Here is a 55277-nt window from a genome sequence, read left to right on the forward strand (position 1 = left end):
GGCTGAGCAAGCTCTCCAGATCGAAATCCGGGTACTCGCTGACCAGTTCAACATGGATAGCGTACAAGCTGCTGATAGCTTCAGAGCCGTGAAAGGCCAGTACCTTGAAGTCGTTACGAACAGAGGGAATCAGTAACGTGAAGTGCGCAGCATTGGCCGGCGCGAACATACGCTTATCCTTAAGCTGAGAGAGGAGGCAAAACGCGATGTCCAGGCCATACCTAGCCTAAACAAGCTCAAATTTCCAAGCACGCTAACAAAGATGCAGAAAAATTGATGCGGGAAACGTCCTGAAATGCTTCAGAAATTTCCAATTATTCGGAATGTTTTTTCTGTGAACGACAGAGACAGTGAAAATGATGCTGAGTTCATTTCTGTGCGCTTTATATATGGTCGAAGACGCCTACGAAATCAGGGTCGATTCAGAGCCAGAGGTTCCTAAAGCCAGATTGGCACAATAGACACAGCCAGCAGCGCACCCAGCAGCATGTTTAAAAATCGCCATTGTCGTTCGCTCTTCAATTGCCGCGACAGCGCCAACCCGGCACCGCACCACAGCGCCAGCGAACACATGCAAGACACGCCAAACACCAGGCTCAGCAGCAACGCAAGTGACGCCGGCCCCGGTGTCAGCGAAGCGAATGATGCGGCGGCGCTGAGGGTCATCGCCCAGCCTTTGGGGTTTTGCAAAAGCATCCAGATGCCTGTGAGAAAACTCGCGGGCTTTTCGTTGACCGCGGCGCTACCGGGTTTTCCTCGTTTTGCGATCTGCCAGGCCAGCCAAAGCAGATAAAGCGACCCCATCAGTTTCATCGCCAATTGCAGTGACGGCGCCGCCAGGATCAGGCTGCCCAGACCGCCAGCCGCCGCGACGGCCATCAGCGCCAAGCCAAACGATATACCCGCAAGCAATGGAAGTGAGCGCACCCAGCCGAAATTTGCTCCTGAGGCTGTCGCCAAGGTGGTTGCGCCGCCCGGGCTGAAAGTGGCGACCATAACGAAGAGTAGAAGCGGAAGTATTGAACCTGGCATGGAGAGTTTCCTTAAGTGGTCTCGACTTAATAGCCTGTTGCCAAGTAGCATTAAAGCTAATGTTTGTAATGCTAAATATTAGGAACCCTAATGCTATGCAGACTCTGGATCTGGTACTTCTGCGCAGCTTCGTCGTGGTCGCTGAAAAACGCAGCATGACGGTGGCTGCCCAACATCTGCATGTGAGCCAAGGAGCGGTCAGTCAACAGATCAAACGGCTGGAGGAAGTGCTGGGCGGCGCGTTGTTTTTACGTGATCGGCGCGGCATTCGCCTCGCGCCACTTGGTGAGCGTTTGTTTACCAAGGCCCAGCAAATGCTCACGCTTAACCAGCAGATTTGGGCGGACGTGAAAGGGAGCACCCTCCAGGGGCGGGTGCGCCTGGGCGTACCTTACGACCTCGCCGGCGCGTGGATTGCGCCAATCCTCAAGGCGTTCGTCGAGGCAAATGCGCAGGTGGAACTGTCACTCAAATGTGGTTCGTCGCTAGAGCTGAAAACTGAAGTCGACAAAGGCGCACTGGACCTGGCCATTATTGAGGAAGCGGCCGCGGGTGCTAACGGTGAATGCCTGATGATCGATCGTTTGGTATGGGTCGGCGCCAGCGGTGGAGCGGCCTTCCTGAACACACCATTGGCGGTATCGCTGGTTGCCGAGACTTGTGCGTTTCGTGAGCCAGTGATCGCTGCTCTGGAAGGCCAGGATCGACAATGGAAGATGGTCTTTGATAACGGCAACCTTGAGACAACGCGAGCGATGGTCGGCAGCGATCTGGCCGTGTCGGCGTGGTTGAAGTCGGCAGTGCCGCCAGGCCTGGAGATCTTATCTGCCGAGGCGAACTTGCCGGATTTACCGCCGTTTGCGATTTCGCTGGTGAGATCAAAAGGGACTGCGAGTGCGGCGGCTGTGGAGCTGGTCCGGCACATTCATGAGCATCTCGATCAATCCTGATTCGCCGAGATCTGCATCTGAGATCAAGGCCGCGCAGGACACTTTTTCGATACAGAGGGGCGCTCAATCTCCCTCAACTGCTAGCGTTAAACATTCCAACGGTTCAACCTCCCAGGAGAAGCCCCATGAACCCATTCACCGGCGGCTGCCTATGCGGCAACGTCCGAATCGAGGCGACAGGCCAACCCTACCGCGTCGGCCTGTGCCATTGCCTCGACTGCCGCAAACACCATGGCGCGCTGTTTCACGCTTCCGCGATTTTTCCGCAGGATGCGGTGACCATCACTGGAGAAACACAGGACTACGCCGGACGGTTTTTCTGTCCGCGTTGTGGCTCGTCGGTTTTCGCCCGCACCGATGACGAAGTCGAAGTGAACCTGGGCTCTCTCGACACCCCGGATCAACTCAAACCCACCTACGAAAGCTGGATCGTCCGGCGCGAATCCTGGCTGCCAGCGTTTCCGCTGACAAGACGATATGAGCGTGATCGGGAAGGCTCCGGGCGATCCGAGGAGTAGGCGACGGGCGAGTTCATTTTCAGCCGATGTAGCCACCGACACCATCCCTAGCAGCTTCACCGCCGTGACAACAAGCAAGCCATAGCAGGCGCGGTACATCTGGCGCTGATCCAGCCGCGCGTGCAACCGCCAACCGAGCCAGACGCCGCAGGGAATGGCGAGCACGCAAAGGGCGGTCAGGCTCAGGACGTTGCCGGTGGGTCGAGCCAGCAGTAACCAGGGCACGGCCTTCAGCAGATTGCCCACGGTGAAAAACAGGCTGGTGGTGCCGGCATAGACTTGCTTGCTCACGCCCAACGGCAGCAGGTAGATCGCCAGCGGCGGTCCACCCGAGTGCGCAATCATAGTGGTGATGCCCGAGGTGATGTCGGCGGCCACTGCCTTTGGAGTTGAACGCGGCTTTACCCTGACTTCGCCGCCTGCCTTGAACCAGAGGCCGACAAAGATCAGCGTGATCGCCGCCATCACGATGGAAATCGCCCGGTGGTCCATCACCTGAAAGAGCAAGCAGCCGACGCCAATCCCGGCGATTAGGCCAGGCACCAGCAACTTCAAATCCGGTCTGGAGCAGGTAGACGGCTTCCAATAGCGCAGGCTGAAAAAATCCATGGCGATAAACAACGGCGCGAGCAGGTCGCCAGCGGTGATGGGGTCCATCACCAGCGCCAGCAGCGGGGTTGCCGATTGCACGTCGTCTGTAGTTGCTGGATTGGGCGAATCGACGTCGCGCGTGGATCATCGAGAATGATTACGGCGGCGAATTTCGTTACGGCCAGCGCCCCATCGACGCGTTGCAATCCAAGGACAGCGATGCGCGGGTCATCTATGTTGGCACGTTCTCGAAAGCGCTGTCACCGCAACTGCGACTGGGGTATCTGGTACTTCCCCGGGAGTTAGCCCAGGTGTTCCGCGAAGCCAAACGCCTTACCGATCGTCACGCGCCAGGCTGGGAGCAAAACGCGCTCGCCGCGTTGATCGAAAGCGGTAGCTATGATCGCCACCTTCGCCGCTCGCGCCGCGAGAATGAACGGCGGCGAAAAGCATGCTGGAGGGCGTTGAACAACATCTTTCGGGGTTGGGGTATCTGGTTGGTATGGCGGCTGGGCTGCATGACGTGTTGTTGCTGCCAGCGCTTCGTCCGCAGGATGAGTCCGCGTTGCAAGCTGAGGCACTGGCGCGAGGAGTTGGTGTTTATCCCCTCTCGCCATTGTTTGCGAGGCATAAATCGGCAACAGATGCGCGCACGGTAGGGCTGATTTTAGGCTACGCAGGGCTGACGAAGCAGGATATCGAGGAGGGAATTCGCACGCTCGCCGTCGTGATCCAGGCTTTCATGGACGCGTAAAAAACCTCAACTCAGTGCGGCTTTTTTCATGCTTGAACGATGCGAGCGACGGCTTACTTGGCGCTCAACCTTTTGTGTTTCTTTTTTTACATAAATGGTGAGATAAAGTCCGAGCTATCGAGCTAAAAGTGTTACCCCGCACACTTTCTCAATATTCCGACTCCCATTATGAAAATAAACACCCATCCAACCCAACCTAATCCAGAGGATCGCTTTGAGGTCTTCGCGGTAACTGGACTTGGCCTCGTAGCTGGAGCGTTTCCCCAGTGCGGCAATGGCACAGATACATTTGTGGTTGGAGGGGGAGCCGGAGGTAACTGAGCCCGCATCTTTTCTAGCAATTGTTGGTTCGAGCTTTTCGGCGGGACTTGCTGCACTGGTTTGTTCGGTGTGGGCTTTATAGAGGCAGGTTGCCGTTTACCCATAGTCTCGAGAATGTTCGCATTTTGGCTCTTAGAGGTGCTCATTACCGCCGAAGGACCGGAGCCAAGAAGGCGGAATCGTGCCTCCTGTTCCGGAAGTTGTTGAATTTGTCCAGCGGTTGTAATTGTGATCGACAAATGAGTGTAACGGGTGGACTTGGCTTGACCATGATAAGGAGGATCAACCAAACCTGAGATTGACAACCAGCGGCCGACCCAAGATTTATCGGGCACGTTAGGCTCAATTGCCTTCATGCCGTCGAACCAAATAGAGAGTTTTACGCTCTGGCCCCGCCAGTCGGAAAAATTTACAAACACATAAGGCTTCTTATTAGCGCCCCATCCGTTGCGAACAGAATGGATCTGGCCAATAAGTTCGATGCGATTTCCCACCTCAGCAAACACTTGTGCATATTTCGCTGCATCACAAACCGGGTAGGCACCTTGATAACCTAGTACTGTCGGAATGGTATTCCGTTTAAAGGTTATCGTCCCACCGATGACTCCCTTGTTTTGAAGAAAGTCTGCCAGCGTTGGAATGCTCTGAAACTCACCAGCAACCACGCGAGCTAGATTTTGAGCGTGTGCCTCTACGCTCTGAATTTTGAGAACTTCTCCGAAAATGACTGATGCTCCAGGATCGAGGAAGTCATTTCGTCGAAATACCACTGCACTTGGTTCAGAGCGAGAAACAACCCAAAGTGTTGGGGATATAGTTAGCGCCTGAAGTGCGACATCCAAGGTAATAAATGAGAATCGATCTAGCTTTTCGTTGAAATCACTTGCCGTGCGTTTTGGGTGCTGGAAGTTGACTTGTCCTAGTTCAGTCGCGGCAGCTCCCTGAAACATATCTACATACATTCCGTCGTAGTCTATGAGCTGTACGGTGCTTCCGTCGGCACTCACCATTACGTTTTCGGGCTGAATGTCTCCATGAGATATCTTGTTCTGTTCCAGAAACGTCGCCAGTTTGGCAAGAGCTTGACGAAGGCGCTGTAATGATTGGGCGTTTCGGTGCTCGCTTTCTAGGAATTCAGCTAGCGTCCGTCCCTGTGCCCAAGCCATCTTAACTATGGGATAAATTGACCCTTGTATGCGAATTCCATTCGGTATGAACTCGAATGGCAGAAAGTAGGGGCTGGCCAACTGCTTAATTCGAGCTGAGATCGCCTGATACCGCTGTTCCAACTCCCGTGAGTGTTTGTGAAAGCAGCGCAGTGCGAATTTCTTTGCCCCGACGTCCACTGTGTAGGTGAGAGCGAAACCGCCACACAAGGCTAGAGGAAGACCCAAGCCAGATGTCTTCAAACGACCGAGTTTTAATTCAGGATCTTGCAATACCAATTGCGGGGACTGCAAGGCTTCGTTGTATTGCTCTAGGGTAGGATAGGCCATGGTTCAAATAGAGCTAGTCAGGGTAGCAATAATTAAGGTTGTGTCGTCGCGACGCATGGCACCGGAAGCTCGCTCTGACTCTACCAACTCAAGGAAGTCGCCCAAATCCCTTATTTTACTAAGCCGTTCAAAGGATACAGAGCTACCTTGCTCTTGGTTCTGCAGCAACCATGCGCCTAGGGCGTCAGTCATGCAAAGAAGCAGATAGGTTCCTTGTTGATCGTAACTCCATTCCCGTCGGTTCCAAGGTCCTGACTCGTCAGGACCCACTGCTGTATTGAATTCTTGGCGAGTAGCTAGGAGAGTGGGTTTTTCAATGAACTGCTCAGCACGTGAATAAGGTGCTGTCTCTAATACGCTATTGCCCTTGCTCCAAACAGCAAGGCTATCACCCAAAGCCGTAATGGATACCGTTCGGCTATCTGGGTCATCTTGTACGATCACCAATGTGGCGAAGCTACCTCGCTCATAAGCTGCCGCTTTCGACCAAGATAAGGTATTGGGATCGTGAAGAGCTTCATACGCATCAATACACGAACGGATGCCCTCGTCTGATGGCTCGCTATCTAGGAACTGCTCTACTATTAAGTTCGCCCAATTACGGGCGTCAAAGGATTCTGAGGCGCCATCCGATAGCACCACACGCCCTCTATCATGAGCCATACGGTAAGCGTCCTCGTTTTCCTCGGGAGACTCTACGTGCTTGGCTACAGTGCCTTCAAACAGGATTCGAAACGCCATGATCAGCGCAACTGAGCAGCCCGGGTGCCGATATCGAAGAAGTCGACAATCTCAGCAATGTCACCATTGAAAACGAATCCTCGTGATTCCATAGTTGCTTTGATTCCCTTCTCTTCAGCGACTCTTTGGAGGTGAGCAGGCAGAGGGCTGGACATTCGAAACAATAGTTTTGCGTAGCTATCGCTCAGGTTTGAATCAGATATTGGGAATTTCACTGGATCACCCCCGCTGGTGCTTACATGGAGGTTAAAAAGAAGAACGTTTCCGTCGCTAGTGCTTACTTGCTGAAGTTGCTGAGCTAAACCTTCAGGGTCTCCATCGGTCGATTCACCATCGGTGACATGCAAGACAGTAGGTGGATAACTATCCGGGTGCGCATCGCACCAAGTAACCAACTGTTCTGCCGCTGAAGTGATGGCATTGCACATAGGCGTGCCGCCTGCGGCTTTAGGCTCAAACCAAACTGGGAACTTAATGCCCTGATCTACCAGACCACCTGCACCGTCATCCATCCGCTTGACGCGGTCTTCGATACGCAGAGGATTTGCTTCGATCTGAGAAATAGGATGAAGGATGGAACCGGAGAGCGCTCCTGCCAAGCCGTTCACGGCGGTGGAGCCTGAGTAACCCAAGACACCGACCTCGAAGTAGTCGCGAGTGCCTTCGGATTTCGTACAGCGAGTAATCAGCGTGGCAAAAGTACGATTTAGAACGTCTGCCACGAATTGGGCTTTGGATTTTCCGTTATCCATGATGTCTTGCATTGATCCAGACTGGTCTACCAAGAATAGAAAGGCGGTAGGGCTGGTTCGGCTGATTTCGGCGCTGTAGCTCATGGGAACCCTCAATGGTTAGTGACTATCCAGCGGATGATCATATAGCATTTTGAAATCATCATGAAACATCACGAAATCATAAAGAGTTAGAGTTGAAGGCCTCCTGTTGGATCTGAGGGCGCCCAGCGATTTTCCGTTCGGCAGCTTAGAGTTTGTGGTTTTTCCCTTTATCTCACAGGAGAGGATGCTCTCCGTCGTGATCCTGGCTTTCATGGACGCGTAAAAAACCCGCAACTCAATGCGGGTTTTTTCATGTTTGAACGTTTACACGCTGCTCGCCAGTTTCCCACTCGACAACCGACGCTTATAAGCACTGTCCCGATTCGCCAACCAGAAATACAACGGCGATGTCACCAACAACCCCACCAGCCAGGACAAATCCGCACCGTTGATGTGCTCGGAAATCGGCCCGACGTACAGCGGCGTGTTCATGAACGGAATCTGCACCGCAATCCCGATCGCATAGGCCAGCAACGCCTGCGGGTTGTAGCGTCCGTAGATCCCGCCGTCGACGTGGAAGATCGAGTCGATGTCGTACTGACCTTTGTGGATCGCGTAGAAGTCGATCAGGTTGATCGCGGTCCACGGCACCAGCACCACGAGCAGCACCAGCACCATGTCGACGAAGTGGCCGATGAAGTCTGCCGAGGCGCCGACGGCGGCGAAGCAGCACGCGCCGAGGACGATGACCGAGAGCACGGCGCGGCTTTTCGCGGTGGGGATCCAGCGATAGGCGAAGGTTTGCACCAGGGTGATCAGCGACAGCACGGCGCCGTAGAGGTTGAGGGCGTTGTGGCTGATGACGCTGAGCAGGAACAGCACCAGCATCAACGGACCGATGGAGCCGGTGGCGAGTTTGACGGCGTCCATGGTGTCCATGCCGACCGGCGTGGCGAGCACCGCGACGGCGCCGAAGATGAACGACAGGCTGGAGCCGAGCACGGTGCCCAGGTAGGTGGTCCAGAACGTCGATGCGACAGGCACGTCCGCTGGCAAGTAGCGCGAGTAGTCGGAGACGTACGGCGCGAACGCAATCTGCCACAGCGCCGCCAGCGACACGGTGGCCAACCAGCCGGAGATGTTGAAGCTGCCACGGGTGAGGAAGTCGGTGGTCTGCACGTGGGTGAAGATGTAGCCGAAGCCGAGCACGATGCCGGCGCCGAGCACCCAGGTGCCGATGCGGTTGAGCACGTGGATGAAGCGGTAGCCGATGATGCCGATGATTCCCGAACCGAGGGCGCCGATGACGATGCCCACCGGCACCGGCACGCTGTCGACCACGCCGTGCAGCGACTTGCCGGCGAGGACGATGTTGGAGGCGAAGAAGCCGATGTACATGATGCCGGCGATCAACACCACCAGCAGTGCGCCGAGGGAGCCGAACTGCGCGCGGCTCTGGATCATCTGCGGGATGCCCATTTGCGGGCCTTGCGCCGAGTGCAGCGCCATCAGCACGCCGCCGACCAAGTGCCCGACCAGAATGGCGATGACGCCCCACACCAGGTTCAGGTGAAACAGTTGCACGCCGAGGGCGCCGGTAACGATGGGCAACGGCGCGATGTTGCCGCCGAACCAGAGGGTGAACAAATCCCGGACCTTTCCATGGCGATCTTGCGGCGGGACATAACCGATCGTGTGCTTCTCGATCAGCGGAGCGGACGTTGTTGCAGAGGTGACCATGACGAACTCCAAGGCAATGTGAGTACGTGGACGTACTTCGGTGAGCGCCGCGTGGGCGACGCTTTTCTTGTTGGAGTGATCATGTGCAAAGCCTCGGCATAGATAAATTAGTAAGTTTGTTGCTTCAAGCCTTAAAAAAAATATGCCCCGGGGTTGAGTGGGTCCGGTATGTTCTGGGTTGATTACGGTGCGGTGGTGTATCTGATTGATGACCGGCCAACACCGCCCCTGTAGGAGCGAGGCTTGCCCGCGAAAGCGGTGTGTCAGCCGACAACAATGTTGAATGACAGACCGTCTTCGCGGGCAAGCCTCGCTCCTACAGGTTGTGTGTTTGATGTGTTTTCTGGAGGTCCGCATGGCCGCTTACAACTTGCGACAGCTGCGTTATTTCGTCACCACCGCCGAGTGCGGCAGCGTGGCGGAGGCTTCGCGCAAGCTCTATATCGCCCAGCCGTCGGTGTCGACGGCGATCAAACACCTGGAAGAAAGCTTCGGCGTGCAGCTGTTTATCCGCCATCACGCCCAAGGTGTTTCGCTGACGCCGAGCGGCTCGCGGTTTTATCGCAAGGCGCTGGAGCTGCTGCGGGTCGCGCACGAATTTGAGCAGAACGCATTGGCGGACAATGACGTGGTGGCGGGGCAGATTGATATCGGCTGCTTTGAAACCGTCGCGCCGCTGTACCTGCCGCGTTTGATCGCCGGTTTCAAGGAGCGCTGGCCAGGGGTGGAAATCCGTATTCGCGATGGCGAACAACAGGAATTGGTGCAGGCCCTGACCGCTGGCAGCATTGATCTGGCGATGCTGTTCGAACACGATTTGGACAGCACGATTGAGACCGTTCCGCTGATGCCGCCGCAGCAACCTTACGCCTTGCTGCCGGCGGATCATCGCTTCGCGCAACAGGCGAAAGTTTCGCTGGACGATCTGGTGCTGGAACCGATGATTCTGCTCGACGTGGTGCCGAGCCGAACCTACTTCGTCAGCATTTTCGAAGAGCGCGGATTGACCCCGCACATCGTCTTCAGCTCGCCTTCAATCGAGATGGTGCGTGGCATGGTCGGCCGTGGTTTTGGCTTTTCGATTCTGGTGACCAAACCCTTTTCGCCGTACACCTATGATGGGCAACAACTGGTGTGCATTCCGCTCGCGGAAACGGTGACGGGCTCGGGATTGTCGGCGGCGTGGCTCAAAAGGTCGCAACTGACCAAACCGGTGCAGTTGTTCGTGGATTACTGCCAGGAAGAACTGGCCCGACTCTACACCTGAGTGTCGGGCCTACCGCTCAACTGATCGATGCCAGCATCCGTTGCAGCAAGGCGTCGCAGCCGTTCAATTGCTCAATGCTGACGAACTCGTCCGGCTTGTGACCCTGGTCCATGCTGCCCGGACCGCACACCACCGTCGGGATCCCCGCCGCGTCAAACAGACCGCCCTCGGTGCCAAACGCCACGGTGCCGAACTCCCGGGAACCGGAAAATGCCGCGATCAATTCAGCGGCTTCGCTGTGGGCATCGGTGGCCAAACCGGGATAGGCTGACAACTGACTGAAGCGGATGTCGCTCTGCTCACTCACGGCGCGCATGCGTGGCAAGACTTGCTGCTCGGCGTAAGTCTTTAGTTCCTGCGCGACATCGCTTGGGTCGAACGAGGGCAGGGCGCGGATTTCAAAGTCGAAACGGCAATCGGCGGGGACGATGTTCAACGCCTTGCCACCGGCAATCACACCGGTTTGCACGGTGCTGAACGGCGGATCGAAACGCTCGTCGTGATGCTCCGGCGCTTTGAGTCGTTGGCCGATGCGCCCGAGTTCACCGATCAATTCGGCGGCGTATTCAATCGCGTTGACCCCGAGCGGTGCGTACGCCGAATGGCAGGCTTCACCGTGAATATCGCAGCGCATCGCCAGTTTGCCCTTGTGGCCAAGTACCGGTTTGAGTTCGGTCGGTTCGCCAATGATGCACAGCATCGGTTTGACCGGGCGCTGCTCCAGCGCTTTGAGCAGCGAGCGCACGCCCAGGCAGCCGACTTCTTCATCGTAGGACAACGCGATATGCACCGGCCGCCGCAGCGTCGCCTTGACCAGCGACGGTACGAGGGCGAGCACGCAGGCGATGTAGCCTTTCATATCCGCCGTGCCACGGCCGTACAGCTTGCCGTCGCGCTCAGTCAGTTCGAACGGCGCAACGCTCCATGGTTGACCGTCCACCGGCACCACATCGGTGTGCCCCGACAGCACAATGCCCGGCAGTTGCGCCGGGCCGATGGTTGCGAACAGATTGGCCTTGCTGCGTTGCTCGTTGTAGACCAGTTCGCACGGCACCTCGAAACCGGCGAGGTAGTCGCGAACAAACTCGATGAGCTGCAGGTTGGATTCACGGCTGGTGGTGTCGAACGCCACCAACGCTTGAAGCAAATCGCGGCTGCTGCTCATCGGTCGTCTCCGGCAACGCCGTAGCCAGGGGCGCGATCGGGTGCCAGGGCGCGGTCGATGTAATCCTGAACCTGTGGGCGATAGGCGACCCATAGGTTTTCCAGTTCGCCGATCGGGTCTTCATCGGCCCAATCCACGCGCAGGTTGATGATCGGCCAGGTCAGTTCGCCGACCACCACCATCGCGGCAGAGTGCACCGGCCCGGCTTCACCGCCCGCCACCATCGCGGCTTGCATTGCGGCCAGCAAGCGGTCGGCCAGTTGCCCTTCGCCGTGTTCGAACGCGCGGACCATGGCTTCGATCACCGAACGATCCGTGAGCATGTTGCCGGCGGCCACACACTGCTCGCCGGACACGGCGTTGTGATTGCCGAGGGTTTGCGAACCGCTGAAGTGTGCGGTGCGGCCGAGGTGGTCAATCGCTGTGATCTGGCGATATTGGCTGTAGCCGTTGCGGGTCAGCACCTTGTCCAGCGCGTCCGAGGGCGAGAGGCCTTGCTCCATCAGGGCGAGGGTTTCCGGGCCGAGGGAGGGCAGGGTGATGTTTTGCGTCGAGACCGCGCCGACACCCGGCAGCAGCCACGGGCAGCGGGCGCCGACGGCGATGCTGGAGGAACTGATGGCGATGCCGAACTGGCCGGTTTCGGGGCATCTTGCGGCGATGGAAAAGGTCATGGTTTTGCTCCTTGTTCAGCCTTGGAGAAAAGGGTGTCTGGGCGGGCGCCTTCGCGGGCAAGCCTCGCTCCTACGGAGGAACGCATTCCAAATGTAGGAGCGAGGCTTGCCCGCGATGGCCGCACCTCGGTTTACTTCCTTACTCAGGAATCACCGCAATCACATCAATCTCCATCAACCACTGCGGTTGCCCCAGCGCCGACACCACCAACCCGGTCGAAATCGGAAACACGCCTTTGAGCCACTTGCCGACTTCCTGATACACCGGCTCGCGGTAGCGCGGGTCGATGAGGTAGGTGGTGGTCTTGACGATGTGGCTCAGGTCGCTGCCGGCTTCTTCCAGCAGTTGTTTGACGTTGCGCATCGCTTGCTCGGCTTGGGCACGCGGGTCGCCGAGGCCGATCAGGTTGCCTTCGAAATCAGTGCCGACCTGGCCACGAACGTACACAGTGTTGCCGGCGCGCACGGCCTGGCACAGGTCGTTGTCCAGGCTCTGGTTCGGGTAGGTTTCCTTGGTGTTGAACATGCGAATACGGGTATGGGTTGGCGTGGACATGTGAAGCTCCTGAACAAGTATTAAGCGCTGACGCTGGTTTTATGGGCGACGGGGGCGGTCTCGGCGGCACGCTCATTCGCATCGCGGTACTCGAGGTACGAACTCTGGATGGCGATGTGATCCGCGACGTACTTGGCGTCATGCCACACGCCCCAGATAAACGACGAGCCGCGACGGGACTGCCAAGGCAGGCCGAGGAAATAAACGCCCGGTTCGCTCGACACACCGCGCTGATGCTGCGGCTTGCCGTTGTCGTCGAAAGCGTTGACCTTCAGCCAGCTGTAATCCGTGGCAAACCCGGTGGCCCAGATGATCGAGGTCACGCCGGCCTTGACCAGGTCGAGTTCCAGAATCGGGTTGCTCACACAGTCCGGCTCCGGGAAGGTGTGGCGCGCTTCGGGCTCTTCCGGCAGGTCCAGGCCATTGCGCTCGATGTAAGCGTCAGCGGCATCCAGCAGCGCGCGGTAGTTCTCATCGCCACGGGTCAGGTTTTCCGCCAGGTTCGGCTGGAACGACACGGTGCTGCCGTTGAACGATTGGGTCAGGCCGACCAGCGTCATGCCGGCATGCGCCAGGCCACGGAAGTCCACGGTGCGGCCGCCATGGGCACCGCTTACGGCGATGGTCACGTGCTCACGGCCAGGCTTCATCGCCGCTTGATCCCATTCACCCAGCACACCCAGCCACCAGCAGAAATCACGGTTGCGATAAGCGCGAGGAGGGCGGTCATGGGCGCCCACCGAGAGATAGACCTTCTTGCCCGCACCCTGCAATTCATCGGCGATCTGCACCCCGGATGAACCGGCGCCCACCACCAGCACCGCGCCTTCGGGCAGTTGCTGCGGATTGCGGTATTCGGCGGAGTGGATCTGGGTGAACGGCGCGTCTTTCGGCGCAATTGGCGGGATCACCGGACGCTGGAACGGCCCGGTGGCAGCCACCACGCGGTTGGCCTCGATCACGCCTTCGGAAGTTTCAATGGTGAAGCCCGGGCGACCGACATTGCGCTCGACCTTCAGAACATCCACGCCGGTACGGATCGGCGCATTGAATTTCTTGGCGTAGGCTTCGAAATAATCTGCCACCCGCTCTTTAGGGGCAAAGCCGTCGGGGCTGAGATCGTCGAATTCCATACCGGGAAAGCGATCGTGCCAGGCCGGACCATTGGCTACCAACGAATCCCAACGCCCGGTGCGCCAGCGTTCGGCAATACGATTGCGCTCCAGCACCAGGTGCGGCACCCCGAGTTTGCTAAGGTGTTCACTCATGGCCACGCCAGCCTGACCGGCGCCGACAATCAACGTATCTGTTTTTATTGTTTCTGTGGTCATTTCTCTACCCTTCGAAGTGGGAGTCAGGTCGGTTATGGCCTGCCATCTCTTGGGGTCAAGACTAGGGTTCACCCTGGTATCGGTAAAATATTATTAAGCTGGGAACTGAGCATAAATAACGGATGCAGAGGCTTTGGCCCTGGCTGAAAGGGCTCGCAAGGGAGAGATTGAGCAATGTACAAACAAGCACTCAGCGACACTTATCGCGCCTACATCGACTGCCTCAACCGCCAGGACTGGCCAACCCTGGGCCAACTGCTCGATGAAAACGTGCACTACAACGGCGAGCGCGTCGGGCTGGCCGGCTATCGGGCGATGCTGGAGCGCGACTTTCGCGCGATCCCTGACCTGCGTTTCGTGATCGAACGGCTCATCGCCGACCCACCGCATATCGCCGCCAGGCTGTGCTTTGACTGCACGCCGGTGGGGGAATTGTTTGGCCTGCCGGTGAATGGGCGGCGGGTGGCTTTTACCGAGAACGTGTTTTACGAGTTCAAGGACGGGAAGATTTGCGCGGTGTGGTCGGTGATCGACAAAGCGGCCGTCGCGGCGCAGATTCTTTGAAACATGCCAGATACATTTTTGACTTCACCTGGAAACCCTGTGGGAGCGAGCCTGCTCGCGAAGACGGTGGGTCAGCCGACATCAATGCTGAATGACACACCGCATTCGCGAGCAGGCTCGCTCCCACAGGGTCTGTCCACTGCACTTATTGCGGTTACTTCGTTTTCCAGTGCCCACCACCCGACTCGCAATCAATCCGGGCTTGCTCGAAGTGTTCCCCACCGTAGTAATACGTCGTCACCTGGGCGTTCTCGGGAATGTTCAACGAGGTGGCGTTCTTGTCCTTGCTGGTGGAATGCGGGTTGGCCAGGGATTCCTGGGTCAACGTGGCGATACATGTGGCCTGATAATGATCGGCGCAATGTTCGACCTTTTTCTTGGTGCTGATCACCGTGTCCTTGCTCTCGTTGCTGCAGGACCAGTCGATGGAATTCACTGGCATGCCTTCGTATTCATAACAACTGTGGGATTCGACGACCGGCACGGAAGGGCTTTGGGAACGGGTCTGCACGTCACAGCCTTCAGCCATGGCCCAGGCGGGACTCAGGCTGGCGAGCAAAAGCACAAGCAGGCATCTACTGCTCATCGGGATTTCCTCCAATGGCGCTCTCTCTGATCAGGGATCAGCGCATATGGAGTTTTGAAAACGCGAGGAAGGGCGGGGTTCAATTCGTTTTCAGGCGCGGCGAGGGCGGGCGCGCCTCCCTTCAATTGATCCATGCCGGTTTTTCAATTAACGGCTATGGTCTTGATCGGCAGGAAAGCTGTTTCTGATCCATTGACCGCGAAGGAGTGTGTTACCGATGAGCGACGATAACGTCTATCAGCAAGTGCAGTTGCAAGTCAGCAATCTTCAGGCAGGCCAGCGAGTAGTGGTGCAGGTGTCGCCGGAAGGGTCGCCGATTGCGTGGAGTGCAGGTCCTGCGTTTAACAGCGCGAGCGGAATTAACCTAGAAGTCGACGGCGGCGGTGTTCCGATCTATGCCTTATCGGTCAGCCCTAGCCAGCTCTCGGTGGATACAACCTTCGGTCAGGGCGGTAGTGGCGCGATGTCGTTCAGCGTCGCGCTGTACCTGGTGGCGCAGCCCGGCATTCAAGTATTCCGCCTGCGATCGATGTCTGATCCGGGCATTCTCATCGTCGCAGGCATTGGCGACAGCCAGCCGCAAACGGTCAATCAAACGCTCACCCTTTTTTCCTGGAATCCGCAGTAAAACAGGCAAAACGGACAGCTTCATGCTCCAGACATGAAGCTGTCCGTTTTCAGGGCTCAGGCCTTGCTGGCCGCCAGATAAGCGCCAAGACGCTGCCCCATCTCCGCCCCCAACGCCTGCAAGCCGCTCAACGGACGCACCATTACTTCAAATTCAACGATTTTCCCTTGTTCGTCGAAGCGGATCATGTCGATGCCTTTCAGTGCTTTTCCGCCGACGTTGGCACTGAACTCCAGCACGACATTCAGCCCATCCGCTGTCGCCAGTTCGCGGTGGTATTCAAAGTTTTCGAAGACGTCGAACACGGTGTTGAGGATCATCGACACCACGGCCGCGCCTGGGTAAGGCGTGTGCGCCATGGGCGAGCGGAACACGGCTTGTGGGTCGAGCAATTCGGGCAAGGCTTGCAAGTTCCCGGTGCGGATCATCGCGTGCCACAGGGCCAGGGATTCTGCGGCTTTGGGATGCAGGTTCAGTTCAGACATTATCAACTCCTGTTTTTTGTTGTTCTGTGAGCGCCGGGCGAGCCCGCAAATACTCGGCCATCGCGGCGAAGCGTTGGCGCGTTTCGTGTTCGAAAATACGATTGACCAGCGGATCCAGCAACCACCCCAGCCAGCGTGGCCGCAAACGGACGCTGAAGGTGTAGATCAACTCCGAGGTGTTGTCACCCAGATCGCGATGGCGCATCGACGCCGCCCACCACTCAAACACGCCCTCCGGCTCGACCAGCAGCGCGGCGGCGACTTGCCCTGGCTGGAAGTTGACGAAACGTGTGCGCATGGAAAAGTAGCGCTTCCAGCCTCGACCTTCATTGAATGTGATTGCACCGGTGTAAGGACGAATACCGCCACCTTCGACGCCAGCGCGCGACAGCAGCGTGTCCCACTGCATGCGCACCGTGTGATTGTGGAAGGCCTCGAACGCGTCGGCCGCGCTGGCGGGCATGATCAAATTGATTCGGTGTTGGGACACGCGTCGTCCTCGACGATTTTCACCATCATGCCCCAGCGCGGAACCAGAATGCTATGCACCGCCATGACCATCCCCACAGAGGAATGGCGGCCTGCGCCGCCAGTGGAAAACATCACCACAGAACGGATCGCTCTCGGATACACTTCCGTGATGCCAAAACATCATCACTCGCCGTTGCGTCTAAGCCGGATCGCTCACAGCATCGTCACTCGACTGCTGTTGTTGGCGCTGTGCATGGTCATTTTTGGCGCCGTGGTGCGTTATTTCGTCTTGACCAACTTTCTGCGTGAAGATTTGAGCGCCGTGGTGGAAGGTCAGCAATTGACCCTGGCCACCTATGTCGCCCGGGATATCGACTACAAAATCGTCCAGCGCCAACTGATGCTGGATCGCCTGGCCGATTCCGTTCCAGTCGATCTCCTGACGCAACCGCAGCAGTTGCAAGCCTGGCTGAAATCGCATTACGAGTACCAGACGCTGTTCACTGCGGACTTATTTATCGTCGGTCCAACGGGGCGTTTGCTCGGGAGTTATCCGGAACCCGTCGACACCGATTATGCCGAGCGTGATTACGTCCGGGCGGGACTGGCGGGGCGCTCCCTGACCGGTCAACCGGCACTGGACAAGACCACCCAAGCGCCGATCCTGCCCATGTCCGCACCCATCAAGAATGCCGCCGGTGATGTCCAGGCCGTGCTGGTGGGCGTCAGCGAGCTCGGTACGACGGGGCTTCTGGATGCGCTGCTGCAAAGTCGGGTGGGCGATGCCACGGGGGATTTCCTGCTGGTGTTTCCCGACAGTCATTTGTTTGTCGAGTCGTCCAGCCGTGACGTGCAACTCCAACCCACCTCGGCAACCGGTGTCAATGTGCTGCATGACCAGGCGGTGGCGGGGTTTCGCGGTACCGGGCTGACGCTCAATTCCCAAGGTGTCGAGGAAGTCGCCGCCATCGCCGCTGTCCCGAGCGCCAACTGGTTCATCGTCGCGCGCTTGCCGGCCAGCGAAGCGTTTGCCACGGTGACGCGCACCCAGCATTTCTTGCTGAAAGGCGCAGTGTTGTCGATTGTGTTTTTTGCCACGTTCGCCTCCATCGGTTTGTACTTTGTGTTCCGGCACCTGTTCCGTGCCGCCGAACAGGCCGACCGCATGACCCGCGATGAACTGCCCCACGCGCCCCTGGAAGTGGTGCGCGATGATGAAGTCGGGCATTTGATCTCGGCGTTCAATCGCTTGTTGGTCAAGTTGAATGACAAACAGGACGAACTGAAAAAGATCGCGCATCACGACACCCTCACGGGGCTGAGCAACCGGCATCATCTCTCCGGCCAGCTTCGGCAAGTGCTGGCGCAGGCGCGACGCACAGACACTCAAGTCGGCTTGCTGTTTATGGACCTCGACGGTTTCAAACACATCAACGACAGCCTCGGGCATGAGGCCGGTGACGAGGTTTTGCGTCAGGTGGCGCGGCGTTTTTCGTCGGTGGTGCGCGAGAGCGATACCTTGGCGCGCATCGGCGGTGACGAGTTTGTCGTGCTGCTGAGCGACCTTGGGAGTCATGCCGAAGAGACGCTGAGTACCGTGGCAACCCATTGCATCGAAGCCTTGAACGCGCCGTTTTTCATCTCCGGCACGGTGTGCATCGTCGGTGTTTCGATTGGCATCGCCTTGGGTAACGGACAGAGCTCGGCAGATACGCTGCTGCTGGCCGCCGACCGCGTGACGTACCAAGCCAAGAAAACCGGGCGTGGGCGGTATGTGACGTACAAGCTTTAGGCTGTAGCGTTCAGATTCTCATGTGTTCTTGCGATTATTATTGTGGCGAGGGGGCTTGCCCCCGTTGGACTGCGCAGCAGTCCCCTGCATTTGGGGTCGCTTCGCAACCCAACGGGGGCAAGCCCCCTCGCCACAAACAGTGGTCCCCAGACCAGGGACTGGACCCACTACTACGGCGTTTAACCCAGGAGAACCGAAATGACCCAGACACTCGAACGTGCCATCGCCATCGCCGCTGCCGCCCACGAAGGGCAGGTCGACAAGGGCGGCGCGCCTTACATCCTGCATCCGCTGAAAGTCATGCTGCGGGTGACGACCCTGGAAGAACGCATCGTCGCCGTGCTGCATGACGTGGTGGAAGACACCGGCATCAGCCTCGAAGCCCTGCGTCAGGAAGGCTTCAGCGAAGCGGTGTTGGACGCCATTGCATCGGTGACCAAAGTGCCGGGTGAATCCTACGAAGCATTCGTCGAGCGTGCAGCGCTGAACCCGATTGGGCGGGTGGTCAAGCTCGCGGATCTGGAAGAGAACAGCGACCTGTCGAGGATTGCCCAGCCGTCGTGGGATGACCTTGAGCGAGTTGAGAAGTATCGGCGGGCGATTGGGGTGCTTCGCTCGTAAGGACAGCACTCCTCGAACACTGCAGGAGCAAAGCTTGCTCGCGAAGGGGCCGGCACATCCAATCTCAATGCCGACTGACACCTCGCCTTCGCGAGCAAGCCCGCTCCCACAGGGGATCTGCGGAACACTGTACATTGTGGGAGCGAGCCTGCTCGCGAAGGGGCCGGCAATGCATTCCTCAATTCTGACCGCGCTGCGCGTATTGCTGCACCAGAGGTCCAAAGTCCTGCGGCGCAGGGAATTGCTCAAAGCTATGTTCTGCGCCGGTCGCAACCCACGGCAGTTTTTCGCTCGTCCAGGTTTCGATAAACGGGGCGTAGCGTTGCGGGTTTTCGAGCAGGCTGGAGCGGACGCCGATCACCTGATCATTACCTTCCGGCCGGGTAAACAACCAACTCAGGCAATGCGGGCAGAAGAAGTGTTGCGTCGGCCCATGCAAGCCACCGATGACGGGGTTGCCTTGTGTGACCACAAAGCTTTCCGCCGGGACCAGAACACTCAAAGAGAAAGCGCTGGACGCCATTTTCTGGCAACCCGTGCAGTGGCAGGCCGTGGTGATGAGCGGCGGGGCGCGCAGCTCAAAAGTAACCTGGCCGCAACGACAACTGCCTTTATCCATGACCGAGTGACTCATCGAACCTCCGGTGCCGTTTCGGATGGCTGCAACGCTTGAGCGAACGCCTGAGGGGTCGGACTTTGCGGCCAGGTCGCAATACCCTCCGGCAACATCAGCCACGGTTGTTTGTGTTTGACCCAGATATGCGCGACCGGCTGCAGAGAGGGGCTGTGATCCAGTGTCCCTGCGCGCAGCACCAACATGCCCGGCGCCGCGCTGGTGGTGTTGTAGAGTCGGGTATGGCAGACGCTGCACAGCGTGTGAATGGAGTGCTGGCCGTCGGCGTCATAGGCATAGTGCGTTACCGGACCTTCATGACTGATGGCCTCCGATGGCATCAAGGCGTGGAGGGCGAAAGCGCTGCCACTCCAGGTCTGGCAATCCCTGCAATGACAGGCATAGACCGCCAGCGGCGCATCGGTTGCGAGGGTGTAGTGCACGGCGGTACAGCGACATTGGCCGGTAAGCGTCATGTGAAAAGCTCCTTTCAGCATCAGGGGCGCGGATAAAGCAGGGCGCCCGTGGGATATTCTTGGCCAGCATGACGCTGTGCTCCCAGAAAGAAAATCAGCCAAAGCTGCCCAACGGCTCATAGGAAATGTATGAACGCTCCTCAACTACAGTGGGAAACCCAGCGTGCCTTTTTGGCCGTACTGCGGACCGGCAGCCTGTCCGGCGCGGCACGTTTGTTGGGCATCGCGCAGGCGACGGCGCGACGGCGGATCGAGGCGTTGGAGCAAAGTGTCGGCGTCAGCCTGTTCATCCGTTCTCCCGCCGGATTGCTGCCGACGGAGATGGCCAAGGACCTGATCAGCCATGTTGAAGCCATGGCCATGGCGGCGAACGCATTCAATCGGGCTGCGTCAGCCGATGCGGGGCTGGCCAGTGGCACGGTTCGCCTGACCAGCAGCAAGCTGCTCGGGGTTGAAGTGCTGCCTCCGATGTTGCGCACATTGCGCCAGGCCTGCCCGCAATTGGCCATTGAACTCAGCGTGTCGAACCGTCTGCAAGCGCTGGCACGGCAAGAGGCTGACGTGGCGGTGCGCATCCGTCGGCCGACCGAGGCATCGGTGGTGACACGCAAAGTGGGTGACTTGCGCGTCGGGCTGTACGCCACGCCTGATTTGCTGGCGGAGCAGGGCACGCCGGCTACTGCGGCGGAGTTGCATCGCTACCCGCTGATCGGGCCGGATCGCAATCTGGTGGAAATAGAGTTTCTGCGCGAGAGAGGCTTCGACTGTGCGGCGGAGAATGCACTCATTCGCACCGACGACCATCTCGCGCAACTGGCTGCACTGCGCGCAGGGCTGGGAATCGGCGTCTGTTCCAGTCAGTTGGCCCAGCGTTACGGGCTGGTTCGGGTGCTGCCTCGGCAGGTGGATTTCTCAGTCGATGTCTGGATTGCAATGCATCAAGACATGCGCCGGGTTCAACGGATTGCCCTGATTTTTGATGCGCTGGGCGAAAGCCTGAGGGATTTCCTGGAGCAACCGCCCATTCAATAAACATCCCGCAAATAGCGTTTCTGCTCACTCATCTGCCGCCAATAATCTGCAGCACTTTCCTGACTCAACCCGCCATGCCGCTGTGCAACCTGGCGCAGCGCCTGGTCGACATCCTTGGCCATGTGCCCGGCATCGCCGCAGATGTACACCTGCGCACCTTCCTGCAGCCAGCGCCAGAGTTCGGCACCTTGTTCGCGAATGCGGTCCTGCACGTAGATTTTCTCGGGTTGGTCTCGGGAAAACGCCAGGCTGAGTTGCGTCAGCAGGCCGTCGTGTTGCATGCCCTGGAGTTCATCGCGGTAGTAGAAATCGGTGGCGGCGTGTTGCTCGCCGAAGAACAGCCAGTTGCGGCCCTGATCGCCCCGGACGCGGCGTTCTTGCAGGAACGCGCGGAACGGCGCCACGCCAGTGCCGGGGCCAATCATGATCATCGGCAGGTTGCCATCGGCGGGCGCGCGGAATTGCTTGGATGGCTGGACGAATATCGGGACTTCTCCACTTTCCAAACGGTCGGCGAGGAAGGTTGAGGACACACCTTTGCGTTTGCCGTAGCGAACGGCGGCCACGGTGAGATGGGCTTCCTGCGGGTGCGCCTTGGAGCTCGAGGCAATCGAATACAGGCGCGGTTGCAGGCGTTTGAGCGTGCCCAGCAGCTCTTGCGCCGAACAGTCGATCGGGAATTCCTGCAGCACGTCTGCCAATTGTCGGCCCCACAGCCAGTCTTTCAAGTCAGCTTTGCGTTCACTGCCCAGCAGGTGTTTCAACGCCGGGTTGGCACTGCGTTCGGCGATGAAAGCCAGGGTGTCGAGGTTGGGCCGGGCGATTTCCAGGTGCTCGGTCAGCGCCTGGTGCAGCGGGACTTCACCGAGTTTGTCGAGGTTCACGGGGGTGTCGGCACCGAGTCGGGTCAGGTCGAGCAATTCATCGACCAGTTCCGGGCAATTGCGCGGCATCACGCCCAGCGCATCGCCCGCTTCGTAGCTCAGCCCGGAGTTCTCCAGGTCCAAGGAAAACATGCGGGTTTCCTTGTGGCGACTCTGTTGGTTCAGGTGTCGGTTGATCAGCAGGCGCGATACGTGGGGCTTGGCTTTGCCGGGCGTCTCGATGGGGCTGACGATGATGTTCGGTGTTGTCGGTTTCAGCGTTTGCTGGAATTGGCTCAGCCAAGCCTCTGCACGTTCTTCGAATTCCGTGTCGCAATCGACCCGTTCCAGCAACCGGGTCGCACCCAATTCCTGCAAGCGTTGATCGAGCTGCTTGCCGTGCTTGCAGAACTGGTCGTAGTTGGGATCGCCCAGCGCCAGCACCGCAAATCGCAGCGATTCCAGACGGGTCTCGGCGGTCTTCAGGGTGTGCCAGAAACCTTCGCCATTGTCCGGCGGATCGCCGTCGCCGAAAGTACTGCTGATCAGGGCCAGTGTGTGGGTGCTCGCCAGTTTGCTTGCCGGGAAATCCGCCATCGCGCTCAGCTCCACAACGATCCCACCGTCACGCAATCGTGCGGCAAAACGCTCGGCCAAGGCTTCGGCGTTGCCGGTTTGCGAGGCCCATAACAAGGTTACGCTGGGGCCGCTGTCAGTGTTCAGTTGTGGCGTGCTTGATTCGATACGGCTGAACAACCCGCCGAGCAAACCGTCCAGCCACAGCCGCGAGTCTGCGGCCAGCGGCGCATTGGCGGGCAGGGTAGGGACACCCACCGCCTGGCGCCCAGCCGGGGACTGCAAGCCGCTGAGAAAACCGGCGAGGTAGGTGCGTTCACTGTCGCTCAGCGGCGGAGAAGGCACGCGACTGATGCCGGCGAGATCGGCGAAGGCCTCGATACGCGACATGGGCAACTCCTCGGACAAGTGGGGGATTTCATTGGCAACCGGCGCCGGCACGTCAAGAAACGAATGCTCGATCAGTTCCACCCGTTGCAGGGCGACGGCGCAGAACTTGAATTCAGGCTGCAGCGAAATCGGGTCGACGGCATCGTTGGTGACCGCGTTGATCGCCAGGTTGGCGCCAAACACGTCGTTCCAGTGGAAGGGCGCAAAACAGTTGCCCTGGCGCACCCGGTCGGTGACCACCGCCGGCAGCACCGCGCGGCCACGCACTGAACGCACTTCGACGTGATCCTTGTCCTTGATCCCGAGGCTGGCGGCATCTTCCGGATGCAGCTCCACAAACGGTCCCGGATTGAGCTTGTTCAGGGTCGCGACCTTGCCGGTCTTGGTCAGGGTGTGCCATTGGTGCTGCAAGCGACCGGTATTGAGCACAAAAGGAAAGTCCTCGCCCGGCATCTCCGCCGGAGGCATGTGCGGACGCGGGAGGAAGATGCCTTTGCCGTGCTCGGTGGCAAACACGATGGTGGGTTGGCGGCCATCGTTGTCGACCTTGAGCGTCTGGCTCGCTCCGTTGTTCAGGTAGCGAATCGGATTGCGATCCGCCGCCTCGCCTGTCGCGCACGGCCATTGCAGCGGTTGGTCCCGCAGCCGCGCATAGCTGGCGCCGCGAATGTCGTAGCCAGTCTTCGGGTTCCAGGCCTGTTTGATCTCTTCAAACACCTCCGAAGCGCAGGTGTAGGTGAAGGCCTCGGCGAAGCCCATTTCGCAGGCGACCCGGGCGATGATCTGCCAATCGGCCAGCGTCTCACCGGGCGGCTCCACGGCTTTTTGCATCAGCGTCAGGTTGCGCTCGGAGTTGATCATCACGCCCTCGGCCTCGGCCCACAGCGCGCCGGGCAGAAGGATGTCGGCGTAGCGGTTGGTCTCGGTGTCGAGGAATGCATCCTGAGTGATCACCAGCTCGGCGGCTTGCAAGCCTTCGATGACTTTCTGCCGGTTGGGGCCCGAGGCGACCGGGTTGGTGCAGATGATCCAGCAGGCTTTGATCTGGCCGGCGCTCATCTGCTCGAACATGTCCACGGTGCCGCCGCCGACCTTGCGCGGCAGGCTGTCGTGGGGGAGACGCCACAGGTTTTCGATGAACTGTCGATCTGCCTCGATCAATACCGAACGCTGACCCGGCAGGCCTGGGCCCATGTAACCCATTTCGCGTCCGCCCATGGCATTCGGTTGCCCGGTCAGGGAAAACGGTCCGCTGCCCGGCCGGCAAATCGCCCCGGTGGCCAGGTGTAAATTGCACAGGGCATTGGTGTTCCAGGTGCCGTGGGTGCTTTGGTTGAGGCCCATGGTCCAGCAACTCATCCACTCGGCAGCCTGGCCGATCCATTCGGCGGCTTGGCGAATGTCGGCCTCGGGAATGCCGGTGATCTCGGCGACGCTGGCCGGCGGATAGTCTTCGAGGAACGCCGGCATGACGTCCCAACCTTCGGTAAACGAAGCGATGAAGTCCGGGTCGGTGTGACCGTTTTTCACCAGCAGATGCAGCAAGCCATTAAGCAACGCGAGGTCGGTGCCGGGTTTGATTTGCAGGAACAGACCCGCCTTGTCCGCCGTGGCACTGCGCCGTGGATCGACCACAATCAGCTTCGCCCCGGCCTTGACCCGATCCATCATGCGCAGGAACAGAATCGGGTGACAGTCGGCCATGTTGGCGCCGATCACGAAAAACAGATCGGCGTGATCGAAGTCCTCATAGGAACCCGGTGGCCCGTCAGAACCGAGGGAAAGTTTGTAGCCGCTGCCCGCACTGGCCATGCACAGGCGCGAGTTGGACTCGATATTGTTGGTGCGGACAAAGCCTTTGGCCAATTTGTTGATCAGGTACTGGGCCTCCAGCGACATCTGCCCCGACACATAGAACGCCAATGCATCCGGGCCGTGGGCATCCAGGATGGCGCGCAGTCGGCTGGCGGTTTCGCTGATCGCCTGGTCCATGGCGATTCGCACTGGATCACGATCGCGCTCGTGACGCAGATAAGCGTTTTCCATCCTCCCCGACTCGGCAATCGCCTGGCCGCAGGTGGTGCCCTTGGTGCAGAGTCGGCCGAAATTGGTCGGGTGCATCTTGTCGCCGATGACCTTGACGACCCGGTTGTCCGCGACCTGCATGACGATGCCGCAACCCACGCCACAATAAGGACAGACGCTGCGTACGCTGGTGTTTGTCATCCTCGCCCCTTGAACTCATGCCTGCACTTGCCCGACCCGTAAGCAAAAAAAAGCGCCATGTGACCCTCCGTTAAAAAAACGGGAGTTACACGGCGCCTTTGTCGTAGGTGGGCAATCTGCGTTGACTGCTTTGCTGGTGTTCCTAGCAAGTCACGCGCCAGAAGTATTGTTCAGGCTTGAGCGGCCGATAATCAGCGGGATTCGCGCTCCGGTCCGGCGAACCGCCATGCGTATTCGGTGCACTTTTATATGGCGCCGTGCACCAGTCGGAGGCGCGAAATCCGCGTTTCCCATCGCTGTGACAACCTCCGAGCGCTGTAGCGACTGGCTTGCACTGGTTGGCACAATCGCTGCAAGCGCTTGTTCAAACCCACCGTCAATACACAGTGGGTCGCCCCCTCGGTCAACGACGATCGAATGGCCAACAGGTCGTGGGCTACATCGGTGGATCAGGCATAGTCGTCTGGTTTCAACACCGCAAAAGAACAGGCAAAGACGCCTGGAACCGCAAGGTTTCAGGCGTTTTTTTTTGCTTTTTGAACCGTGATTGGCCGTGCGAAGGGTGCTTCTTATGAATTCCAATGTTGCCGCGTTGAACAAATTGCAAACGCTGATCGTGATCGGCAATGGCATGGTCGGACATCATTGCGTCGAACAACTGATCGAGCGCGGGGCGCTGGACCATTACCGCCTGCACGTCTTCAGCGAAGAGCCGATGCGTGCCTACGACCGTGTGCACTTGTCCGAGTATTTCACTGGCCGCGATGCCGAGTCGCTGGCGCTGTCGGACGCGTCGCTGTACCAGACGCCCGGCGTGACTCTGCATCTGGGCGTGCCGGTGCTGGAAATCGACCGCGCTCGTTGCGAGGTGATTACCGCTCAAGGCTGCGTCGCTTACGACAAGCTGATCCTGGCCACCGGCTCCTATCCATTTGTGCCGCCGATTGAAGGTGCCGAGGGCGATTCGCGGCTGGTGTATCGCACCCTCGAAGACCTCGACGCGATCCGCGCTGCGGCGGCCAACGCCCGACGCGGTGTGGTGGTCGGCGGTGGCTTGCTCGGTCTTGAAGCCGCCAATGCGCTGAAAAGCCTGGGGCTGGAAGCGCATGTCGTCGAGTTCGCGCCACGGCTGATGCCGGTGCAACTGGATGACTTCGGTGGCCTGGCGCTCAAGGCGCAGATCGAACGCCTGGGCGTCGGTGTGCATTTATCCCGCGCCACGCAATCGATCAGCGCCGGCGCGGATTACCGCTACCGCATGAATTTTGCCAACGACGAATTCCTCGAAACCGACCTGATCGTGTTCTCCGCCGGTATCCGTGCCCAAGATGCGCTGGCTCGCCAGTGCGCACTGGAAATCGGCCCGCGCGGTGGCGTGGTGATCAACGACGAATGCCTGAGCAGCGACCCGAACATCTACGCCATCGGCGAGTGCGCGGCGTGGAATGGCAGCCTGTTTGGCCTGGTCGCGCCGGGTTACCAAATGGCCCGTGGGGTGGCCGCACAGGTGTGCAACCAGACCGCCGAGCCGTTCCTGGGCGCGGACATGTCGACCAAGCTCAAACTGCTCGGCGTGGACGTCGGTTCCATCGGAGATGCCCACGCCCACACGCCGGGCGCGCGCAGCTATCAGTTCATCGACGAAGCCACCGCCAGCTACCGGCGCTTGGTGGTGGACCCGACCGGCAAATACGTGTTGGGTGCGGTGCTGGTCGGTGACAACAGCTACTACGACACGCTGCTGCAATACATGCAGAACGCCATCGCGTTGCCAGCGGAGCCGGCCAGCCTGATCCTGCCCTCGTCCGAAGGCGCACCGACCCTCGGCCCTGGCGCGTTGCCCGAGTCGGCCACGGTGTGCTCGTGCCACAACGTCACCAAAGGCGCGATCTGCTCGGCCATCGACGGCGGCTGCACCGACCTCGGCCTGCTCAAGTCGCAGACCAAGGCCTGCACCGGCTGCGGTGGGTGCGCCGGGTTGCTCAAGCAAGTCTTCGAGCATGAGTTGATCGCCCGTGGTGTCAGCGTCGACAAGAGCCTGTGCGAACACTTCGCCTACACCCGTCAGGAACTGTATGCGCTGGTGCGGGTGGAAGGGGTGATCACTTTCGAAGAACTGCTGGCCAAACATGGCCGTGGCCACACCGGTTGCGACGTGTGCAAACCGGCGGTGGGCTCGATCCTCGCGTCGTGCTGGAACCAGCCGATCATGGACCCGTCGCTGGTGCCGTTGCAGGACACCAACGACACCTTCATGGCCAACATGCAAAAGAACGGCACGTACTCCGTGGTGCCGCGCATCCCTGGTGGCGAAATCACCGCCGACAAGCTGATCGCGATTGGCGTGGTGGCGAAGAAATACGACCTCTACACCAAAATCACCGGCGGCCAGCGCATCGACCTGTTCGGCGCGCAGTTGCATGAGTTGCCGGACATCTGGAGCGAGCTGATCGAAGCAGGTTTCGAAACCGGCCACGCCTACGGCAAATCCACGCGCACGGTGAAGTCCTGCGTCGGCAGCACCTGGTGCCGTTACGGCGTGCAGGACAGCGTGAAAATGGCCCTGCTCATCGAGGACCGCTACAAGGGATTGCGCTCGCCGCACAAACTCAAATTCGCCGTGTCCGGTTGCACCCGCGAATGCGCCGAGGCCCAGAGCAAAGACGTCGGCGTGATCGCCACCGAGAAGGGCTGGAACCTTTACATCGCCGGCAATGGCGGCATGCGTCCGCGTCACGCCGAGTTGTTTGCGACCGACCTCGACGATGAAACCCTGATCCGCTACATCGACCGCTTCCTGATGTTCTACATCCGCACCGCCGACAAATTGCAGCGCACCTCGGTCTGGCGCGAAAGCCTGGAGGGTGGCCTCGACTTCCTCAAAGACGTGATCATCAGCGACAGCCTTGGTCTCGGAGAAGAGCTAGAAGCGCAGATGCAACTGGTGGTCGATCGCTACGAATGCGAATGGGCCAACGCTCTTAAAGACCCTGAAAAACTCAAACGCTTCCGCACCTTCGTCAACGACAAACGCCCGGACCCGGACATCCACTTCGTCCAGGAACGCGGCCAACGGCGCCCGATCATGGCCGCCGAACTCAACCTGATTCCGGTCACCGAGGAGATTGCCTGATGAGCCTTTCCAATACCCAACGCATGGCCGCTATGGAAAACACCGGGGCCTGGCAAACCGTGTGTGCGCAACAGGACTTGGTCGACAATTCCGGCGTGGTCGTGTGGCTCGACGGCGCGCAAGTGGCGCTGTTCTACCTGCCGGATGCCGAGGGCCAGACCCTGTTCGCCATCGACAACCACGACCCGCAATCCGGCGCGAATGTGATCGGTCGAGGGTTGATTGGCAGCATCAAGGGCGATCTGGTGGTCGCGTCGCCGATCTACAAGCAGCATTTCCGGCTGGAGGACGGCAGTTGCCTGGAATATCCGCAACAGCGGTTGCGGGTGTGGCCGGTAAGGCTCAATGGCGGGGCGGTGGAAGTGGGAACGCTGATAACTCGCTAGCGCAAAACCTGTGGGAGCCCACCGAAGATCCTCTGTAGGAGCGAAGCTTGCTCGCGAAGGCTGCGTGTCAGGCAACATCAATATTGACTGACCCACCGCTTTCGCGAGCAAGCTTCGCTCCTACAGGATTTATGTATGGTCTGAGTGCCTGGTGCTATCAAATCGCTCGCTGATTGACGCGCTGGGTCAGCGCTTCAGCCGACTCCTTGCGCTCCGAATAGCGGTCAACCAGATCCGGGCGCTCGCGAAGCAGGAGCGTGAATTTCACCAGTTCCTCCATCACGTCCACCACCCGGTCATACAGCGCCGAGGGCTTCATGCGGTTGTCCTCGTCGAACTCCAGAAAAGCCTTCGGCACCGAGGATTGATTGGGGATGGTGAACATGCGCATCCAGCGCCCCAGCACGCGCAGTTGATTGACCACGTTGAACGATTGCGAGCCACCACACACCTGCATCACCGCCAGGGTCTTGCCCTGGGTCGGGCGCACCGCGCCGATGGCCAGCGGCACCCAGTCGATCTGCGCCTTGAACACCGCCGACATCGAACCGTGGCGCTCCGGCGAGCACCAGACTTGGCCTTCCGACCATTGCATCAACTCCAGCAGTTCCTGGACTTTCGGATGATCGTTCGGCGCATCGTCCGGCAGCGGCAAACCTGAGGGGTTGAAAATCCGTGTTTCGGCGCCGAAGTGTTCGAGTAAACGGGCTGCTTCTTCGACCATCAGGCGACTGAAGGAGCGGGCGCGGGTCGAGCCGTACAACAGCAGGATTCGCGGTTTGTGCTGATCGCCATTTTCACGCTGTGCAATCAATGACGTGTCGAGGTTGGGCAGTGGATGAGTCATGGGCGGCTCCAGTTACAGCGTGCTGATGCGGTCAAGTTCACGCTTCAAGGCATCGCGATCAAGATCGGCGAAGGGCAGGGCGAGAAAGGCCCGGCAGCGGGTTTCGATACGCGCCAGGGTCGCGTGGAAAGCGGCGGATATCGCGGCCTCGTCACCCGACACATCTGACGGATCTTCCAGCCCCCAATGCGCCTTCAACGCCGGGCCGAAGTACACCGGGCAAACTTCACCGGCAGCCTTGTCGCAAACGGTGATGACGATGTCCGGCGGGTTATCTTCAAAGGCGTCGTTGCCTTTGCTGCTCAAGCCATCGGTGGCGATGCCGGCTGCCTGCAACGTGGTCAGGCTGCGAGGCAACACCTGCCCCTTGGGGAAACTGCCGGCACTGACCGCCTCGAAACCCTTTGGTGCCAGGTGATTGAACATCGCTTCGGAGAGGATGCTGCGGCAGCTGTTGGCCGTGCACATGAATAGAACTCGCATGGAAACTCCCTTGGGTCAGGTCAGCAGCACGCTGCGGTATTGAGTGGGCGGTCGTGCATCTGTTTAAGCCGGGCGCTGTTTTCTTCGAGCCAATCGGCATTGGCGTGCAGGGTGGTTTCAAGAACAGTGCGAACCCAGGCCGGCAGTTCGGGGTTGAGGCGGTAATACACCCATTGGCCCTGGCGTCGATCAAGCAACAAACCGCATGCACGGAGCTGGGCCAGATGGCGGGAGATTTTTGGCTGACTGTCATCCAGCGCACAGACCAATTCGCAGACGCATAACTCGCCCTCACGGGTGATCAGCAAAGTGGCCCGGGCGCGGGTTTCGTCGGAGAGGCATTTGTAGATGGCTGGAGGACTGAGCATGGGGTGGCCGCCAATATGTGAAAGTCCGAATATACGGATATCCATATGTATTGAGCAACCCCCCACCTCACATTTGATGACCGCTGAACACCGAGCGACCAACCCAATCCCCTGTAGGAGCGAGGCTTGCCCGCGAAGAGGCCGGTACATCCAAACTAAATATCGGCTGACACACCGCCTTCGCGAGCAAGCCCGCTCCCACAGGGAATCAGTGTCGGCCACAAATCTTGCGACCAACACCAAACCAATGTGGGAGCGGGCTTGCTCGCGAAAGCGGTGTGTCAGTGACATGGTTCTTGGCTGTGCCGACGCCTTCGCGAGCAAGCTCGCTCCCACAGGTTATGCGGCGTTCAAGTCCTTAACTGATCAGCATCAGCGCATGTTCAGCGCCGTGATGTAGGCACAAAACATATCCGCCATCCCGTCGGAATACACCGCGATCTCATCGTGACTACGCGGGCTTCCCGAGAATGATTTCCCCACCGAACTGAGTGTCGTGGAGACCAGATCGCAAGCCAGCGCGCGAGTTTCGTCAGAGGCCTCTGGCAACGCCTCACCCATGAAATCCTGAAAAATCTGCTGCCCCGCCGCACGAACTTCATGAGCTTCCGGCGCATCGCGATAGAGCGGCGCGGCATCACTGAGCGCCACCCGCATCTGCGCCTCTTCGCACTCGGAACAAATAAACGCATGCACCAACGCCCGCAACCGCTCTAGCGGCGGCTTGTCTGCATCCTCCAGAATCCCGCGCAGCATTTGCGTGGTCTGTTGCCACTCATCGCTCTGCAGCCGGAACAGGATGGCGGCCTTGTTGGGGAAGTATTGATACACCGAGCCAATGCTGACGCCGGCCTTTTCCGCCACGCGGGCGGTGGTGAAACGTGCCGCGCCTTCCTTGGCCAAAACCTGAGTAGCCGCTTGCAGAATGGCCGCCACCAACTCGGTCGAGCGGGCCTGCCGGGGCTGTTTGCGCGAGGAAATCTGCGAGGTCTGGCGGGTTGTCATGGGGGCTGCGGGCCTCGGGGCTAATGCGAATAGCGAATGTGACGAACTGTTCGCATAATTTAAATGCGACGGATTAGTCGCATCTTAGCCCCGGCGCCGACAGGCGCTCAACCTGTAAACGGGAAGCACCCATGACCACTATCACTTCGGCCCCTATGGCCTCGTTGATTGAACGCCTGTACGCAAAAGCCAATGCCGCCACCAGCCCGGTTTTCAACGACTTTTCCGCCGAGGACCGCGACCGCCTCATGCACAGCAAGACCGACTATCTCGAGCTCTACGGACTGCTCAAAGACCTGTGGCTGCCGGTCTCGCGGGACACCGGCAAGCTGCTGTACACCCTGGCGCGCAGCTCGAAGGCGCGGGCCATCGTCGAATTCGGCACCTCGTTCGGCCTTTCAACTTTGCACCTGGCCGCCGCGCTGCGGGACAACGGTGGCGGTGTGCTAATCAGCAGCGAATTCGAGCCGTCGAAGATCGCCCTGGCGCGCCAACACCTCATCGAAGGCGGGGTCAGTGATCTGGTGGAGATTCGCGAGGGCGATGCATTGGTCACACTCGCAACCGATCTGCCCGAGGCCATCGACTTGCTGTTGCTCGATGGCGCCAAAGCGCTTTATGGCGACGTCTTGGGTCTGGTAGAAAGTCGCCTCAAACCCGGCGCCCTGGTGATTGCCGACAACTCCGATTACTGCCCGGAATACCTGGCCTACGTGCGCTCGCCGGCAAACGGCTACCTGTCCGTGCCTTTCGGTGAAGACGTTGAGCTGTCGATACGGCTGGGTTAATCCCCCATCTGCTCAAAACCATCGCCGAGGTCATTGCTTGCAGCCCCGGCGTCACCTTTTGTCGCCTCACCGCCGATTACGTCTTTTAGGGTCTCTACTTGTAACTAGACCCTATAGGTCCACGTGGAGCGCGCAATGAGCATCGAGCCGGCGGCACCTGAAACGAAAGGCGTGACGGTGGTGTTGCTGGCAACGATTGACCTCGGCCCCGAGATCGAGGGCATGGCGGGGCGCCAACTCAGAATGCGCAAGGTGACCATCGAGCCCGGAGGCGTCTTCGGGCCGGTGCACAACCACATCGACAGGCCGGGGACCGTCTACATCCTGCAAGGGATCATCACGGACCATCGCAATGGCGTCGCCACGGATTACGGGCCCGGAGTGGGTTGGCCCGAGGATCGGAACACCACTCACTGGCTCGAAAACAGAGGCTCGGAAACGGCGGTGGAGATCTCGGTCGATATCGTCAGGCAAGCCTGAACGCAGGGCTTTCCTGACCATTCGTTCAATCGATAGTCATCATCAAAAAATGCGAGTTCTGTTTTTTCCTCAACGGAGGAGGATAGCGACATACCGATCTCGCTTCTGAAGGAATCTGCGCGATGAGAATTTCAACTGTTTTAGCCCTTGTCGCCGTCCTCACCGGCGGTTTCGCTGCCACCGCACCGGCCTACGCCGCTGACCCGCAGGCCTGCCATTTCCTGCCGATGGGGGACAGCAGCGCCGAGCTGAAGCATTCCCAATCGGTGGGTGTGCTCTACAGCGAAAACACCGTCAACACCCTCGAATACCTTGAGAACTATCACGCTGTCGCAGTCAACGGCGGCAAAAACGCTGCGCTCGATTCGCGCATCAGCAACGCTTTTATCAAAAGCTCCGATCCAAAACTGGCGATCAATTGGCTGATGGGGTCGTTGCAAAAACAATTCGCTTCGGTGACCGTCTACGACAACCTCGATGCCTTGGTGCAAGCGAAGCCGGACGTGGTGGTGATGCTCGACACCTACAACAGGCTGGTGAGCAAGCGTAACAACCAGGTTGAAGCGCGGTTCCTCGCCAAGTTCTACGACTCAAACCTGCAATACATCGGCCAGGCCGAAGGTGCCCGCGCACAGCAAATGCCTTCAGTGTGGGTGCATGGCAAAGCAGCGCCCGAGATTGCCGCGCAAATCGACCAGCAGACCGAACTGCAAGTGAATGCGTTGAAGCAGTTTGATGCCTCGTTGAATGCGCTGGTGAAGTCGGGGACTGCGGCACGGATGGCGACTAACTAAGAATTGGGTGCGGATGTTGTATCACTGGCTCGTGCGTCATCTCCTGAAAACACCCCATTGATTGCCTCTAAATAGCAACTAATGGGGCTGAAATTATTGGGAGAGTTCCTGCACTTTTGAGGCCTCATGGGACACGTCTGAGGCGGAGTTAATCGCTGCTCTGAGGACGAAGGTTGGAGGGCTTATAGCGCTTTCGGCAGCAGCAGCTGCAACAGCTTCGTATTCGTGCGTTTCGAATTTAACTTGAATCGTTACTGGTCCGCTGCCGATAAATGGACTGATGAGTACGGCAGCAATAGGGGATATGGAGATGAATCCTCCCCCAAGGACGAGGGTCAGACTCCTTGGCGCATGGAGGATTTCAGAGATGGCCCGGGATATAAAGTGAAAGCCAAAGAACCACAAGGTTAAATAGAGGAAAGATGCCGCTGTCGAGAAGTATTGGATGTCGACAGGTTTGCGTAATCCTATGATAGTTAAGCAATATTGGGCCGCTCCTAATAAAATTGCCGTGCCTGCGACTCCGATTAGCACGAACGCTGCTGGTGAGCATAGTTGTGCGACTTTGTTGGAGAAAACATCGTTTAGGTGTTGAAAGTAATCTGCTCTCTTTCCGGGTGAGAGCTTCAAAATAATGCTGACTGCTGTGAATTGAAGAAGGATCAGCATTGCGATGGTTTTGATGGCAATATGATCGCCAATTACATCGGTCATCATATTCTGCTGCACTTTTTCCGGTAAGAGTGATGCACCCTCAATCATCAGGCCTGACAGAAATCCCAACGGAATGAAAAAGTAGGCGTTATGAAGTTCTAACGGCTTAATACTGAAGACTCGGCGCATTGAACGTTTCAAAGCGGTGAATTTGGACTCGGGGATGATTTGTTGTGTGGACATTGCTGCTCCTTGGGTTTTAACCGTCAATCGATTCTTTCGATTGGCGTTGTTGGTAAGAGGGAGTAAACGGATTTCTTTGCTTGCACGGGGGCAAAGAGCAGCAGCTCCAATGAATTGCTGCTGCTTCGATCAACTTTTGTTTAGTCTTTCCCGATATTATTAGATATCACCCATGGCTACGTAATTAATTACATCGATCGGGGGCGTTCCGATACTCAATGTGTCTTGTTGAACAGCGCCGGAAAAAACCGCTTGGCCAGAGGGGGAGGCATAAAAGCCGTCGAAAACCACCAATGCTGCCAAGAGATAAGTTTCCTTTCCGCTGCTTTTCGGGCGGGTTACAAGGATAAAACGTGGTTTTCTCGATTGAGCTGGTTTTCTTCGAGGTAGCGGGGTACAGACCAGAACCGGGCTGAATCCTAGCAGCAGTTCCTCATCCTCTCAAGCCCGATGATGGCCTTTTGATTTTCTGGGGATGAGAGCGTGTCTGCGGCCTGATTCAAACCTGATTAATAGGCCTCAGCGCTGCCTCAGATGTGCTATTCCTGCAAGAAATAGTTGCCTTGTGTTGCTTGCGCAATGGATGGTCTACAGCTACACCACATTTGAGGCCTTGAGCGGGGAGGCATCAGGCCTCACTGTTCAACTTTAGTTGATGGAGTCGGCCACGAAGTTCTCCCCCCAATATAAATAAGGAGCGACCCTCGATATGGACATGTATCTGACTCGCCGCCAAACTTTGACCTGTGCACTAATCTATGCAGCTTCTTTGTCTGGGTGCTGTCTCATCAGGCCATCTCCTCGACCAATGTGCCCAACATCGCCAGAAGTGAGTTACCCCAATGGGCCGCTGACTATTGATGCTCATTGTCATGTGTTCAATGGAACGGACCTGCAGGTAGCGGACTTCATATCAAAGGTCGCAATCCATCAAAAAGGTATTTTCGGGGTCGGTGCTAAAGCGCTTGGCGGTTTGCTGAAGGAAATTGCCTGGGGTGTAGCGCCCAGTGGTGAAGCTGAGTTGCATGAACTTGTCAGGGTGAATCAGGAACTGGTGTTGTGCCAAACAACCCAGGTTTCAGAACGTATTGTCAGAATGTACAGAGACTCTCGCGATAAAGCCGCGAAGGAGCTCAACGCAAGTCTGGATCGCGCGTTGGCAAAAAAATCCATTAGCCTGAATGCGCTTGACATAGGCCCTGAGCAAGAAATACAGAATGCGGCGATCCCACTCATCCGAGGCCTCACGGCAACCGATGGTATAGGCATAAACGTTCAAAACTTTTCAACGATGACGCAGGCGCAGAAAACTGCTGCAGGGATGCTCGCCTTTATCTCGCAGCACCTGCAGTATCGATATGTCTCAGTTCACAACTATCTGGATACCTATAACCAGCCAAGTAAGAGGGTCATAGATTTGATGACTCCGAGCATGGTGGATTACGACGGCTGGCTGACCAATAAGGGCGTGATTCGCACCATCACCCCCCTAAACACCCAAGTACAGGTTATGGAGCAAATATCGATACTGACCTCTGGACGCGTCCATGCTTTCGTCCCTTTTAACCCGCTAAAACAAGTCGCTTATGACCTCAGATTCACGTCCGAGGACTCTCTGGGCTTGGTAAAGGAGGCGATCCTTTCTCATGGGTGCATTGGGGTAAAACTTTATCCACCCATGGGGTTTGCGGCCCTGGGTAATAGCGATTTACACGGGGGCAATGGCAAGAGCTTTTGGGATCGCCCATGGTTACCTGAAATCACGAGCAGATCTGACTTCGGGTCACGCCTTGATGAGGCGATGTCTCAATTATTTAGTTGGTGTGAAAAGGAGCAAGTTCCTGTCATGGCGCATACCAGCATTTCAAATGGAGTCTCGATGGATTTTCAGCGTTTGGCGGGTGCTCAATATTGGGCCAAGGCTTTGGCAACCTTCAAACATTTAAGGGTTAGTTTCGGCCACTTTGGAGGCGCCAGTGACGAATCTGGAGCAGTGTCAGGGGCCGGTTTTGCGAACCTTATGCAGCCAACTGCCAACGCTGCTGGGGAGTTTGCCTATGCCGATTCTGGTTACTTCGCCGAAGTGCTTACAGATGAGCCTCAACTTTTAGAAACCCTGAAAAAGCTATATGACGCAACGGCGTCAAAAGGGTCCGCAGCCCTGGCAAATCGCTTTATGTATGGCACTGACTGGGAAATGACTCTGGCTCAAGGAAAAATCGATACGTATTTGTCCGACTTCGAACGCCTCATGCAGGAATTGGAGTCTCGACCAGCCATAAAACATGCCGGACTAGGCGGATTGGCAAATAAGTTTTTCGGACAAAACGCCGCTGATTGGATTGGATTGCATAAGGGAGGAAGCGCTCGCAAACGGTTGGATAAGTTTTACGCAGGGAACGGGATGGGCCTCCCGGATTGGGCCAAAAAGGTCGACGGACTGGTGAGCAACCAAGAATGATATCGGACTATGCCAATGGCGCAGATGTGTAAGCGTACGTTTTTCTCTTGCCCGTCGTTCACACCGAAACTTGGTTAAAACGGCGGGGGGAAGGAAATTAATCAATAATGCGTGTTTGTGTTTATCCAATGCTTTGGCTAATCTCGCAAAAACCAGCAAGATCAGGCAAAAACATGCATTCCTCAATTGAACTGCCTTCCCTGCGCCGACAAAAAATCCTGTTGATCCTCGAACGTGACGGCAAGGTCATGGCGTCTGAGCTCAGCCAGCATTTCGGCGTGTCCGAAGACACCATCCGCCGCGATCTGGCGGAGCTGGATGGCGCCGGCCTGGTGCAACGTGTGCACGGCGGGGCGTTGCCGCGTCCCAAGGACACCGGCAAGGATTTCTTCACCCGGGTCAGTGAAACCGATGAGGTGAAAACCCATCTGGCGCAAGTCGCGGCAGGGTACGTGAAGGATGGCCAGATCGTGATTTTCGATTCAGGCTCGACGACGTTGCAGGTCGCCCGTTCGCTGCCCTCCGACATCAGCATCACCGCTGTCACCGCCTCGCCAATCATCGCGATCGCGTTGGCCGAGTTCAAGGGCATCAAGGTGATTCTGGCCGGTGGTCAACTCAATCCGGGGACGATGTGCGCCAGCGGGCAAGAAACGTTGCGCCTGCTTCAGGGAATCAAGGCGGATCTGTTGTTTACCGGGGTTTGTGCGATTCACCCTGAGGTTGGCATCAGCTCTTTGCATTTCGACGAGGTGCCGGTGAAACAGGCGATGCTCGACAGCGCCACGCATGTGGTGGCCGTGAGCATGGCGGACAAGCTGGGCGCGGTGGAGCCGTTTGTCGTGGCGCCGTGCCGGCGCATCCAGACGCTGATCACTGAGCGGCATCTGGCCTCGGGCAATGTCGAGGATTACCAGCGACTGGGCATCGAAGTGGTGCAGGTGGACGCGGCGGTTTAGCGCTGGCGCAGCAGATCGATTTGCTCGGCCGGTATCAGCGTCCTCAAGGTTTTGTACAGGGCGCGGGTTTCCAGCAGGTTCCACACCCGCAGCATGGTTTCCAGCGCATCCAGCGGTTTGCTGATGAAGTCCTTGGCCCCCAGCGCCAAGGCGCGCAGGCGAGTGTCGCGAGTGGCGTCGGCGGTGAGCACCAGGATCGGCAGGTATTCGCCGCTCGGAATGCGCCGGTTGAGTTGTTCCAGCACGGCAAAGCCGTCGAACTCCGGCATGTGCAGGTCGAGAATCACCAGGTCCGGCTCGAAGCTGTTGAACAGGTCCAGGGTGCGCAGCGGCTGGGTGCTGCTCAGGACATTGGTCAGCCCTTCGCGCACCAGCAATTGCTCTACCAGGTCGAGATTGGGGCGTTGGTCGTCGATGATCAGAATGCGCAGGTCGGTGTTCACGCGGGCTCCGGGAAGTACTGGTCGAGGTGGGCGAGGAACGAAGGGATGTGAATCGGTTTGCTCAGCACCGCTGTCGCGCCCGCGTCGCACAAGGTCAGACGGGTGAGGTCGCTGGCGTCGGCGGTGATCATCAGCACCGGGGTGGTCCGGGTGATCGCGGACTGACGCAGGCGCTGCAACACGTTCAGCCCGTCGATGTCCGGCAGGGAAACGTCCAGCAGAATCAGTTGCGGAGCATGTTGCGCGGCCAGGTCCAGCCCCAGTTGTCCTTGCATGCTCGACAGCAGTTTTATCCCGGGTCGGCGTTGCAGCAAGGTTTCGATCAGCGCCAGGCTGGAAAGGTTGTCTTCGATGCACAGCACCTTGCCCCGGACCTGAGGGCCGGGGAGCAGCGGTCGATTATCGACGGGCGCAACCACTGCCTCGACGGTTTCCTGCAACTGCACAAATGGCAGCTCCAGGGTAAATCTCGAGCCGGCGCCGGGTTGGCTTTGCACGGTCAGGCTGCCGCTCATCATTTCCAGCAGGCTCTTGCTCAGCGCCAGGCCGAGACCGCTGCCTTCCACGTTCGGATCGGCTTCCAGGCGCTCGAACGGCTTGAACAATTGACCCAGGCGATCAGCCGCAATGCCCTTGCCGGTGTCGCAAACCGTCACGGCGATACGTTGTTGATCAACCTCGACCTCAATGCTCACCCGACCCTCGGGCCGGTTGTACTTGATCGCGTTGGACAGCAAGTTCAACAGCACTTGGGTCAGGCGTTGTCGATCAGCGACGATCCCGCAGTCAGCGGCCATCGTTGGCAAGGGCGTAAGGTGGATGCCGGCATCGGTGGCCATCGGCGAGACCAGCGTCAGCGCTTCTTGCAGGGCGATCGCCAAGGGCACCGATTCGATGTTCAGCGGCAGGCGTCCGGCTTCGATCTTGGCGATGTCCAGCACTTCGTTGATCAGGGTCAGCAGGTGTTGACCCGCGCGCAGGATGTGCCCGATCTGGGCCTTTTGCCCGGCGGGCGAGTCCATGTCCAATAGTTGCGCAAAGCCCAGGATCGAGTTCAGCGGCGTGCGCAGTTCGTGGCTCATGCGCGACAGGAATTCGCTTTTCGCCCGGCTGGCGCGTTCAGCTTCTTCGCGTGCGGTGCGCAGTGCAATTTCGGCGGCGCGGCGGTCGGTGATGTCGCGGGTAATCTTCGAGAAGCCGCGCAGGGCGCCGGTGCTGTCGTACTGCGCGGTGATCACCACGCTGGCCCAAAAGCGTGTGCCATCCTGGCGGCAGCGCCAGCCTTCTTCCATGTAATGGCCGTCGCGGGTGGCCTCGTGCAGCGCCATGGCCGGGTGTTGCGGGCATTCTTGCGGCAGGTAGAACACCGAGAAATGCTGGCCGATAATCTCCTGCTCGGTGTAGCCCTTGATCCGCTCCGCGCCAGCGTTCCAACTGGTGACATAGCCGGCCGTATCGAGGGCGAAAATCCCGTAGTCCTTCACCCCATCGATGATCAGCCGCAGCCGTTCTTCATTGTCGCGCAACGCCCGTTCGCGCTCAGCCAGCAGCACCCCGGCTTCCACCAGACGAGTGCCCAACTGACCGATTTCATCTTGCTCCGGCGGTTGCGGCAGCAATGGTTGTCCGAGGGCAAGGCGCTGGGCATTGCCCTGGACTTGCTGCACCCGGGCGACGATGCCCTTGGACAAAAACAGCACGGCCACGATGGCGCCAAACAGCCCGCAGATGGCAGCCAGCCACGTGGACAGTAACAGCCGCTGGCGATTCTCGGACGCGGCCGCGGTGCGCTCGGCCAGCAGCGAATCCTCCAGGGTGAGCATGGTGCTGATGTGCTGACGCAACTCGTCGAGGGTGTGTTTGTTGTTGATCAGGATGGGGGTAATCGAATCGGTTGTCGTCGCCGGGTCGTTGAGCATTTCCTCCAGGCCATCGATTTTGGAGTTGATCAGCGGCGTCATGGCGGTGAGCTGTTCGCGCACGCGTTCATCGCGAACGTTACTGTCCAGCCGGCGCAGCGCCGATTCAATCAACGGCTTGGCGTTCAGGTAGCCCGGCAGGAAATCCTCACGGCGTGTCAGCAAGTAACCGCGAACGCTGGCGGCCGCCTCTGCAAGCAGAGTGTGGACGGTCTGGATGTCGCCTTGCACGCGCAATACCCGGCGCACGTCTTCTTCGGCGCGAGCGGTCTGGCGTTCGGTGATGTAAATCAGCACCAGCGACAACAACAGCACCACCAACGGCAGGGAAATCACTACCAGGGCCTTGCCTCGCAACGGCAGGTCGGCCCAGCGTCGGGCGTAAAACACCTTCATGGTTGAGTGACCAGGCCAAGTGCAATGCCACGGACTGCGGCCTGGGTTCTATCCGCCGCGCCGAGTTTGCCGATGACCCGTTCAACGTGAGCCTTGGCCGTACCGGTGGTGATGCCCAGTTGCTCGCCGATTGCGCGGTTGCTGCAACCGTTGGCTACCAGGCTGAGTACCTGGCGTTCACGTGGCGTCAGGTTTTCGGTCGGTGGGGCACCGCTGGCACTGCGCGTGGTCATGCGCCGCAGCAGGCGGGCGCTAACCGCACCATTGAGGACTTCCTCGCCAGCGGCGACCCTTTGCAACGCGTCGATCACTTCATCACGACTGGCGTCTTTGAGCAGGTAGCCGACGGCACCGGCATTCATCGCCGCTTCCAAGTGATCGGGGCTGTCGTCCATGGTGAAAATCACCACTTTCAACGCCGGCAGACTTTGTTGAAGCAGGCGTGCCGCGCCCAGACCGTTAAGCACCGGCATGCGAATGTCGAGGATCACAATGTCCGGCAGCAGCCGCTCGCACAGCTCGACGGCCTCTTGTCCATCGCGGGCCTGGCCGACCACTTCGAATTGCGGATGACCGGCCAGCAGCGCAACGAAACCGGTGCGCGTGACTTCATGATCGTCCGCCAGCACCAGACGTAAAACGTGGGTCATTGTGGTGTTCCATTCAAGTGGGCCGGCACGCGGGCGTGCAGTTGGGTACCGCAGTTGGGCGCGCTGACGCAGGTGAGACTGCCCCCCAGCAGGCTGGCGCGTTCTCGCATGGTCGCGAGGCCCAGGTGCCGAGCGTCTTCGTTGTCGAGCTTCTGCTCGAGGGCAAAACCTCTGCCGTTATCGTCAACTCGCAGCGAGGCGTGGTCTTCGTGCACGTCCAGCGTCAGTTGGACCCGGCTGGCCTGCGCATGCTTGAGGATATTGTTGATCGCTTCCTGGGCAATCCTGAACAACGCGATCTCCACCTGGCTGGGCAAGCGTGCGTCGCAACGTGCGATCCAGTGCACACCGATTCCGGCGTCGCGCAGGCGATCGGCCTCTTTATCGACGGCTTTGAGCAAACCGAAATCGTCGAGCACCGTCGGACGCAGGCCTGCGATCAGTTGTCGGCCTTCACCCACGCAATGCTGGGCCAGCGCCAGGATTGCCTGCAAATCGGCGTCGAGTGTGTCCGGCAGAGTCGGGCAGCGGCCGGCAAAACCTTGCAGGCGCTGATGCAAACCAGCGAGGGTTTGCGCCAGGCCATCGTGCAGGTCGTAAGCCACGCGTTTGCGTTCGTCTTCTTGCGCGCGGAGCAGCCGATTGACCAGGTCGGACAAGGTGCGATCCCGGGACTTGAGCGTTGTCAGCAGGCGATCATTTTCAAGGTGCGCGGCCAGCAGCGTAGCGAGCAGTTGCAGGGATTCCGTGTCTTCATTGTCCGGCGCCCGCAGGCCGACGCTGTTGGCCAGCACCAGGACGCCAAAGGCATCGCCGTCGCCGCCGCGCAGTGGCACCCGCAACACACTCGGCAGGGCTTCCCCCGGACGGTCTTGCCAGGAGGGCGTGCGCATGCTGCGGTCGACGACGGCGTCGAGGCTGTCCAGTCGATCACGGCTGCCATGTCGGGCGCTAGCGTTGACACATCCGTCGGCGTCCCACTCCAACAGCAAACCGTGGTCCATCGCGAGGAAAGCGCACGCCCGCGCCAACACACGTTCGCGCATGGCGTGAGGGGCCAGTCGGGTCAACTCTTGGCCGGTATCCACCAACAACCGCAGGCGCGCCGCGCGACTTTCGGATTGTCGATAGTGAGTGCGGATGGCCAAGGCACTACCGGGATCGTGAGGCGGGTTTTGCATGTTTCGCTCCGGCGTTGAGACGGACCCGCGGGCGCAGGGGGAGGTCATTAAACCTTGTTAACAGGGCCGGGCGCCATCTGCCAAATGGCATAGGCAAATGACTCCGAGTGGCCGATGTCGGGCGGCTGGCGGGTTGGCAAAGTGGGCTCAACGACCACCCCAGGAGTATCGCAATGAAAATGAAGATCCCGGCCATCGCCCTGTTTTTTGCCCTGAGCGCCCCGTTTGCCCAAGCCGCTGAGACCGCCCCGTACGTTTATCGCACCGTGGCCAAGGCGCCAACCAACGTGAAGGATCGGGAAATTGCCGGTCTGTTTGACCGCTGGAACAGCGCCTTGCAGACCGGCAACGCGCAAACGGTAGTTGACCTTTATGCACCGGGCGCGGTGTTGCAGCCGACGGTGTCCAACCAGGTGCGGACCACGCCGGATCAGATCAAGGACTACTTCGATCACTTCCTGGCGCTCAAGCCGGTAGGCCAGATCAACTACCGCGAAATCCGCCAACTGGGCAGCAACGTGGCCATGGACAGCGGCGTCTACACCTTCACCCTGACTGAGGCGACCGGCAAGACCCGTCAGGTGCAAGCGCGCTATACCTTCGTCTACGAACAGGTCGGCGGCCAGTGGAAGATCCTCAACCACCACTCTTCGGCGATGCCTGAAGCGCAGGTGCAACACGCGACCAAATGACCGTGCCCCACCGGCGTCCACATCCTTGAGGTGTGGGCGCTGTCGGCCGTTTGTTAACGCAACAAATGCACCGCCAGCCCAACCAACGCACAGCCGATCAATACTTGGATCACCCCGCGCTTGAAGCGAAACAAGGCAATCGCCGCTGCGATGGCGATCAGCGCTGAAGGCCAGTCAAGGTGAGCGCTGAAGCCGTTGGGCCAGAGCACGTGGTAGCCGAAAAAACACGCCAGGTTGAGAATCACCCCGACCACGGCAGCGGTGATGGCGGTCAGCGGCGCGGTGAATTTCAGTTCGTTGTGCGTCGATTCCACCAGCGGCCCGCCGGCGAGGATGAACAGGAACGAAGGCAGGAAGGTGAACCAGGTTACCAGCATGGCGGCGACGGCTCCGGCGAGGAATACGTGATCGGCGCCGAACACCTGTTGCACATAACCGCCGACAAACGCGACGAAGGCCACCACCATGATCAGCGGTCCGGGCGTGGTTTCGCCCAGCGCCAGGCCATCGATCATCTGCGTCGGCGTCAACCAGCCATAATGGCCGACCGCGCCTTGATACACGTAGGGCAGCACGGCGTAGGCGCCACCGAAGGTCAGCAGCGCGGCTTTGGTGAAGAACCAACTCATCTGCGTCAGCGTGCCGTTCCAGCCGAACAACAGCGTGAGCAGTCCCATCGGCAACGCCCACAACACGGCACCGATCAGCGCCAGACGCAGCAGCTTCACCGTACTGAAGCGCGCATGTTCTGGCGTAGGGGTGTCGTCATCGATCAGCGCCGGGCCGTAGGTTTTTTTCGTAGCGCTGTGGCCGCCGTTGCTGAATTTCTCCGGTGCCCAACGTCCGCCGACATAACCGATCACCGCTGCGCCCAACACAATCAGCGGAAACGGCACATTGAACGCGAAAATGGCGGTGAACGATGCCGCCGCGATTCCCCATAGCCAGTTGTTCTTCAGCGCTCGTGAGCCGATGCGATGGGCGGCCTGCAGCACAATCGCGGTGACTGCCGGCTTGATCCCATAAAACAACCCGGCCACCACCGGCACGTCGCCAAACGCGATGTACATCCACGACAACCCGATCAGGATGAACAGCGACGGCAACACAAACAGCCCGCCGGCAATCACACCGCCCCAGGTCCGGTGCATCAGCCAGCCGATGTACGTCGCCAGTTGTTGCGCCTCCGGGCCGGGCAGCAACATGCAATAGTTGAGCGCGTGCAGAAAACGCCGCTCGGAAATCCAGCGCCGACGCTCGACCAATTCCTGGTGCATGATCGAAATCTGCCCGGCCGGGCCGCCGAAACTGATGAAGCCGAGCTTGAGCCAGAACAGGAAAGCTTCGCGCAGGGAAATGGCTTGGGGTTTGGCGAGTGCGTCACTCAAGAGTTGAGCCTTTTTCAGAGACCGGCGGGTTGCGTACAGTAGCGGGGAAGGGCGGGGTTCGGATAGTCGGCAAGGGACAAACCCTTGTGACGAGGGAGCTTGCTCCCGCTGGGGCGCGAAGCGGCCCCCGGCTTACTTCAGTCATATCGTGCAAGTAGGTTCTGCGACTGCTTCGCAGCCGAGCGGGAGCAAGCTCCCTCGCCACAGGGGATGTGTTGCGGGCGCAGATCGTGGGATTCAGCCCTTGTAGCGCAACGCATCCAGTAGCAGCGCAAACGCTGGCGAAGCCTGGCGACGGCTCGGGTAATAAAGATGAAAACCGGCAAACGGCGCGCACCAATCCTCAAGCACTTGCACCAACCGCCCGGCCGCGAGGTGCGGTGCGACCAGGTCTTCGGGAATGTAGCTCAAACCGAATCCATCCAGCGCTGCGTTCAGCAGTTGATAAACACCATTGAACGTCACCTGCCCGGACACCCGCACATTCAGGCGTTCCTCGGCTTTTTTAAACTCCCAGACATACAGGCCACCGTTGGTGGGCAGGCGCAGGTTATTGCATTGCTGCTCCGTCAGGTCGCGCGGAGTCCTGGGTATCGAGCGTTCGGCAAAGTAGGCCGGTGAACCCACCACCGCCATGCGCATGTCCGGCCCGATGCGGGTGGCGATCATGCCTTGGGCCACGTCCTCGCCCAGGCGCACGCCGGCATCGAAACCTTGGGCAGCGATGTCGACAAAACTGTAATCGCAGCACACCTCGACGGAGATGTCCGGGTACTTCGCCAGGAACGGTTTCAGCACCGGCCACAGGATGTGTTCCAGCGCGTGGTCCATCGCGTTGATGCGGATATTGCCGGCCGGTGTGTCGCGCAGGTCGCTCAACGCCGCCAGCTCGATCTCGATTTCTTCGAAGTGCGGGCCGATGGTTTCCATCAGGCGCTGGCCGGCTTCGGTCGGCGAAACGCTGCGGGTGGTGCGGGTCAGCAGACGCAAGCCCAATCGCGCTTCCAGGCCACGAATCGTATGGCTCAGCGCCGATTGGGAAACCCCCAGTTTGGCCGCAGCCTTGGTGAAACTGCGCTCCCTGGCAACCGCCAGAAAGGCGAGCAGATCATTGGCGTTTTCCCGCAGCATCCATGAGTCTCCCTCATAAGTCTTTTCGAATTGTAGCGGCTAATCCGGGGAATACGCAGCTGATAAATTGGGCGCACTTTTCAAGGCTCAGGAGAATCCGATGCTGACTGTAACCCCGAACGGCTCCCAACCCTCCGCCAAAGGCCCGGCTGATTATTTCACGGGCACCGTGCGGGTCGATGCACCGTTCAAAGGCACCGAGGCGGCGCGGGTCAGTGGCGCCACGGTCACGTTCGAACCGGGCGCGCGCACAGCCTGGCACACGCATCCACTGGGTCAGACGTTGATCGTCACCGCCGGCATGGGCTGGGTGCAGGAGCAGGACAAACCCGTGCAACAGATCAAACCCGGCGACACCGTGTGGATTCCGCCGCACGTCAAACATTGGCATGGCGCCACGGCGACCACCGCCATGACCCACATCGCGATTGCCGAAGTACAGGATGGCAACGTGGTGGAGTGGATGGAACAGGTCAGCGACGGGCAATACCCCGTCGCTCAATAACCCTCTCAGATCATCGCTGGCAATTTATCCAGAATCTTGTCCAGCGTGATCGGGTACTCGCGAACCCTGGCGCCGGTCGCGTTGTAGACCGCGTTGGCGATGGCCGCGCTGACGCCACACAAGCCCAATTCCCCGACCCCTTTGGCCTTCATCGGCGATGAATAGGCGTCGGTTTCCTCCAGGAAAATCACCTCTTGATGCGGGATGTCGGCATGCACCGGCACCTCGTACCCGGCGAGGTCATGATTGACGAAATAGCCCTGGCGCTTGTCCACCGCCAGTTCTTCCATCAATGCCGCGCCCACGCCCATGGTCATCGCACCGATCACCTGGCTGCGCGCCGAGGTCGGGTTGAGGATGCGTCCGGCCGCGCACACGGCCAACATGCGGCGCACGCGGATTTCCCCGGTGGCGCTGTCCACCGCGACTTCGACAAAATGCGCGCCGAAGGTCGATTGCTGGAACTGCTTGGCCAGATCACCAAACTCGATCGAGTCCTCGGCGACCAGTTCTCCAGCCTTGGCCGCATCACGTAGCGGCAGGCTTTTATCACCGGCGCGTACCTGGCCATCGGTGAACACGGCTTGTTCGGCACTCATACCAAGGCGTTGCGCGACCGCTTCGCGCAGTTTGACGCAGGCCGCATACACGCCCGCCGTCGAGCAGTTGGCACCGAACTGGCCGCCAGAACCGGACGACACCGGAAAGCTCGAATCCCCCAGGCGCACCACCACGCTATCCAGCGTCACGCCCATCATTTCCGCTGCGGTCTGGGCGATGATCGTGTAGCTGCCGGTGCCGATATCGGTCATGTCGGTTTCCACCGTCACGATGCCTTTGTCATCGAGCCGAACCCGCGCCCCGGACTTCACCAGGTTGTTATTGCGAAACGCCACGCCGACGCCCATGCCGATTAGCCAGCGGCCGTCCCGTTGCGTACCGGGCTGCGGGTGACGCTGGTTCCAGCCAAACCGCTCGGCCCCGGTGCGCAGGCATTCGGACAGCTGCCGTTGCGAGTAACGGCGTTCGGGATTGGTCGGGTCGACTTGGGTGTCGTTGAGGATGCGGAACTCGATGGGGTCGAGGTTGAGTTTCTCGGCCATCTCGTCCATGGCGATTTCCAGTGCCATCAACCCCGGGGTTTCACCCGGCGCGCGCATCGCATTGCCCTCCGGCAAATCAAGGGTGGCGAGGCGCATCGAGATCAAGCGGTTGGCCCCGGCGTACAACAGTTTGCTCGGTTGCGCGGCCCGTTCGACTTTGCCGCCGGGCAAGTCACCGGAGCAGCCTTCGTGAGCGATGGCGCTGATCTTGCCGTCGCTGCTGGTGCCGATGCGAATCCGTTGAATCGTCGCCGGACGATGCGTGGAGTTGTTGAACATCATCGGCCGGGTCAACGCGACTTTCACTGGCCTGCCGGCCATGCGTGAGCCGAGGGCGGCGAGCACCGCGTCGGCCCTGACAAACAGTTTGCCGCCGAAGCCGCCGCCAATGTAAGGCGAGATCAGCCGCAGGTTTTTCTTCGGGATGCCCAGGGTGGTGGCCACGTCGCTGGCGGCCCAGTCGATCATTTGATTGGAGGTCCACACCGTCAGTTGATCGCCGATCCAGGTGGCCATCGAGGCGAAGGGCTCCATCATCGCGTGAGCCTGGTCGGGGGTGGTGTAGGTCGCGTCCAGTTGCACCGGCGCGGCGGCGAATGCACTGGCGAAATCGCCATGGCTGACGTCCGGCATCTCCTTGGGCTCGACGCCGGAATTCCGCAGACTGGCGAGATCAAACGCGCCGTCGGTGCGGGCGTAGGTGATGTCGAGTAACTGACCAGCAGACCGCGCCTGTTCGAAGGTTTCAGCCACCACCAGTGCGATGGCCTGGTGATAGTGCTCGATGTCGGGGCCGGCGAGCAGCTTCGCGGTGTTGTATTTGCCTTTTCCGAGCTTGCCCGCGTTGGCGGCGGTGACAATCGCGATCACCCCCGGCGCTGACTTCGCTGCTTCAAGGTTGATCGAGGTAATGCGGCCCTTGGCGATGGCGGCGCCGACCACAAATCCATAGGCCGGGTTCGTCACCGCGTCGTGGTGTTCGTAGGCGTACGGGGCGCGTCCGGTGGTTTTCAGATGGCCCTCGATACGACTCGTGGGCTTGCCGATCACTTTCATCTGATCGATTGGGTTGGTGCCGGCCGGGGTTTCGAATTTCATGCGTGGTCCCTCGCTTGCGTCAGTACCGAGGCGAGCGTGCGCTCGGCCAGCGTCAGCTTGAATGCGTTTTGATCGGTGGGCGTCGCGTCGGCGAGCAACTGTGCGGTGACGGCTTTCGCGCCTTGGGACATCGCCGATTCGGCGGCCTCGACGCGCCACGGCTTGTGCGCCACGCCGCCCAGGGCCACGCGACCGGAGCCATCGTTCTGGATCACCGCCGCCACCGAGATCAGAGCGAAGGCATAGGACGCGCGGTCGCGGACCTTCTGGTAAATGTGCGTGCCGCCGAGGGGCGCCGGCAGCGTGACGGCGGTGATCAACTCGTGCGCGCCCAGGGTGGTTTCGATGTTGGGCGTGTTGCCCGGCAGTCGATGCAAGTCGGCGATTGGAATCAGGCGGGTGGTGCCGTCGGGGCGCACCGTCTCGACCTGCGCATCGAGGATGCGCATGGCCACCGCCATGTCGCTGGGGTGGGTGGCGATGCAGGCATCGCTTACGCCGATGATCCCAAGCGAGCGATTGATCCCGCCAATGGCCGCGCAGCCACTGCCCGGCTGGCGTTTATTGCAGGCCTGGTTGGTGTCGTAGAAATAAGGACAACGGGTGCGTTGCAGCAGGTTGCCGGCGGTGGTCGCGACATTGCGCAACTGGCCGGATGCGCCGGCGAGGAGGGCGCGGGACAGCACGGCGTAATCCTTTCTGATCCGCGAGTCGGCGGCGAGGTCGGTATTACGCACCAGCGCGCCGATTCTCAGGCCGCCCTGATCCGTGGCCTCGATCCGGTCCAGGGCCAGACCGTTGACGTCGATCAAGTGGGCGGGCGTCTCGATGTCCAGCTTCATCAGGTCGAGCAGGTTGGTGCCGCCGGCGATAAACCGTGAGCCATCGATTTGCGCCGCCAACGCAGCGGCCTCGGCGGGGGATTTGGCGCGGGAATAAGTAAAAGGTCTCATGCGCTGGCCTCCGCGACATCGGTGATCGCCTCGATGATGTTGGAGTACGCACCGCAGCGGCAGATATTGCCGCTCATACGTTCCTGCAATTCACGGGCGATCAACTGGGGTGGTTCAGTCAGGCTGGCGCTGGCATGACTGGGAATGCCTTGGCGGATTTCCTCCAGCACGGCCACGGCGGAGCAGATCTGCCCCGGTGTGCAATACCCGCATTGATAGCCGTCGTGCTTGATGAACGCGGCTTGCATGGGGTGCAGTTTTTCCGGGTTGCCCAGGCCTTCGATGGTGGTGATCGAGGAGCCTTCGTGCATTACCGCCAACGTCAGGCAGGAGTTGATCCGTCGGCCATCGGCAATCACCGTGCACGCACCGCACTGGCCATGGTCGCAGCCTTTCTTGGTGCCGCTCAGGTGCAAGTGTTCGCGCAAGGCATCGAGCAGGGTGGTGCGGGTGTCGAGGTCCATGACGTGCGCTTCGCCGTTGACCTGGATGGACACCTTGGCTTGCACCGGTCGGGCGAGGTTGGCGGCAGATGCCTGGGCGCAGATGAAGGGCGGCAGCGCGATGGCGGTCGCGGTTACGGCGCCGACAATCAGAAAGGTGCGTCGGGAAATCGTCTTCCGGTGAAGGTCATCCATTGGTTCGATTCCTGTGCGGTATTTTCTTTCGCGCAGCAGAAGCCCTGCGCCCTGGCGGTACTCATCAAAGAGTGACCTGCGCAGGGGCGAAATGTTTTTGCGTTATTCGGGTATAGAGTTATGCGTGGGGTTCATGAATCGATGAGGGGTGGTGTCAGTAGGGGATTGTGGTCGTACACAAATCCTTGGTTCAGCACAGACCCACTGTGGGAGCGGGCTTGCTCGCGAAGAGGCCGTGTCAGTCGACATTAACTTGTCTGACACACCGCCTTCGCGAGCAAGCCCGCTCCCACAGGGGATTGTGGTCGTTCACAAATCCTTGGTTCAATACAGACCCACTGTGGGAGCGAGCCTGCTCGCGAAGAGGCCGTGTCAGTCGACATCAACTTGTCTGGCACACCGCCTTCGCGAGCAAGCCCGCTCCCACAATGAAATGTTTACTGGGTGCCGAACATCGCCGTCCAGTAAATCCCTGCGTCACTCTTTGGGTCCACCGCGTACGCCGCGCCGAGTTCGCGGAACTGTGGGTTCATCAGGTTGGCGCAGTGCCCCGGACTGTTGAGCCAGCCGTCCACGACTTTTTGTGTGGTGTCTTGTCCGGCGGCGATGTTTTCGCCGATCTGCTGGGCGATGTAGCCGCCCAGTTCCGCACGGTCACCCGGCGTGCCGCCCGAGCGGTCCTTGTGGTCGAAGTAATTGTTGTTGGCCATGTCCCGACTGTGGGCTTCGGCAGCGGCGCCCAACGTGGCATTCCAGGCCAGCGGCGTGGTGGCGGCGAACGGTTGGCCGCCGCACTGGCGCGGTTGGGTGCGTGCAGCGTTGAGCAGTTCGAGGAGCTTTTGCCCTTCAGCCTGCGCATCGCCCAGACGCCCGCTCAACAGCGGACGCGCGAGCACGATGCGCCACTCGCGGCCCTCACGGCTGACACCGACATCGATAAATTGCGGGTTCAGCACCACCTGACAAAAGCTTTCCTGCACAGCTTGCATCGCCGACTGCGCATCACGCGGGCCGGACAGGGTGATCGCCTGCACATTGACCATCGGATAACCCGCCCGCGCCATCGCCTGTTGCAGGTCGACATTCTGAGTGGCGGACAGCACCAGGCGTGGATCGGTCGCCAGCGGCGGCAACTCCGGCGACGCTTGGCCGCCGCAACGTTGCACCTGGCTGCGGTAGGTGTTGATCGACTGAACCAGTTGCGTCTCGTCGGTGGCCAGGGCTGTGGTGGCGAACACCAGGCCCGACGACAACGCCGCAACACGCAAAACGGATGATAGGACGCGCATGAAAATCCCCCTTGAACGGACTGCGCCCATGATGCGCGATTTCGTCCCGTTCAGGGCAATGGCTTTTTGCTGTTTGTTCGCGGTTTTATCCAGTGATTTGCGGACTACAATGAAGCGAAGTCGCCTGCCGACGCCCTAAAGAGCCTGCTCATCATGCGCTTCCCGTTGATTGCAACCTGCCTCGCATTAACCCTGTTCGCCGGCCAGGTCATGGCAGACGATCAGGAACAAAAAAAGGAAGTGGCAGTGGACAAGGCTCAAGTCCTGGAAGAAAAAGCCGCCGATAAAGGCAGCACGGCCCCGGCGCCAAAAAAGGCCGAGACCATCACCCAATCCGAAGTCCAGGCGGTCGACCCGGCCGGCACTGCGCCGCTGGACGAAGCCATCACCTGCATGGCCCGCAGCATTTATTGGGAAGCCAAGGGCAAGGACTCTGCCGACATGGAAGCCGTCGCCAACGTGGTGATGAATCGCCTCGGCCACGAGGGCTTTCCGGACACGGTGTGCGGGATCGTCAAGCAGGGCTCGGAAAGGCATGCGTGCCAGTTTTCGTGGTGGTGTGACGGCAAGCCGGACACGGCTCAGGAGGACGCGCCTTACGCGATCGCCAAGGAAATCGCGCGCAAGGCGTTGAACAAACAACTACCGGATCGCACCCACGGCGCGATGTATTTCCATGACCGGACGGTGAAACCAGACTGGGCGCATGAGTACATCAAGACTGCTCAGATCGGTCTGTTCACGTTCTACAAACCCCATGACGGCGACGCGAAATAGCGCGGTCAGGCGTGACCCAGTGCGATGGCAAAGGACACTACGATGACGCAGGCAATCGCCAGATTGAAATTCATGAGGAGTTCGTCCGATCTGTTTTAGGTGGTGCCATGGTGAACAGGTCGGAGGGAAATGAAAAATTCGCTTTTGTGATTTGTATGATCGAGAGAAATGATGGGTCGGTGGCAGGCTCCGATTTCCGCGTTGACTGTCAGGCCGCCTTCGCGAGCAGGCTCGCTCCCACAAGGGGATTTGTGATCGACACAGATTCCCTGTGGGAGCGAGCCTGCTCGCGAAGGGGCCATCAGCTTCTACTCAAACTCAATATCCTTTCCAATGCCCCGGCACCCACACCCACTCGTTATGAGACCAACGATACTGCCCGGCCACCCAGTGATAACCCGGCGCGGGCATCACCGGGACCATTTCAACCCGCGGTGGCGGTCGGTGTGGACGGGCCGGCTCGATGACGCAGCCGGACAGGGTGATTGCCATGAGGCCGGCGATCACTGTGGTCTTGAATAGTCGGGACATTATTTGATTCCTTGATTCATACGAACCGGCGCCCGGATGGCGAGCCGGTAGATCCAGCGTTCAGGACTCAACGCACCCAGCGCCCTTCGATCCAGTACCAGTTCGGCCCGCGCGCCTCCCAGTGCCCTGGCATCCAGCGCCCGCCGTGGTGCATCCGCTGCCAGTGACCGGGCGCCCACACATAACCGCGACCGTCCCAGCGCCAATGGCCGTTGTCCCAGGCATAACCGGGACGCGCCATCGGCACTTGCTCCATGCGCACGGGCGGCGGCGCCTGGCGGATGATGATCTCGGGCTGAGCAAACACCGGCGTGCTCGCCAGCGCTGCCAGCGCCAGAGGGACGAGCAAGACATGCCGCAACTTGTTCAGGGGGCGCACAACGTTCATGACAACTCCTCGAGGCCGGCATCCTGAAAGTGGATGCTGCTGATGAATTGGACGCCGTATCGGGAAAAGATTGGTCCCGGAGAAAATGAAATTTTCTTCAGGTTGGCGGGTGGCCTGTGGCGAGCGAGCTTGCTCGCGCGGGGCTGCGCAGCGGCCCCTCTGAGAGCGCTGCGCACTCTAACGGGAGCAAGCTCCCTCGCCACAAGTGCCTGATGTGATTCGGGGCATTGAAAGGCGTACAGTGCAGACAGGCTGGCCTGAAAATCCATCAGGCCACTTTTAAGGTCATGACAGATGCACACCCTCGGACTCATCGTTTACCCCGGTTTCCAGGTGTTGGGCCTGGCCATGTGTGCCACGTTCGAGATGGCCAACAGTGTCGCGGATGAGCCGGTCTACAGCATCGCCTTGCTGTCGGAGCAGGGCGGCACGGTGCAGACATCGGCCGGGTTTGGCGTGGAAACCACGGCGTTCGACCAGCGCACCTTCGACACTTTGCTGGTGATGGGCGACAACCTCGTCCGCCCGGTATCCCCCGGCATGGTCGCGTTCTTGCGCAATGCTAGCCGGACCACCCGGCGCCTTGGGTCGATCTGTACCGGCGCCATCGCCCTGGCCGAAGCCGGTTTGCTCGATGGCCGGCGCGCGACCACGCACTGGTGCCACGCCCGCGCCTTGCAGCAGGCGTATCCCAAGGTGATCGTCGAAGAGGACCGCATCTTCATCAACGACGGCAATGTCTGGACCGCGGCGGGCATGAGCGCGTGTGTCGATCTGGCGCTGGCCCTGGTGGAAAAGGATCTCGGTGCCGAAATCGCCCGTCGCGTCGCCCGGCAACTGGTGGTCTATCACCGGCGTGCGGGTGGCCAATCGCAGTTTTCCGTGATGCTCGAACTTGAGCCCCGCACCGACCGCATCCAGGCCGCGCTGACCTACGCCAAGCACAACCTCAAGTCCGCGCTGTCGGTCGAAGAACTGGCCAGCGCCGCCAATCTCAGCCCGCGTCAGTTCAGTCGCGTGTTCCATGCAGAAACCGGTCAATCACCGGCCAAAGCCGTGGAAAACCTGCGGGTGGAAGCGGCGCGGCTGATGATGGAAACCGGGCGGCATTCCATCGACGTGGTGGCCACCGACACGGGTTTCGGTGATCGCGAACGCATGCGCCGGGCGTTTATTCGCGCATTCGGGCAACCGCCCCAAGTGATCCAGCGAGCCAATCGCGGCTGATGTCCTAAAAGGTGGTGTATTCGGCATTTGAGACAAAATATGATTGCCGTAATCTGAATCTCGTTGAAGCCCAATCCCTCAATGAGATCGCCGCCATGTCCATCGTCAAAGCTGCCGCCGTGCAGATCAGCCCGGTCCTTTACAGCCGTGAAGGCACCGTCAATAAAGTCGTGCAGAAGATTCTCGAACTCGGTGAACAGGGCGTGCAGTTCGCCGTGTTCCCGGAAACCATCGTGCCGTACTACCCGTACTTTTCTTTCGTGCAGTCACCGTTTGAGATGGGTGCCGAGCACTACAAATTGCTGGACCAGGCCGTGACGGTGCCTTCCGCTACGACCGAGGCCATCGGTGCCGCAGCGAAGCAGGCCAATATGGTTGTGTCCATCGGCGTCAACGAACGTGACGGCGGCACGCTGTACAACGCGCAGTTGCTGTTCGACGCTGACGGCACGCTGATCCAGCACCGACGCAAGATTTCCCCGACTTATCACGAACGCATGGTCTGGGGCATGGGCGACGGCTCCGGCCTGCGCGCCACCGACAGTGCCGTGGGGCGCATCGGCCAACTGGCGTGCTGGGAACATTACAACCCGCTGGCCCGTTATGCGTTGATGGCCGACGGCGAACAGATCCACGCCTCGATGTACCCCGGCTCGTTTGCCGGCCCGTTGTTCACCTCGCAAATGGAAGTCAACATTCGCCAGCACGCCCTCGAATCGGCGTGCTTCGTGGTCAACTCCACGGCGTGGCTGAACCCGGAACAGCAGGCACAAATCATGGCCGACACCGGTTGCCCGATCGGCCCTATCTCGGGTGGTTGCTTCACCGCGATCATCAGCCCGGATGGCGTGGTGCTGGGTTCGTTGCAGGAAGGCGAGGGCGAGGTGATCGTCGATCTGGATATGTTCCTGATCGACAAGCGCAAACGCATGATGGATTCACGCGGTCACTACAGCCGTCCGGAACTGCTGAGCCTGCTGATCGACCGCACACCGACCGCGCATGTGCATGAGCGCGGTGTGCAACCTCAACAAGTGGAAGAAGTGTGAGTCCGATGAACGCTTAAACTGTAGGAGCGAGCGGTGCGGCGATCCGACTTGCCCGCGAAGGCGTCATCCCGGTCAACATTTTT

The 55277-nt window shown here is 59.4% G+C and carries 54 protein-coding genes and 2 pseudogenes (1 of these 56 only partly in view); 22 read left to right on the forward strand and 34 right to left on the reverse strand.

Features of this window, described 5'->3' with window-relative positions:
• Positions 1 to 169, reverse strand: the beginning of a protein-coding gene (gene tssI / locus ACIOYV_RS01630) for a type VI secretion system tip protein TssI/VgrG (protein ID WP_401320258.1). It extends 1859 nt beyond the left edge of the window; 169 of the gene's 2028 nt are visible here — the first part of the coding sequence; it begins with the start codon at positions 167 to 169; its stop codon lies off the left edge, out of view.
• Between the two features lie 269 nt (positions 170 to 438).
• Entirely contained in the window at positions 439 to 1032 is a 594-nt protein-coding gene (locus tag ACIOYV_RS01635; protein WP_401320261.1) for a LysE family translocator, read from the reverse strand.
• 59 nt (positions 1033 to 1091) lie between these two features.
• On the opposite strand from ACIOYV_RS01635, the gene ACIOYV_RS01640 reads away from it, so the two are divergent.
• Both ACIOYV_RS01640 and ACIOYV_RS01645 read left to right on the forward strand, forming a co-directional pair.
• Positions 1092 to 1982, forward strand: a complete 891-nt coding sequence (locus tag ACIOYV_RS01640; protein WP_401320262.1) for a LysR family transcriptional regulator — start codon at positions 1092 to 1094, stop codon at positions 1980 to 1982.
• Between the two features lie 125 nt (positions 1983 to 2107).
• Positions 2108 to 2500: a GFA family protein gene (locus tag ACIOYV_RS01645; protein WP_401322554.1), complete on the forward strand. Its 393-nt coding sequence runs from the start codon at positions 2108 to 2110 to the stop codon at positions 2498 to 2500.
• Positions 2501 to 2611: 111 nt separating this feature from the next.
• Here the strand turns inward: ACIOYV_RS01645 and ACIOYV_RS01650 are convergent.
• A pseudogene (locus tag ACIOYV_RS01650) lies at positions 2612 to 3157 on the reverse strand (TSUP family transporter); the annotation flags it as partial.
• 44 nt (positions 3158 to 3201) lie between these two features.
• Here ACIOYV_RS01650 and ACIOYV_RS01655 point away from each other — a divergent pair.
• Positions 3202 to 3525, forward strand: a pseudogene (locus tag ACIOYV_RS01655) (PLP-dependent aminotransferase family protein); the annotation flags it as partial.
• Positions 3526 to 3542: 17 nt separating this feature from the next.
• Complete coding sequence (locus ACIOYV_RS01660; RefSeq protein WP_401322645.1) at positions 3543 to 3845, forward strand: hypothetical protein; 303 nt, start codon at positions 3543 to 3545, stop codon at positions 3843 to 3845.
• A gap of 131 nt (positions 3846 to 3976) precedes the next feature.
• Here the strand turns inward: ACIOYV_RS01660 and ACIOYV_RS01665 are convergent, their stop codons facing one another.
• The 4 genes from ACIOYV_RS01665 to ACIOYV_RS01680 form a co-directional block, all read right to left on the reverse strand.
• Positions 3977 to 5662 carry a protein kinase family protein gene (locus ACIOYV_RS01665; protein WP_401320264.1) on the reverse strand — a complete coding sequence of 562 codons (1686 nt, stop codon included), beginning with the start codon at positions 5660 to 5662 and terminating at the stop codon, positions 3977 to 3979.
• Between the two features lie 3 nt (positions 5663 to 5665).
• Positions 5666 to 6403: a hypothetical protein gene (locus ACIOYV_RS01670; RefSeq protein ID WP_401320266.1), complete on the reverse strand. Its 738-nt coding sequence runs from the start codon at positions 6401 to 6403 to the stop codon at positions 5666 to 5668.
• A 2-nt stretch (positions 6404 to 6405) separates the two neighbouring features.
• Entirely contained in the window at positions 6406 to 7239 is an 834-nt protein-coding gene (locus ACIOYV_RS01675) for a VWA domain-containing protein (RefSeq protein WP_401320269.1), read from the reverse strand.
• Positions 7240 to 7503: 264 nt separating this feature from the next.
• Entirely contained in the window at positions 7504 to 8919 is a 1416-nt protein-coding gene (locus tag ACIOYV_RS01680; RefSeq protein WP_054614326.1) for a cytosine permease, read from the reverse strand.
• Positions 8920 to 9274: 355 nt separating this feature from the next.
• On the opposite strand from ACIOYV_RS01680, the gene ACIOYV_RS01685 reads away from it, so the two are divergent.
• Positions 9275 to 10186 carry a LysR family transcriptional regulator gene (locus tag ACIOYV_RS01685; RefSeq protein ID WP_054051212.1) on the forward strand — a complete coding sequence of 304 codons (912 nt, stop codon included), beginning with the start codon at positions 9275 to 9277 and terminating at the stop codon, positions 10184 to 10186.
• 16 nt (positions 10187 to 10202) lie between these two features.
• Here ACIOYV_RS01685 and argE read toward each other — a convergent pair whose 3' ends face one another.
• From argE to ACIOYV_RS01705, 4 genes are all read right to left on the reverse strand, one after another.
• Complete coding sequence (argE, locus tag ACIOYV_RS01690; RefSeq protein ID WP_401320272.1) at positions 10203 to 11351, reverse strand: acetylornithine deacetylase; 1149 nt, start codon at positions 11349 to 11351, stop codon at positions 10203 to 10205.
• Positions 11348 to 12025 (reverse strand): DUF1028 domain-containing protein, encoded by a 678-nt coding sequence (locus tag ACIOYV_RS01695; protein ID WP_054051215.1) that lies wholly within the window; start codon positions 12023 to 12025, stop codon positions 11348 to 11350. Before ACIOYV_RS01695 ends, argE begins: the two co-directional genes overlap by 4 nt.
• 139 nt (positions 12026 to 12164) lie before the next feature.
• Positions 12165 to 12581 (reverse strand): RidA family protein, encoded by a 417-nt coding sequence (locus ACIOYV_RS01700; RefSeq protein ID WP_054051217.1) that lies wholly within the window; start codon positions 12579 to 12581, stop codon positions 12165 to 12167.
• A 20-nt stretch (positions 12582 to 12601) separates the two neighbouring features.
• Positions 12602 to 13948 carry a flavin-containing monooxygenase gene (locus ACIOYV_RS01705; RefSeq protein ID WP_401322555.1) on the reverse strand — a complete coding sequence of 449 codons (1347 nt, stop codon included), beginning with the start codon at positions 13946 to 13948 and terminating at the stop codon, positions 12602 to 12604.
• Between the two features lie 138 nt (positions 13949 to 14086).
• On the opposite strand from ACIOYV_RS01705, the gene ACIOYV_RS01710 reads away from it, so the two are divergent.
• Complete coding sequence (locus ACIOYV_RS01710) at positions 14087 to 14476, forward strand: ester cyclase (protein ID WP_401320275.1); 390 nt, start codon at positions 14087 to 14089, stop codon at positions 14474 to 14476.
• A gap of 154 nt (positions 14477 to 14630) precedes the next feature.
• Here ACIOYV_RS01710 and ACIOYV_RS01715 read toward each other — a convergent pair whose 3' ends face one another.
• Positions 14631 to 15062, reverse strand: coding sequence for a hypothetical protein (locus ACIOYV_RS01715; protein ID WP_401320277.1), 432 nt, complete (start codon positions 15060 to 15062; stop codon positions 14631 to 14633).
• Positions 15063 to 15279: 217 nt separating this feature from the next.
• Here ACIOYV_RS01715 and ACIOYV_RS01720 point away from each other — a divergent pair, with 217 nt between their 5' ends.
• The gene (locus ACIOYV_RS01720) at positions 15280 to 15690 is read left to right on the forward strand and encodes a hypothetical protein (RefSeq protein WP_401320278.1); all 411 of its coding nucleotides are present in this window, start codon (positions 15280 to 15282) and stop codon (positions 15688 to 15690) included.
• Positions 15691 to 15746: 56 nt separating this feature from the next.
• Here ACIOYV_RS01720 and ACIOYV_RS01725 read toward each other — a convergent pair whose 3' ends face one another.
• Together ACIOYV_RS01725 and ACIOYV_RS01730 are read right to left on the reverse strand one after the other, a co-directional pair.
• A complete protein-coding gene (locus ACIOYV_RS01725; RefSeq protein WP_401320280.1) occupies positions 15747 to 16175 on the reverse strand; it encodes a nuclear transport factor 2 family protein in 429 nt (142 codons plus the stop codon).
• The gene (locus ACIOYV_RS01730; protein ID WP_401322558.1) at positions 16168 to 16638 is read right to left on the reverse strand and encodes a hypothetical protein; all 471 of its coding nucleotides are present in this window, start codon (positions 16636 to 16638) and stop codon (positions 16168 to 16170) included. Before ACIOYV_RS01730 ends, ACIOYV_RS01725 begins: the two co-directional genes overlap by 8 nt.
• Positions 16639 to 16815: 177 nt before the next feature.
• Between ACIOYV_RS01730 and ACIOYV_RS01735 the strand changes: the two genes are divergently transcribed.
• Complete coding sequence (locus ACIOYV_RS01735; RefSeq protein WP_401320283.1) at positions 16816 to 18438, forward strand: diguanylate cyclase domain-containing protein; 1623 nt, start codon at positions 16816 to 16818, stop codon at positions 18436 to 18438.
• A 198-nt stretch (positions 18439 to 18636) separates the two neighbouring features.
• On the forward strand, positions 18637 to 19059 hold the full coding sequence (locus ACIOYV_RS01740; protein ID WP_054051228.1) for an HD domain-containing protein: 423 nt from the start codon (positions 18637 to 18639) through the stop codon (positions 19057 to 19059).
• 178 nt (positions 19060 to 19237) lie between these two features.
• On the opposite strand, the gene ACIOYV_RS01745 is transcribed toward ACIOYV_RS01740, so the two are convergent.
• On the reverse strand, positions 19238 to 19693 hold the full coding sequence (locus tag ACIOYV_RS01745; protein WP_401320285.1) for a GFA family protein: 456 nt from the start codon (positions 19691 to 19693) through the stop codon (positions 19238 to 19240).
• Positions 19690 to 20148 carry a GFA family protein gene (locus ACIOYV_RS01750; protein WP_401320287.1) on the reverse strand — a complete coding sequence of 153 codons (459 nt, stop codon included), beginning with the start codon at positions 20146 to 20148 and terminating at the stop codon, positions 19690 to 19692. Before ACIOYV_RS01750 ends, ACIOYV_RS01745 begins: the two co-directional genes overlap by 4 nt.
• A 129-nt stretch (positions 20149 to 20277) precedes the next feature.
• Between ACIOYV_RS01750 and ACIOYV_RS01755 the strand changes: the two genes are divergently transcribed.
• Positions 20278 to 21180 (forward strand): LysR family transcriptional regulator, encoded by a 903-nt coding sequence (locus tag ACIOYV_RS01755; protein WP_401320289.1) that lies wholly within the window; start codon positions 20278 to 20280, stop codon positions 21178 to 21180.
• Here the strand turns inward: ACIOYV_RS01755 and ACIOYV_RS01760 are convergent.
• Positions 21174 to 25235: a molybdopterin-dependent oxidoreductase gene (locus ACIOYV_RS01760; RefSeq protein WP_401320291.1), complete on the reverse strand. Its 4062-nt coding sequence runs from the start codon at positions 25233 to 25235 to the stop codon at positions 21174 to 21176. The two genes, ACIOYV_RS01755 and ACIOYV_RS01760, sit on opposite strands and share 7 nt — an antisense overlap.
• A gap of 571 nt (positions 25236 to 25806) precedes the next feature.
• Here ACIOYV_RS01760 and nirB point away from each other — a divergent pair.
• Positions 25807 to 28368: a nitrite reductase large subunit NirB gene (gene nirB / locus ACIOYV_RS01765; protein WP_401320294.1), complete on the forward strand. Its 2562-nt coding sequence runs from the start codon at positions 25807 to 25809 to the stop codon at positions 28366 to 28368.
• Entirely contained in the window at positions 28368 to 28754 is a 387-nt protein-coding gene (gene nirD / locus ACIOYV_RS01770) for a nitrite reductase small subunit NirD (protein ID WP_401320297.1), read from the forward strand. The genes nirB and nirD overlap by 1 nt, the downstream gene beginning before the upstream one ends.
• 157 nt (positions 28755 to 28911) lie before the next feature.
• Here nirD and arsH read toward each other — a convergent pair whose 3' ends face one another.
• From arsH to ACIOYV_RS01790, 4 genes are all read right to left on the reverse strand, one after another.
• Complete coding sequence (arsH, locus tag ACIOYV_RS01775; RefSeq protein WP_401320300.1) at positions 28912 to 29601, reverse strand: arsenical resistance protein ArsH; 690 nt, start codon at positions 29599 to 29601, stop codon at positions 28912 to 28914.
• Between the two features lie 12 nt (positions 29602 to 29613).
• Positions 29614 to 30084 carry an arsenate reductase ArsC gene (locus tag ACIOYV_RS01780; protein ID WP_401320301.1) on the reverse strand — a complete coding sequence of 157 codons (471 nt, stop codon included), beginning with the start codon at positions 30082 to 30084 and terminating at the stop codon, positions 29614 to 29616.
• 20 nt (positions 30085 to 30104) lie between these two features.
• A complete protein-coding gene (locus ACIOYV_RS01785) occupies positions 30105 to 30452 on the reverse strand; it encodes a metalloregulator ArsR/SmtB family transcription factor (RefSeq protein ID WP_401320304.1) in 348 nt (115 codons plus the stop codon).
• Positions 30453 to 30824: 372 nt separating this feature from the next.
• On the reverse strand, positions 30825 to 31457 hold the full coding sequence (locus ACIOYV_RS01790) for a TetR family transcriptional regulator (RefSeq protein ID WP_401320307.1): 633 nt from the start codon (positions 31455 to 31457) through the stop codon (positions 30825 to 30827).
• 131 nt (positions 31458 to 31588) lie between these two features.
• Here ACIOYV_RS01790 and ACIOYV_RS01795 point away from each other — a divergent pair, with 131 nt between their 5' ends.
• From ACIOYV_RS01795 to ACIOYV_RS01805, 3 genes are all read left to right on the forward strand, one after another.
• The gene (locus tag ACIOYV_RS01795; RefSeq protein WP_401320310.1) at positions 31589 to 32245 is read left to right on the forward strand and encodes an O-methyltransferase; all 657 of its coding nucleotides are present in this window, start codon (positions 31589 to 31591) and stop codon (positions 32243 to 32245) included.
• A gap of 135 nt (positions 32246 to 32380) precedes the next feature.
• Positions 32381 to 32725, forward strand: coding sequence for a cupin domain-containing protein (locus ACIOYV_RS01800; RefSeq protein WP_401320313.1), 345 nt, complete (start codon positions 32381 to 32383; stop codon positions 32723 to 32725).
• A gap of 122 nt (positions 32726 to 32847) precedes the next feature.
• Positions 32848 to 33519 carry an ATPase gene (locus ACIOYV_RS01805; RefSeq protein WP_401320316.1) on the forward strand — a complete coding sequence of 224 codons (672 nt, stop codon included), beginning with the start codon at positions 32848 to 32850 and terminating at the stop codon, positions 33517 to 33519.
• Between the two features lie 93 nt (positions 33520 to 33612).
• Here ACIOYV_RS01805 and ACIOYV_RS01810 read toward each other — a convergent pair whose 3' ends face one another.
• Complete coding sequence (locus ACIOYV_RS01810) at positions 33613 to 34416, reverse strand: hypothetical protein (RefSeq protein WP_401320317.1); 804 nt, start codon at positions 34414 to 34416, stop codon at positions 33613 to 33615.
• A 709-nt stretch (positions 34417 to 35125) separates the two neighbouring features.
• On the opposite strand from ACIOYV_RS01810, the gene ACIOYV_RS01815 reads away from it, so the two are divergent.
• Positions 35126 to 36877, forward strand: a complete 1752-nt coding sequence (locus tag ACIOYV_RS01815) for a hypothetical protein (protein WP_401320320.1) — start codon at positions 35126 to 35128, stop codon at positions 36875 to 36877.
• A gap of 173 nt (positions 36878 to 37050) precedes the next feature.
• On the forward strand, positions 37051 to 37836 hold the full coding sequence (locus ACIOYV_RS01820; RefSeq protein WP_401320322.1) for a DeoR/GlpR family DNA-binding transcription regulator: 786 nt from the start codon (positions 37051 to 37053) through the stop codon (positions 37834 to 37836).
• On the opposite strand, the gene ACIOYV_RS01825 is transcribed toward ACIOYV_RS01820, so the two are convergent.
• The 4 genes from ACIOYV_RS01825 to ACIOYV_RS01840 are packed head-to-tail and all read right to left on the reverse strand — an operon-like array spanning position 37833 to position 42425.
• The gene (locus ACIOYV_RS01825; protein WP_054050423.1) at positions 37833 to 38279 is read right to left on the reverse strand and encodes a response regulator; all 447 of its coding nucleotides are present in this window, start codon (positions 38277 to 38279) and stop codon (positions 37833 to 37835) included. The genes ACIOYV_RS01820 and ACIOYV_RS01825 overlap by 4 nt on opposite strands.
• Positions 38276 to 40594, reverse strand: coding sequence for an ATP-binding protein (locus ACIOYV_RS01830; protein WP_401320325.1), 2319 nt, complete (start codon positions 40592 to 40594; stop codon positions 38276 to 38278). Before ACIOYV_RS01830 ends, ACIOYV_RS01825 begins: the two co-directional genes overlap by 4 nt.
• Positions 40591 to 41244: a response regulator transcription factor gene (locus ACIOYV_RS01835; protein WP_290029041.1), complete on the reverse strand. Its 654-nt coding sequence runs from the start codon at positions 41242 to 41244 to the stop codon at positions 40591 to 40593. Before ACIOYV_RS01835 ends, ACIOYV_RS01830 begins: the two co-directional genes overlap by 4 nt.
• Positions 41241 to 42425: a sensor histidine kinase gene (locus ACIOYV_RS01840; protein WP_401320329.1), complete on the reverse strand. Its 1185-nt coding sequence runs from the start codon at positions 42423 to 42425 to the stop codon at positions 41241 to 41243. Before ACIOYV_RS01840 ends, ACIOYV_RS01835 begins: the two co-directional genes overlap by 4 nt.
• Before the next feature lie 173 nt (positions 42426 to 42598).
• Here ACIOYV_RS01840 and ACIOYV_RS01845 point away from each other — a divergent pair, with 173 nt between their 5' ends.
• Positions 42599 to 43117 (forward strand): SgcJ/EcaC family oxidoreductase, encoded by a 519-nt coding sequence (locus ACIOYV_RS01845; RefSeq protein ID WP_163914290.1) that lies wholly within the window; start codon positions 42599 to 42601, stop codon positions 43115 to 43117.
• A gap of 53 nt (positions 43118 to 43170) precedes the next feature.
• On the opposite strand, the gene chrA is transcribed toward ACIOYV_RS01845, so the two are convergent.
• A complete protein-coding gene (chrA, locus tag ACIOYV_RS01850) occupies positions 43171 to 44505 on the reverse strand; it encodes a chromate efflux transporter (protein ID WP_401320332.1) in 1335 nt (444 codons plus the stop codon).
• Between the two features lie 237 nt (positions 44506 to 44742).
• A complete protein-coding gene (locus ACIOYV_RS01855; protein WP_265039069.1) occupies positions 44743 to 45636 on the reverse strand; it encodes a LysR family transcriptional regulator in 894 nt (297 codons plus the stop codon).
• Between the two features lie 100 nt (positions 45637 to 45736).
• Here ACIOYV_RS01855 and ACIOYV_RS01860 point away from each other — a divergent pair, with 100 nt between their 5' ends.
• Positions 45737 to 46141 (forward strand): cupin domain-containing protein, encoded by a 405-nt coding sequence (locus tag ACIOYV_RS01860; RefSeq protein ID WP_401320335.1) that lies wholly within the window; start codon positions 45737 to 45739, stop codon positions 46139 to 46141.
• 5 nt (positions 46142 to 46146) lie between these two features.
• On the opposite strand, the gene paoC is transcribed toward ACIOYV_RS01860, so the two are convergent.
• The 4 genes from paoC to ACIOYV_RS01880 form a co-directional block, all read right to left on the reverse strand.
• On the reverse strand, positions 46147 to 48342 hold the full coding sequence (paoC, locus tag ACIOYV_RS01865; protein WP_401320337.1) for an aldehyde oxidoreductase molybdenum-binding subunit PaoC: 2196 nt from the start codon (positions 48340 to 48342) through the stop codon (positions 46147 to 46149).
• The gene (locus tag ACIOYV_RS01870) at positions 48339 to 49295 is read right to left on the reverse strand and encodes an FAD binding domain-containing protein (RefSeq protein WP_401320340.1); all 957 of its coding nucleotides are present in this window, start codon (positions 49293 to 49295) and stop codon (positions 48339 to 48341) included. Before ACIOYV_RS01870 ends, paoC begins: the two co-directional genes overlap by 4 nt.
• Positions 49292 to 49933 (reverse strand): aldehyde dehydrogenase iron-sulfur subunit PaoA, encoded by a 642-nt coding sequence (paoA, locus tag ACIOYV_RS01875; RefSeq protein WP_401320342.1) that lies wholly within the window; start codon positions 49931 to 49933, stop codon positions 49292 to 49294. Before paoA ends, ACIOYV_RS01870 begins: the two co-directional genes overlap by 4 nt.
• Before the next feature lie 437 nt (positions 49934 to 50370).
• Entirely contained in the window at positions 50371 to 51222 is an 852-nt protein-coding gene (locus ACIOYV_RS01880) for a CAP domain-containing protein (RefSeq protein ID WP_401320344.1), read from the reverse strand.
• 153 nt (positions 51223 to 51375) lie between these two features.
• Here ACIOYV_RS01880 and ACIOYV_RS01885 point away from each other — a divergent pair, with 153 nt between their 5' ends.
• Complete coding sequence (locus ACIOYV_RS01885; protein ID WP_401320347.1) at positions 51376 to 51999, forward strand: cell wall hydrolase; 624 nt, start codon at positions 51376 to 51378, stop codon at positions 51997 to 51999.
• 318 nt (positions 52000 to 52317) lie between these two features.
• On the opposite strand, the gene ACIOYV_RS01890 is transcribed toward ACIOYV_RS01885, so the two are convergent.
• Together ACIOYV_RS01890 and ACIOYV_RS01895 are read right to left on the reverse strand one after the other, a co-directional pair.
• A complete protein-coding gene (locus tag ACIOYV_RS01890) occupies positions 52318 to 52530 on the reverse strand; it encodes a YXWGXW repeat-containing protein (protein ID WP_213939388.1) in 213 nt (70 codons plus the stop codon).
• A gap of 67 nt (positions 52531 to 52597) precedes the next feature.
• Positions 52598 to 52918, reverse strand: coding sequence for a YXWGXW repeat-containing protein (locus ACIOYV_RS01895; protein WP_401320349.1), 321 nt, complete (start codon positions 52916 to 52918; stop codon positions 52598 to 52600).
• A gap of 294 nt (positions 52919 to 53212) precedes the next feature.
• On the opposite strand from ACIOYV_RS01895, the gene ACIOYV_RS01900 reads away from it, so the two are divergent.
• Positions 53213 to 54145, forward strand: a complete 933-nt coding sequence (locus ACIOYV_RS01900; RefSeq protein ID WP_401320352.1) for a GlxA family transcriptional regulator — start codon at positions 53213 to 53215, stop codon at positions 54143 to 54145.
• A 95-nt stretch (positions 54146 to 54240) separates the two neighbouring features.
• Positions 54241 to 55194, forward strand: a complete 954-nt coding sequence (locus ACIOYV_RS01905; RefSeq protein ID WP_401320356.1) for a nitrilase-related carbon-nitrogen hydrolase — start codon at positions 54241 to 54243, stop codon at positions 55192 to 55194.
• Positions 55195 to 55277: the final 83 nt, after the last annotated feature.

Origin of the sequence: Pseudomonas sp. NPDC087342, assembly GCF_044744265.1 — a bacterium.
Lineage (GTDB): Bacteria > Pseudomonadota > Gammaproteobacteria > Pseudomonadales > Pseudomonadaceae > Aquipseudomonas > Aquipseudomonas nunensis.

What these genes read in the sequence shown, in the direction of transcription:
- ACIOYV_RS01815 (WP_401320320.1), top strand. Translation starts at nt 35,126, where the DNA reads ATGGACATGTATCTGACTCGCCGCCAAACTTTGACCTGTGCACTAATC.
- ACIOYV_RS01695 (WP_054051215.1), bottom strand. Translation starts at nt 12,025, where the DNA reads ATGACCTTTTCCATCGCCGCAAGATGCCCCGAAACCGGCCAGTTCGGC.
- ACIOYV_RS01635 (WP_401320261.1), bottom strand. Translation starts at nt 1,032, where the DNA reads ATGCCAGGTTCAATACTTCCGCTTCTACTCTTCGTTATGGTCGCCACT.
- ACIOYV_RS01685 (WP_054051212.1), top strand. Translation starts at nt 9,275, where the DNA reads ATGGCCGCTTACAACTTGCGACAGCTGCGTTATTTCGTCACCACCGCC.
- ACIOYV_RS01895 (WP_401320349.1), bottom strand. Translation starts at nt 52,918, where the DNA reads ATGAACGTTGTGCGCCCCCTGAACAAGTTGCGGCATGTCTTGCTCGTC.
- ACIOYV_RS01700 (WP_054051217.1), bottom strand. Translation starts at nt 12,581, where the DNA reads ATGTCCACGCCAACCCATACCCGTATTCGCATGTTCAACACCAAGGAA.
- ACIOYV_RS01790 (WP_401320307.1), bottom strand. Translation starts at nt 31,457, where the DNA reads ATGACAACCCGCCAGACCTCGCAGATTTCCTCGCGCAAACAGCCCCGG.
- ACIOYV_RS01675 (WP_401320269.1), bottom strand. Translation starts at nt 7,239, where the DNA reads ATGAGCTACAGCGCCGAAATCAGCCGAACCAGCCCTACCGCCTTTCTA.
- ACIOYV_RS01830 (WP_401320325.1), bottom strand. Translation starts at nt 40,594, where the DNA reads ATGAAGGTGTTTTACGCCCGACGCTGGGCCGACCTGCCGTTGCGAGGC.
- ACIOYV_RS01840 (WP_401320329.1), bottom strand. Translation starts at nt 42,425, where the DNA reads ATGCAAAACCCGCCTCACGATCCCGGTAGTGCCTTGGCCATCCGCACT.
- ACIOYV_RS01715 (WP_401320277.1), bottom strand. Translation starts at nt 15,062, where the DNA reads ATGAGCAGTAGATGCCTGCTTGTGCTTTTGCTCGCCAGCCTGAGTCCC.
- ACIOYV_RS01785 (WP_401320304.1), bottom strand. Translation starts at nt 30,452, where the DNA reads ATGCTCAGTCCTCCAGCCATCTACAAATGCCTCTCCGACGAAACCCGC.
- ACIOYV_RS01660 (WP_401322645.1), top strand. Translation starts at nt 3,543, where the DNA reads ATGCTGGAGGGCGTTGAACAACATCTTTCGGGGTTGGGGTATCTGGTT.
- ACIOYV_RS01740 (WP_054051228.1), top strand. Translation starts at nt 18,637, where the DNA reads ATGACCCAGACACTCGAACGTGCCATCGCCATCGCCGCTGCCGCCCAC.
- ACIOYV_RS01795 (WP_401320310.1), top strand. Translation starts at nt 31,589, where the DNA reads ATGACCACTATCACTTCGGCCCCTATGGCCTCGTTGATTGAACGCCTG.
- ACIOYV_RS01640 (WP_401320262.1), top strand. Translation starts at nt 1,092, where the DNA reads ATGTTTGTAATGCTAAATATTAGGAACCCTAATGCTATGCAGACTCTG.
- ACIOYV_RS01760 (WP_401320291.1), bottom strand. Translation starts at nt 25,235, where the DNA reads ATGACAAACACCAGCGTACGCAGCGTCTGTCCTTATTGTGGCGTGGGT.
- ACIOYV_RS01810 (WP_401320317.1), bottom strand. Translation starts at nt 34,416, where the DNA reads ATGTCCACACAACAAATCATCCCCGAGTCCAAATTCACCGCTTTGAAA.
- nirD (WP_401320297.1), top strand. Translation starts at nt 28,368, where the DNA reads ATGAGCCTTTCCAATACCCAACGCATGGCCGCTATGGAAAACACCGGG.
- ACIOYV_RS01900 (WP_401320352.1), top strand. Translation starts at nt 53,213, where the DNA reads ATGCACACCCTCGGACTCATCGTTTACCCCGGTTTCCAGGTGTTGGGC.
- argE (WP_401320272.1), bottom strand. Translation starts at nt 11,351, where the DNA reads ATGAGCAGCAGCCGCGATTTGCTTCAAGCGTTGGTGGCGTTCGACACC.
- ACIOYV_RS01855 (WP_265039069.1), bottom strand. Translation starts at nt 45,636, where the DNA reads ATGCTGCGGGAAAACGCCAATGATCTGCTCGCCTTTCTGGCGGTTGCC.
- ACIOYV_RS01670 (WP_401320266.1), bottom strand. Translation starts at nt 6,403, where the DNA reads ATGGCGTTTCGAATCCTGTTTGAAGGCACTGTAGCCAAGCACGTAGAG.
- ACIOYV_RS01885 (WP_401320347.1), top strand. Translation starts at nt 51,376, where the DNA reads ATGCGCTTCCCGTTGATTGCAACCTGCCTCGCATTAACCCTGTTCGCC.
- arsH (WP_401320300.1), bottom strand. Translation starts at nt 29,601, where the DNA reads ATGACTCATCCACTGCCCAACCTCGACACGTCATTGATTGCACAGCGT.
- ACIOYV_RS01905 (WP_401320356.1), top strand. Translation starts at nt 54,241, where the DNA reads ATGTCCATCGTCAAAGCTGCCGCCGTGCAGATCAGCCCGGTCCTTTAC.
- ACIOYV_RS01720 (WP_401320278.1), top strand. Translation starts at nt 15,280, where the DNA reads ATGAGCGACGATAACGTCTATCAGCAAGTGCAGTTGCAAGTCAGCAAT.
- ACIOYV_RS01820 (WP_401320322.1), top strand. Translation starts at nt 37,051, where the DNA reads ATGCATTCCTCAATTGAACTGCCTTCCCTGCGCCGACAAAAAATCCTG.
- ACIOYV_RS01860 (WP_401320335.1), top strand. Translation starts at nt 45,737, where the DNA reads ATGCTGACTGTAACCCCGAACGGCTCCCAACCCTCCGCCAAAGGCCCG.
- ACIOYV_RS01710 (WP_401320275.1), top strand. Translation starts at nt 14,087, where the DNA reads ATGTACAAACAAGCACTCAGCGACACTTATCGCGCCTACATCGACTGC.
- ACIOYV_RS01725 (WP_401320280.1), bottom strand. Translation starts at nt 16,175, where the DNA reads ATGTCTGAACTGAACCTGCATCCCAAAGCCGCAGAATCCCTGGCCCTG.
- ACIOYV_RS01805 (WP_401320316.1), top strand. Translation starts at nt 32,848, where the DNA reads ATGAGAATTTCAACTGTTTTAGCCCTTGTCGCCGTCCTCACCGGCGGT.
- ACIOYV_RS01680 (WP_054614326.1), bottom strand. Translation starts at nt 8,919, where the DNA reads ATGGTCACCTCTGCAACAACGTCCGCTCCGCTGATCGAGAAGCACACG.
- ACIOYV_RS01780 (WP_401320301.1), bottom strand. Translation starts at nt 30,084, where the DNA reads ATGCGAGTTCTATTCATGTGCACGGCCAACAGCTGCCGCAGCATCCTC.
- nirB (WP_401320294.1), top strand. Translation starts at nt 25,807, where the DNA reads ATGAATTCCAATGTTGCCGCGTTGAACAAATTGCAAACGCTGATCGTG.
- ACIOYV_RS01870 (WP_401320340.1), bottom strand. Translation starts at nt 49,295, where the DNA reads ATGAGACCTTTTACTTATTCCCGCGCCAAATCCCCCGCCGAGGCCGCT.
- paoC (WP_401320337.1), bottom strand. Translation starts at nt 48,342, where the DNA reads ATGAAATTCGAAACCCCGGCCGGCACCAACCCAATCGATCAGATGAAA.
- ACIOYV_RS01745 (WP_401320285.1), bottom strand. Translation starts at nt 19,693, where the DNA reads ATGAGTCACTCGGTCATGGATAAAGGCAGTTGTCGTTGCGGCCAGGTT.
- ACIOYV_RS01730 (WP_401322558.1), bottom strand. Translation starts at nt 16,638, where the DNA reads ATGCCCGCCAGCGCGGCCGACGCGTTCGAGGCCTTCCACAATCACACG.
- ACIOYV_RS01890 (WP_213939388.1), bottom strand. Translation starts at nt 52,530, where the DNA reads ATGTCCCGACTATTCAAGACCACAGTGATCGCCGGCCTCATGGCAATC.
- paoA (WP_401320342.1), bottom strand. Translation starts at nt 49,933, where the DNA reads ATGGATGACCTTCACCGGAAGACGATTTCCCGACGCACCTTTCTGATT.
- ACIOYV_RS01645 (WP_401322554.1), top strand. Translation starts at nt 2,108, where the DNA reads ATGAACCCATTCACCGGCGGCTGCCTATGCGGCAACGTCCGAATCGAG.
- ACIOYV_RS01800 (WP_401320313.1), top strand. Translation starts at nt 32,381, where the DNA reads ATGAGCATCGAGCCGGCGGCACCTGAAACGAAAGGCGTGACGGTGGTG.
- ACIOYV_RS01880 (WP_401320344.1), bottom strand. Translation starts at nt 51,222, where the DNA reads ATGCGCGTCCTATCATCCGTTTTGCGTGTTGCGGCGTTGTCGTCGGGC.
- ACIOYV_RS01750 (WP_401320287.1), bottom strand. Translation starts at nt 20,148, where the DNA reads ATGACGCTTACCGGCCAATGTCGCTGTACCGCCGTGCACTACACCCTC.
- ACIOYV_RS01755 (WP_401320289.1), top strand. Translation starts at nt 20,278, where the DNA reads ATGAACGCTCCTCAACTACAGTGGGAAACCCAGCGTGCCTTTTTGGCC.
- ACIOYV_RS01835 (WP_290029041.1), bottom strand. Translation starts at nt 41,244, where the DNA reads ATGACCCACGTTTTACGTCTGGTGCTGGCGGACGATCATGAAGTCACG.
- ACIOYV_RS01665 (WP_401320264.1), bottom strand. Translation starts at nt 5,662, where the DNA reads ATGGCCTATCCTACCCTAGAGCAATACAACGAAGCCTTGCAGTCCCCG.
- ACIOYV_RS01845 (WP_163914290.1), top strand. Translation starts at nt 42,599, where the DNA reads ATGAAAATGAAGATCCCGGCCATCGCCCTGTTTTTTGCCCTGAGCGCC.
- ACIOYV_RS01735 (WP_401320283.1), top strand. Translation starts at nt 16,816, where the DNA reads ATGCCAAAACATCATCACTCGCCGTTGCGTCTAAGCCGGATCGCTCAC.